The sequence below is a fragment of the Bradyrhizobium icense genome (genome assembly GCF_001693385.1).
Lineage (GTDB): Bacteria > Pseudomonadota > Alphaproteobacteria > Rhizobiales > Xanthobacteraceae > Bradyrhizobium > Bradyrhizobium icense.
The window spans coordinates 6238289-6295478 of record NZ_CP016428.1; the positions used below are offsets into that span (position 1 = coordinate 6238289).

The window sequence follows — 57190 nt, forward strand, 5'->3', positions numbered from 1 at the left end:
GACGGCCGGCTGCAGCCGATCAGGGTGCACGGCCGCTTTCGTTCGAACAGCGCCGCTTCGATCCGGGCTGCCGCGCGCGAAGGCACCGGGCTTGCCCGGCTGCCGCTGTGGCAGATCAGCGATCTCGTCGCGCAGGGCGCGCTCACGATCGTTCTGCCGGAATTCGAAACCGAGGGAATGCAGATCCAGTTGGTCTGGCCGCCGACACGGGCGCCGCTGGAGCGCGTCCGGCGTTTCTCGGATTTTCTGGCGAGCAGCCTGAAGACCGATCTGCTTTAGCTCAGCATGTCAGAATACATTGTATCCGGGCGCAAGCAGATGCTGTGGATCGTAGCGCCGCTTGGCTTCGCGAAGCTGCGGCCAGCTTGATCCGAAATGAACCTCCCAATCGCCAGGCGACATGGCGAACGCACCGACCGGATATTGAACGCCGCCGGCTTCGCGAATGCGATCGTAGAGCCTGCGATTGTCCGCGACCATCCTCTCTGCCGCCGGCGCATCGTTCGATGCGGGGATGCGAATGAGATTGAAGACGAAGAACATGTCTTCCTTCGGCAGGCGAACCAGCGGCGTATGAAACGCTCTCGTGAGCAAAGGGTAGAGAGTTATCCGCCCGAAGGGACCAACAGCATCGCCCTTCAGACCGGCTAGAATGTCGTCGGCGACCCGCTCGGCGTTGCTGCCGCGCAGGAACGTCAAAAACCAGGGCTGCGGATTGGACCACTGGCCTTTGGAGCGCAGCAGATTTTCGAATTTTCCAAACGCCAGGGTATCCTCGCGATAACTTAGGTCGGCGATGACGGCGGCGCCGCGCTCATCCGATAGTCCGGAAAGCACCGCCTTGTCATCCGGAGCCGAACCGCTGCCATAGGATATCGCGCCGTCGAGTTGGTACCGCCAACCGCCGCTGCCATCGGGAAGAACGGCCCCCTGCAACTGCTCGAAGCGCCCTTCCGTCAGCATGCGCCGCTGGTCTGCCAATAGCGATGGCAAATCGCGGTAGAAGAGCTGAAAGCGCCTGATGCGCTCAGGAGCGCGCACCAGGCGCAGCGTTGCGCGGGTAACGATGCCGCATTGGCCTAGGCCGGCGCGGACAGCGTCGAAGAGATCCGGATTCGCCGTTGCCGAGCAGCTCAACACGTTTCCATCGCCCGTCACCACCTCAAGCGCGATGACGTTGTCGGTTTGCATACCATGCCGGGATGACATCGCTCCGATGCCACCCACCGCGATCGTTCCGCCGACCGATAGACCGAGATAGTTGGTCAGCACCGGCGGCGTCAGTCCCTGCGCCAGGGTTGCGTCAAGCAGATCTCGCCACGTCGCACCGGCGTCGACCACGACGCGATCGTACCTGACATCGCGGATCGCGTTCATCGCGCTCATGTCGACCACGATGCCATTCTCGGTCAGTGAGCGGCCATAGATCGAGTGGCCCTGCCCGCGCGCCGCCACCTTGACGTCGCGGTCCTTCGCCCAGCGCATCAGGCTTGCAATGTCGGCGCTCGATGCGGGCCTGAGCACGCCGCGCGGTTGCTTGTGAATGAGGCGGCCAAAATCGTGGGCTGCGGCGGCGCGTACCTCCGGCTCGAGATGGACATTGGCAGGCAGAGGCGGACCGTCTGACGACGCTGCCTGCGCCGATGTCGTCAACCCGCTGGCGTGCGAAGCGAGCGCGGCGGTGACGCCGAGGCCTGCGCCCAAAAACATACGTCTATCCGATGGCATGAAGCCCTCCTTGTGCAGAGGCCGTGATGCTTGCCCCGCAAAGCTGTGGCGCTACACGGCACGGGACAATCGCCACCATGCCGGATGGACATTCCCGCAAACCGGGAGGATCCCTCCGGCAGCGGTAGCCGTTCATGCTGTGTCAGCGTGAAGGCACCCGTGGAACCGCCGCCGCGACCTCTCAGCTTGCGTTCCCCAGACGCTGCGCAGCGCGTGAGCGGTGCGCTGCAGAGCCGGGTCCATGTCGCAGGCACAATGGGTCCCGGCCCTGCGGAGCAGCGTACCGGACGATGCTTCGCATCGCCGGGACACGCTGCACCGCGTCCGGCACACGAGATTGAGGCGGTGGCCGTTTTCGCTCGATTTACGTCATTTCAGACGGATCACGGCGGCAGTAGACTGCGGTTGGTCGATATGAGTGAGGCGCGTGCCGGCAAACCGATGAACTTGCGACGTGTATTGTGGAGCGTGCTCGGCGCTGTCGCGCTTGTCGCCGTGATTGGCGGCGGCTGGATTTTCTCGCTGCCGCCGGCGTCTTCGGCCGCAGACCCGCCTGCAATCGCGCCAGACGAGCGCGATGCGACGGTCGCGGCGCTGAAGCCGCCGAAGCGGCAGCGCCCGCTGATCGCGATCATCGGGATCAACGACGCTACCGAGACCACCGACTATCTCATGCCCTATGGCATTCTCAAGCGCGCCGACGTCGCCGATGTCGTCACGCTGGCGACGAAACCCGGTCCGGTGACACTCTATCCGACGCTCAAGGTCGAACCTCAGGCGACCGTCGCGGAATTCGATGCGCAGCATTCTGACGGCGCCGACTATGTCATCGTCCCCGCCATGAGCCGCGACGACGATCCCGATGCGCTGCAATGGATCCGAAGCCAGTCGGCCAAGGGTGCAATCGTGATCGGCGTCTGCGTCGGCGCCAAGGTGGTCGGCGATGCCGGGCTGCTGCACGACAAGCAGGCCACCACGCACTGGTATTCGGTCAAGGAGTTGCGCGGCAAGCATCCAACGATGCGCTATGTCGAAGATCGGCGGCTGGTGGTCGACAAGGGCGTGGCGACGACCACCGGGATCACGGCGGCGATGCCGATGTCGCTCACCTTGATCGAGGCGATTGCCGGCCGCGACAAGGCGCGCGCCGTCGGCCGCGAGATCGGCCTTGCCGAATGGGATGCGCGACACGACAGCGACGCGTTCAAGTTCACACGCCCGTTTGCGCTGACCGCGATCCGCAACACGGCCGCGTTCTGGGCGCACGAGAAACTCGGCATCGAGCTCAAGGATGGCGTCGACGAGGTCTCGCTGGCGCTCGTCACCGACGCCTGGTCGCGGACCTATCGGTCGCACACGGTGACGTTCGCCAGTTCGGCCGGCGCGCAGCAGAGCCGCGGAGGATTGCGGATCATTCCCGACCAGGTCGCGGAGAACTGGCCCGCGGCGCGATTGCTGCCGGCGACCGAGAATACGAAACCGACGGAAGCGCTGGACAACGCGCTTGCGGGCATCGCTACGCGCTACGGAACGGATACGGCCGAATTCGTGGCGATGCAGTTGGAGTATCCACAGCACAAAATGCCGTAGGCTGGGCAAAGCGAAGCGTGCCCAAAGGAGATTGTGGATGAATGGTGGGCACGGCGCTACGCACCTTTGCCCAGTCTACACGGGCATCACCGCCACGGCTCGACGATGATCTTGGTGTGCGCCTCCGGATTGGCGAGATCGGCGAATGCCTTGGCGACGCCGTCGATGCCGACGGTGGCGGTGACCATCGAGGCGGCATCCACCTGCCCTTCGGCGATCAGGCGGAGCGAATAGGCGAACTCCTCGGGTGTGTAGCCCAGCACGTACTGGACGTTGAGCTCCTTCAGTATGCCGAGCATCGGCTCGGAGCGGTCAGTCTCCATGCAGACGCCGACCACGACGATGCGGGCATCGCGCGGCGCGCCTTCGAACACCTGCTGGATCAGGCCGGGCACGCCGACGCATTCGAAAATCAGCGCGGGTTTCAGCGCCGGCAACAGCGCCTGCAGCGGCGGGCGCGCAGCCTTCTCCTCGGGCGACATCTGCGCGTGCTCGGCCCAGGTCGCGTAAGGCTGCGAGCGCGCGGGATCGACAACGACGTCGGCGCCGAGCTTTTCGGCCAACGCACGGCGTGCTGGTGAATAATCGGCGGCAACGATCGGGTGCAATCCCCTGATCTTCAGCGCTGCGATGACCGCGAGCCCGACCGGGCCGCAGCCGATCACCAAGGGCACCTCGTCGCCCCTGATGTTCGCTTTCGCGACCGCATGAACGCCGACCGCGAGCGGCTCGGTGAGCGCGGCGTGTTCGGCGGCGAGGCCGTTCGGAACTTCGAGTAGCAGGGCTTCGCTAAGCAGCAGGCGTTCGGCGTAGGCGCCGACATTGTCGTTGGAATAGCCGATGCCCTGCGGGCCTTCCGGGGTCAGCAGCGCCGGCAGCGAACAAACCTTGGTGCCCGCCTTGAACCTACCCGTCGTGCCAGGACCACAGTCCAGCACCTCGCAGCAGAATTCATGGCCGAATACGACGTCGCGGGAAAGGTCCATCGGGTTGCGGCCCGGAAAATGCCTGGCGAGCTCCACCATGCGGTGCGCGTGCTTGCGCGCGTGCAGGTCGGAGCCGCAGATGCCGCAGGCCAGCGACTTCACCAGCACCTGCCCGGCATCGGGTTTCGGCTCCGGCATCTCGTCGACGACAATTTCCCCGTTGCGGAAAATGGCTGCGCGCACGAACGATCCTCCCGTTCCTTTTCTTCACCTTAGCACGGAGGATCACCACGAATAGCGCACAACACCCTTGCCGGCGTAGGAATTGGTGACGTTGGAGAACTGGCCTTCGAAGATCGCCGCCGCGGACCAGCCGTTCAGCCATTTCATCTCGGCAGCAGCAGTCACGAGCGCGGAATCATGCGCCTGCGCTGCGCCGTTGACGACGAAGGCCGCGCCCGGCAGCGTCTGGAACAATGCCGTGACGTTGCGATCGGTATTGAAATCGTGCGCCCAGGCGGCGCGGCCGCGTAGCGTCAGGATGCCTGATGGCATCGCCCAGGACTTGTCGGTGCGCACGCCGAGTTCGCTGCGCGAGGCGGTGACGTCCTTGGCTGCATAACTCAGCGCAAAGGTGCCGGCGCCTGCCAGCACCTGCTCGGCATAGGCCGGCAGGCTGTAGGTGGTGAACTGGCCGGCGGCATAGGGCGTGATGCCCATCCACGGCGTCACATAGCGGTAGCCGCCCTCGATGCGGCCGGAATAGGCGTTGGCGTTGAACTCGGCGCGCAAGCGCTCGAAGCCGGCCACCGTGACGGTGCGCTCCGTGGTCACGTCCTGCCAGCCATAGGCGGCGGCTGCGGTGACGTAGGCGTTGCCCATGTTGTGGCGAATGAAGGCGCCGGCCTGAAACAGGTCCGAGCGCCCGGAGCCGAACCCAGAGACGCTGAAATTGGTGCCGCCGCCGGCGAGCGCAAAGCCTGCCAGCGTGTCGCGCGAGAGGCGGTAATCGGCGCCCACTGCAAAGCCGAATACCCGCGCAGTCGCGTCGTTCGATCCGAGCGCGGCATTGCCGCTCGTATTGCTGCCGCCGCCGAAAGCGGAGCCCCAGACGTTCCAGCGCCGGGCGAACAGATCGTTGCGCGCAGCATCCGCTTTGGTCGGGAATCTGGCAAAGGCGTCGCGCGCGGCGCGGGGCTTCTTCGCGGCATAGGCGTGCGTGCTCTCTTCGACGAATGGGATCGCACCCGCATTGCCACCGAAGCCGCCATTGCGGCCCGTCACGAACGAATCCGAGATCAGCGAGAGGAACAGGTTCATGGCGTCGAAGGTCGCCTGCTGCGATCCGGTCGCCAGTTCGCCGGAGACCTGCGTCAGGCCGGCCGACGAGAGCGAGGCAAATCCGGCCGGTATACCGCCGGTGGTATTGAAGAAATTAGTCAGCGCGTTGGCGACGTTCTGCTGGTTGATATTGAGGCCGCCGCCGTAGTTCAGCGCGAAATTGAGATAGACGTTGTTGGCGTCGTAGCTGAGACTCGGATTCAGGTTCGGCGAAACGCCTGAAACGACCGGATTGAAGGTGTCGGGAACGCCGCCGGTCGCGGTCAGGATAGTGTACTGCCTGGCCACCGTGCCGGTCGGCACGACCACGACAGTGGCACCGCCAAGCGTGGCCACGCCGGTGACCCTGGTGTGATCGCTGCTCGCGCCCGAGACCTCGACCATGTAGCTCGACGCCGCCGAGAAGGTCAGGCTGCCCGCCACGTTGAGCGTGCCGATCGAATTGCCCGGCGCCAGCGTACCGCCATTGACGAAAACATCGTCGATCGTACCGGTGCCGCCGAGCGTGCCACTGGCGTTCACGGTCACGAGCCCATTGACGACGCCGTTGACCGAGAGCGTGCCGCCGAGAACGTTCCAGTTCTGCGCGCCGATGCCGGTGACGGTCCAGTTCGAGCCGTCGACCTTGTTGAAGGTCGCGAAGCCGTCATATTGCTGGCCGGCGCCGATCAGGCTGAGGTTGAACGTATCCTTGCCGGTGCCGCCAAGCTGGAACGTGTCGGTGCCGTTGCCGAGCACGAGGCCGTTGATGACGCTGCCAGGCCCGAGCGTCAGCGTGCTGTTGCCGCAGCCGCAGAGTTCGATTGCGGCAAAGCCGGTCGCCGCATTGATCGTGCCCGAGTTGAAAACCGTACCGCTGCCGCTCAGCAGTATGCCCGTCGCACCCGCGCCGACGTTGATCGTTCCGGTGTTGATGATGGAATTGGTGCCGACCAGACTAGTGACGTCGATGCCGACGGCGAAGCCAGCGCCGACGGTGATGGTGCCGCTGTTGGTGATGGTATTGGAATCGCCGAGCACGACGATGCCGACGCCATCGTCGCCGAGAACGATGTGGCCAGAGCTGTTGATCGTGGTGGACGAGCCGTTATAGGCAATGCCGGCGCTGCTGACGCCGCCATTGATGGTACCGAAATGGGTGATCAAAGCGCGGTCGCCCTGCGCAGAGATGCCGGCCGCGTTATCGGTAACGTTGATCGTCCCGCTGCTCGTGATCAACGCATCGTCGCCGAACACGTCGATGCCGACGCCGAAATCGCCCGCGCTGATCGTGCCCGCGTTGTTGGCAATGGCGCGATTGCCCTGCACCGATATGCCCGCGGCATTGAGACCGACGGTAATGGTCGCGCTGGCGAGGTTGCTGATCGTGTTGTCGTCATTGATGGCAAAGATGCCGGCCGCCGGCCCGCCCGCGTCGCCGATTGTGATGGTGCCCGCGTTCGTCACGTTGCTGTTGCCGGCGGCGAAGATTCCGGAGCCGTCGCCGCCTACCGTAATGATGCCAGAGGCGGCGTTGACGATCGTGTTGTTCACGCCGGCAAAGATACCGGTGGTCGATAGCCCGCCGGTGAGCGTGCCGCTGTTGGTAACCGTGTTGAAATCATTGACGCCGATGACGATACCGCCGCCACCGTCACTGACGGTCGCCCCGGCCAGCACGTTTACGGTGAGATTGTCGACGCCGCCGCCGGCCTGAAAGCCGCCCGGCGTGTTGCCGCTGCAGGTGACGGTCTGGCCGCTCGACGCTGGATCGGGCGCGCAGGCCGCGTTCGCTGATGTCGCCGAAAGGCACAGGCCAACCAGAAACACCGGCATCGCGGTGGCCCATGCGGGCACGTCCCGGCGGCATCGGCCCTGCGCCGACGATAGCAACTGAAAAAGCAACGCCCTGAACCCCATTCCCCAGCGCTCTTCGGCGCCATGTGGAACTCAGGTTAGCACGCGGGTTTCGCCGCAGGATGCGGCTATTCCAGAATTCTCTGATTTGGCGCCGACATCAGGCGCTTTCCGGCCGCACTGTGGCACTCGCGCCACGATTTTGTGGCGCTGATAGCAATCAGTGCGCGATCAGGCGTTTGGCGACGGCTCGCCCGAGACAGCCAGAAGCTGCGAGCGGCGCACCCGCTCGCGATGGGCGGTGTAGAGGCCTGAGGCGACGATGAAGGCGGCGCCGGTGATGGTGTAGGCGTCCGGGACTTCGCCGAAGATGAAGAAGCCGAGCAGGCTGACCCACAGCAATTGCGTATAGGAAAACGGCGCCAGCACGGAGGCGTCGGCGTAGCGGAACGCCAGCACCACGATCCACTGCCCTGCCGTCGAGGCGACGCCGATCAGGATGCCGAAGGCAATATCGTGCCAGGTCGGCGTCACCCAGACGAACGGCACCAGCGCGGACAGAATGAGGAGGCCCGCGATCGACGAATAGGTCATGGTGGTGATGGCGCGCTCGGTGCCGCTCATCATCCGCGTCATGATCAGCGTGCAGGCCCAGGCCAGCGCCGAGACCAGCGGAAAGAACGCAGCCGGGTGGAACGCGCCGGTGCCGGGACGCAGGATGATCAGCACGCCGACCAGGCCGACGCCGGTCGCGATCCAGCGGCGCAGGCCGACCTTCTCGCCGAGAAAGATGATCGACAGCGCCGTGACGAACATCGGCGCGACGAAGCCGGTGGCGGAGGCCTCCGCAATGGGGAGGAACCGCAGTCCGGAGATGAAGAACAGCGACGAGCCCAGCAGCGCCGCGCCGCGCAGCAGATGCAGGCCGCGGCGCTTGGTCTGCAGCGCATAGAGCGGGGAACCCGGCAGCATCGCCGGGGTCATGATCATCGCAAACACCAGGAAGCGGATCCAGGCGATCTCGATCGAGGGCAGCGTCGCCGAGAGATATTTCGCTGTCACGTCGGAGGCGCCGAGAAAGATCGTCGAGGCCAGCACCAGCGCGATGCCCTTGAACGGCCGATCGGCGCGCGCGGGCGCCTTGCGGACGGTGGATTTCTTTTCGGGCAAACGCAGATGGGCGCTGTCCAGCCTCGCGGCTGCGGCGGGGGGCGGTGTCACGGCAATCTCGAAGGCAGTAATTTTCGAATCGGGCGAGGTTGTAAAAAACACCAATTCGCCCAATGCGACTAGGTCCGAAAACAGGATGCGGATATGCGCTGAGGGCGCGAAAGCAACACTTTGTTAAGGACGGTGTTCCGTCAGAGTATCGGAAGGCCGCGCGGCTTGGGCCCGCGCGGAAAGGCTTTGTCGAGCGCGGCGATCTCCGCATCGCTCAGCTTCAGATCGCCGGCAGCGGCATTCTCCGCGGCGTGTTCTGCGCTGGAGGCTTTCGGAATCGCGAGCACCGACGCCGTACGCGTGAGAAACGCCAGCGCGACCTGGCGCGGGGTCGCCTTGTGTGCATCGGCAATCGCCTGCAGCACCTCGCCACCCTTGCTGCGCGGCGACGGAAAATCATTGTGGCCGAACGGCGAATAGGCGACGACGGCAACGCCATGCTTCTCGCACCATGGGATGACCGCGTGCTCGATCGCGCGCTCCTGCAGATGATAGAGCACCTGGTTGCAGGCGATCTTGCTCTCGCCTGCGACGTCGAGCAGTTCGCCGAGATCGTCCTCATCGAAATTGCTGACGCCCCAGGAGCGAATCTTTCCGCTTCTCACCAGTTCGTCGAAGGCGGCAACCGTGTCCTCGAATGGATAGGAGCCGCGCCAGTGCAGCAGATAGCAGTCGAGATAATCGGCCTTCAGCCGCTTCAGCGAGCGCTCGCAGGCGGTGATGGTGCCGCGCCGCGCGGCGTTGCTCGGCAGCACCTTGGAGACCAGGAATAGCTTTTCACGCGGCAGTCCCGCAATGGCATCCGCGATCACGAGCTCGGCGTCGCCATACATCTCGGCGGTGTCGATATGGGTCATGCCGGTTTCGATGCCACGGCGCAGCGCCGCAACGGCGGCCTTGCGGTCGCCGCGGTCCAGATACCAGGTGCCCTGCCCGATCACGGAAACGTCGAGCTTGTTGCTGCCGAATTTTTTTAATTGCAAGGTCGCCTCGTCGTCGATGGAACTGCATAGCAGACCATAGATGAAACGAGTGAGGATGTCCCCTCAAACGTCGTCCCGGGCAAGCGAAGCGCGACCCGGGACCCATAACCACCGTCGTTCATGGTTGCGCAGCGCTGGGGCTACAGTGTTCTCACTACAGCATGGCTGTGGTTATGGGTCCCGGCTCAAGGCCGGGACGACGCCCGTGTGCGTGACGCTCACCGACTCAATAATTACTCGCCGTCGCCTCGTTCGGGATACCTTCGATCGGGCATTCGTCGGTGCCGACCGTTGGCCGCGTCATCGCCTCGACCATCTCGCGGGTGCCTTCGGGATCGGCGATCCACTTCGCATAGAAATCGTAGGGACAGGCCGCCACGCCGCGCGCGCTTTCGCCGGAGTTGATCATGCCGGTGTAGCCGCGATGCAGCAGCTTGAAGAGATGGTTCTGCGACTGGCCGTTGCGGCGCGCATCGCGGATCAGGCTCTTCGATAATCCCGCGTACTGGATGCCGTATTCCTCCTCGCCGGTCTCGCCCAGCGTGCGGCCGTCGAAGCCGATGATCGCGGAGTGCCCGAAATAGGAATAGACACCGTCGAAGCCGGCGGCATTGGCGACGGCGACATAGACGTTGTTGGCCCAGGCCATCGCCTTGGAAATCAGGATCTGCTGTTCCTTGGCCGGATACATGTAGCCCTGGCAGCGCACGATCAGCTCGGCGCCCTTCATGGCGCAGTCGCGCCAGATCTCCGGAAAATTGCCGTCGTCGCAGATGATCAGGCTGACCTTGAGGCCTTTCGGGCCCTCGGAGACATAGGTGCAGTTGCCGGGATACCAGCCTTCGATCGGCACCCACGGCATGATCTTGCGGTACTTCTGGACGATCTCGCCCTTGTCGTTCATCAGGATCAAGGTGTTGTACGGCGCCTTGTGCGGGTGCTCCTCGTGGCGCTCGCCGGTGAGCGAGAACACGCCCCAGACTTTTGCCTTGCGACAGGCTTCGGCGAAGATTTCCGTCTCGGCGCCCGGGATCTGCGAGGCAGTCTCGTACATCTCCTTGGAGTCATACATGATGCCGTGGGTGGAGTATTCCGGGAAGATCACGAGATCCATACCCGGCAGGCCGAGCTTCATGCCGACGATCATGTCGGCGATCTTGCGGGCGTTGTCGAGCACCTCGGCCTTGGTGTGCAGTCGCGGCATTTTGTAATTGACGACGGCGACGCCGACTGTGTCGTTGCTGGAGGAAATGTCACCGTGAAGCATTGGATCGCCTCTTCTGGTTTGAGTTGGAAGTATCGCGCCGTTAGTGGCTGATCATCCAGGGTCGCGCGGTCGGAAAGCCCTTGGCGCCGCCTCTGGTCCTGGTCATGAGCCGGGCCGGCTTCTTCTTGCCGGTCGAACAGCAGCCACAGCCGGGACCGTGCGAAGCCTTGTATTCCGCAACCGTCTTCGGCACGTTGGCGCTACGCTCGTTGGTGGCAATCGCTTTCCGCTTGTCTGAAGGCATGCAGAAGAATGCCGGCGCGGTCAGGATCACGCGCCGTGATGCATTTTCGCAATTCGGGCAGTCCTGCGGGTCGTCGCATTCGGCCATCGGCCGCAAGTCCGTGAACGGGCCGCAATTGTTGCAGAGATATTCGTAGACGGGCATTGGACTTCCTTACAGGCAAATAGCGAAGGGCGAGTAGCGAATGGAAAATGTTCGCGGCCGATGCGGGCGGCCGACACGCCGGGCCGCCCCGCATCCTTCGCGCGCTGGATCACTTGTCGGGCGAGATCGGCATCTGAATGTCGCCCTTGATGTGTTTGATCGGTCCTGCCGACGACGGCATGATGTCGAAATCAAAAATCTCCGTTGGCAGCCACAGCGTGGCGCAGGCATTGGGCACGTCGACCACGCCCGAGATGTGGCCCTGGCACGGCGCGGTGCCGAGGATCGAATAGGCCTGCGCGCCGGAATAGCCGAACTTCTTGAGATACTCGATCGCGTTCAAACACGCCTGGCGATAGGCAATGTGGACGTCGAGGTAATGCTGCTTGCCGGCCTCGTCGACCGAGATGCCCTCGAAGATCAGATAGTCCTTGTAGTTCGGCGTGATCGGCGACGGCTTAAAGACAGGATTCTTGATCCCATACTTGGCGACGCCGTCCTTGATGATATCGACCTTCAGATGCAGCCAGCCGGCCATTTCGATCGCGCCGCAGAACGTGATCTCGCCGTCGCCCTGGCTGAAGTGCAGGTCGCCCATCGACAGCCCACCGCCCGGCACATAGACCGGGAAGAATATCTTGGAGCCGCGCGACAGATCCTTGATGTCGCAATTGCCGCCATGCTCGCGCGGCGGCACGGTGCGCGCGCCTTCGGCGCCGACCTTGGCCTTGGCGTCGCCCTTGGCGCGGCCGGCATGCGCCGTCGCGGCAAACGGCGGATTGGCGAGGCCCGGCACGCGCGTCGGATTGGTCGCGATCAGCGCGGTCTCGCGCTCGTTCCAGGTCGCCAGCAGTTTCGGGTCCGGAAGACAGCCGATCAGGCCGGGATGGATCAGGCCCGCAAAGTTCACGCCGGGCACGTGGCGCGACGACGTATAGAGACCCTTGATGTCCCAGATCGACTTCTGCGCCAGCGGAAAGTGATCGGTCAGGAAGCCGCCGCCATTTTGTTTGGAGAAAAAGCCGTTAAATCCCCAGAGGCTTTCCTTGAGCGGGCCGACGTCGAGCAGATCAACCACCAGCAAGTCGCCGGGCTCGGTACCCTTGACGCCGATCGGGCCGGACAGGAAGTGCACGATCGACAGATCGATGTCGCGCACGTCGTCGGCGGAATCGTTGTTCTTGATGAAGCCGCCGGTCCAGTCATAGGTCTCGATGATGAAATCGTCGCCCGGATTGACCCACGCCACGATAGGAATATCGGGGTGCCAGCGGTTGTGGATCATGTCGTTGTCGTAGGCCGATTTCGAAAGATCGACCTTGATCAGAGTCTCTGGCATCGATAGCTCCCCTTTTTAGACAGCACGGTTCAGGTTTACTTTTTGAGCATCATCTTTTCGGAAAACCGCTTCACACTTTTCCGGATCATGCTCGTTACACGGACAGGAATTTGGAAACTTGCGCGGCATCGACGCTGTCGCGCGGCTCGTCGCGGACGATTTCGCCGTTCTCGATGACGAGCACGCGGTCGGCGATATCGAGCGCAAAGCTCAGGACCTGTTCGGAGACGACGATCGAGAGGCCGCGCTCGTCGCGAATGCGCTTCAGAGTGCGCGCCATGTCCTTGATGATCGACGGCTGGATGCCCTCGGTCGGCTCGTCCAGCAGCAGCACTTTTGGCTTGGTGGCGAGCGCGCGGGCGATCGCGAGTTGCTGCTGCTGTCCGCCGGAGAGATTGCCGCCGCGCCGGCCTTTCATCTCCAGGAGCACCGGGAACAATTCGTAGATGTCCTCGGGCACCTCCGAGCCGCCCGACACCACGAGGCCGGTCTCGATGTTCTCCTTCACTGTCATGGTGGAAAAGATCATGCGGCCCTGCGGCACATAGGCGAGGCCCTTGGCGACGCGCGCATAGCTCGGCAGCGCGCCGAGCTCGGTGCCGTCGACACTGACAGAGCCGCTCTTGGCCGGCAGGATGCCCATCAGCGACTTCATCAGCGTGGTCTTGCCCATGCCGTTGCGGCCCATGATCGCGACGATCTCGTTGGACGCCACCGATACATTGAGGCCATGCAGCACCTCGCTCTGGCCGTACGCGACGTGAAGATCCGAAATAGCCAGCATGGCCCTACTCCCCTTATTTCTTGCGCATGAGCATGTCCGGAAACCGGACGCCACTTTCCGGGATCATGCGCTAGTGCCCCAGATAGACCTCGATCACCTTCGGATCGTTCTTGACCTTCTCCATCGTCCCTTCCGACAGGATCTGGCCCTGGTGCAGCACCGTGACCTTGTGGGCGATGTCCTCGACGAATTTCATGTCGTGCTCGATCACCAGCACCGAGCGGTCCTTGATGATGCGGTTCAGGAGTTCGGCAGTCTTCGCGCGCTCGCTGACGCTCATGCCGGCGACGGGCTCGTCGAGCATCAGCAGTTCCGGATCCTGGATCAGCAGCATGCCGATCTCGAGCCATTGCTTCTGGCCGTGGCTGAGCTGGTCGGCATAGGTATCGAGACGATCCTTCAGGAAGATCATCTCGGCGACCTCCTCGACGCGCTGCTTCACGGCATCATCGCGCTGGAAGGCGAGCGATCCGAACACGGTGCGGCCGCGCGGATAGGAAATCTCCAGGTTCTCGAACACGGTCAGGTCTTCGAACACCGACGGCGTCTGGAACTTGCGCCCGACGCCGGTCTGCACGATCTGGTTCTCCTTCAGCTTCGTCAGCTCCTTGCCGCGAAACTGGATCGAGCCTGAGGTCGCCTTGGTCTTTCCGCAGATCAGGTCCAGCACCGTGGTCTTGCCAGCGCCGTTGGGACCGATGATGACGCGGATCTCGTTCTCCTCGACATAGAAGGAGAGATTGTTCACGGCCTTGAATCCGTCGAATGACACCGTGAGCGCCTCGACTGCGAGCAGGAAGGGTTTGGGCTGGTGACCGATGAGCATGATCTATTTCCTCATTCCGCCAGTGGGGCATCGGCGACCGAGATGACCGATCAGCATGATGGTTTCCTCACTCCGCCGGCGCGCCGTCGGCGACGGAATTGTCGGCCCACCCACCCGACTTTGATTTGCGCGATGCCAGCAGCCGGTCGATGCGCGGCTGAACGTAATCAGCCCAGATTCCAGAGAGGCCGTTCGGGAACGCCAGCACGACCGCGATGAACAGCGCGCCGAGGCCAAACAGCCAGAGCTGCGGGAAAGATTCCGAAAGGCCGGTCTTGGCGAAATTGACCAGCAGCGAGCCCCACACGGCGCCGAAGATCGACATCCGTCCGCCGACCGCGGTGTAGATCACCATCTCGATCGACGGCACAATGCCGACAAAGGACGGCGACATGAAGCCGACATTGAGCGCGAACATGGCGCCACCGATCGCGGCGAAGATCGCAGCCATGCAGAAGGCGAAGATCTTGAAGTTGGCGACGCTGTAACCGGAGAAGCGGACGCGGTCTTCCTGTTCGCGCATCGCCACCAGTATGCGGCCGAGCTTGGTCAGGCGTATGAACTGCGCGATGCCGATGCAGGCGAACAGCAACACCACCTCAACGAAGTACAGGACGATCTTGGCATGGTCCGGCCGGATGTCCCAACCCTTGAGGGTGCGCAGGTCGGTCATTCCGTTGATGCCGCCGGTGTAGCCCTGCTGTCCCACGATCAGGATGGTCAGGATGGCAGCGACGGCCTGGGTGATGATCGCGAAATAGGTACCGCCAACGCGGCGCTTGAACATCGCCGTGCCGATGATCAGCGCGAACAGGCCGGGCACCAGGATAATTGCGGCGATGGTAAAGGTGAGACTGTGGAACGGCTGCCAGAATAGCGGCAGCGAGGTGATCTGATTCCAATCCATGAAATCCGGAATGCCGGGCGTGGACTGGATCTTGGTGTTCTCGACGCTGGAGGCTTCCAGCTTGAGGAACATCGCCATACAGTAGCCGCCGAGGCCGAAGAACACGCCCTGCCCCAGGCTCAGGATGCCGCCATATCCCCAGCACAGCACGAGGCCGATCGCGACAAAGGCGTAGGTCAGATATTTCGCGACTAGGTTGAGGCGGAACACATCCAACGACAGCGGCAGGATCACGAACAGGATGGCGGCCAGCGCAATGAAGCCGATGAGCTCGGATCGATTGAAGAAGCGTGAGGTGATGATCATGACCGTGCCTGCTTTCGTTATTTGCGGACCTTGAGGGCGAACAGGCCCTGCGGCCGCAGCATCAGAATTCCGACGACGGCGAGCAGCGTGAGCACCTTGGCCATCGACCCCGACATGAAGAATTCGAGCGTCGATTGCGTCTGGGAGATCGAGAACGCCGATGCGATCGTGCCGAGCAGGCTCGCCGCGCCACCGAATACGACCACGAGGAAGGTGTCGACGATGTAGAGCTGGCCCGACGTCGGTCCGGTCGAGCCGATCATGGTGAACGCGCTTCCGGCGACGCCGGCGATGCCGCAGCCGAGTCCGAAGGTGTAGCGGTCGACCTTCTCGGTATTGATGCCGACGGCGCCGGCCATGATACGGTTCTGAACGACGGCGCGGACCTGGCGGCCCCAGCGCGACTTGTACAGGACATAGGCGACCATAACGGTGATCAGCACGGTCAGACACATCACGAAAACGCCGTTGATCGGGACCTCGATGCTGTCAGTGACCTTGAGCGAGCCCAGCATCCATTGCGGCAGTTCGACGCCGACTTCGCGGGCGCCGAATACCGAACGATAGGTCTGCTGGAGAATGAGGCTGAGACCCCAGGTGGCGAGCAGCGTGTCGAGCGGGCGCTTGTAGAGATGGCGGATCAGCGCCCACTCCACCAGCATCCCGAGCGCGCCGGAGGCGAAGAAGGCCAGAATCATCGCGAGGAAGAAATAACCGCTGAACAGGCCTGGCAGATAGGACTGGAAAACATTCGAGGTCATCCAGGTGACGTAGGCGCCCAGGATCATGAACTCGCCATGCGCCATGTTGATGACGCCCATCTGGCCGAAGATGATCGCAAGCCCGAGCGCCATCAGTACGTAAACGGAGAACAGGATCAGGCCCGCAAAACCCTGCATGACGAAGATGGAGCCCAGATCGCCAATCGAGTAGTCGCCGAACATCTGATATCTCCGTGGGATGAAGGGTCCCGCGCCGCGAGAGAATTCGCGACGCGGGGTCGTCAAGCGCGGATTGACGGTCCACGCCAGGGAGCTGTTGCTCGGGAAAGGTTGCGGAAGTCCGCCCCGCTTACTGGTAGCCCTTCGGGAACGGATCGGGCTCGATCAGGTCAGCGGTCTCGAAGATCAACTCGAACTGACCATCGAGCTTGGCGCGCCCGACCCGGGTTTTCGACCAGAGGTGATGGTTTTCGTGGATGCGCACGTAACCTTCGGGCGCGCCCTTGAATTCGACGCCGGTCGAGGCGACCGCGATCTTGTCGACGTCGAAACTTCCGGCCTTCTCGACGGTCAACTTCCACAGCCACGGGCCGAGATAGGCTGCCTGCGTCACGTCGCCGATCACGGTCTTCTCGCCCCACATCTTCTTGAAGGCGGGAACGAACGTCTTGTTGTTGGCATTGTCGAGCGACTGGAAGTATTTCATACAGGCATAGGCGCCCGCGATGTTCTCGCCGCCGATGCCGTCGATTTCGTCCTCGGTCACCGAGATCGTGAGCAACGCCTGCTTCGACAGATCGACGCCGGCCGCCTTGAGCTGCTTGTAGAAGGCGACGTTGGAGCCGCCGACCACGTCGGTGAAGATGACGTCGGGCTTGGTCAGCTTGATCTTGTTGATCACCGAATTGAACTGGGTGCTGCCGAGCGCGTAATATTCCTCGCCGACGACCTTGCCCTTCAAGACGTTCTCGACGTGCTTGCGCGCGATCTTGTTCGAGGTGCGCGGCCAGATGTAGTCGGAGCCGATGAAGAAGAACGATTTGGCGCCCTTCTCCTTGGCGATCCAGTTCAGGCCGGCGAGGATCTGCTGGGTTGCTTCCTGGCCGGTATAGATGACGTTCTTGGACTGCTCGAGACCTTCGTAGAAGGTCGGATAATAGAGCATGCCGTTGTACTGCTCCATGACCGGCAGCACTGCCTTACGCGAGGCCGAGGTCCAGCAGCCCATGATCGCCGCGACCTTGTCGTTGACGAGCAGCTTCTTGGCCTTTTCCGCAAAGGTCGGCCAATCGCTGGCGCCGTCTTCCTGAATGAACTTGATCTTGCGCCCGAGCACGCCGCCGGCGGCATTGATCTGTTCGATCGCGAGCTTTTCGGCCTGGATCGAGCCGGTCTCCGAGATCGCCATCGTGCCGGTGGCCGAGTGCAGAATGCCGACAGTGACCTCCGTATCGGTAACCGCGAGCCCCGTGGTGTTGACGGTGGCGGTTGCGGGACCGGCCCCGAATGAGGGCCGAGGAAGGATCGACACGAGCGGCAGCGCCGCCGCGCCCATCAGCAGTTTGCGGCGAAGCGGAGACTGCAGGCCCTTGTTTGGTTCGTCTGACATGAGCACTCCATTTTTGTTTCGAGAACGCTTATTGGTCAGGCGAGGATTGCCCAGAATTGTGCACCGCACAGATACGTGGGATTGCGTATATTGCACCGCAAAATAGCGACGTAGATTTTGGTACGGAGTTTGCTGGGCCAAGCGGGTCAGTCGAACTGGGCAGGAGCAGCAAGTGGCAGGGCGGCAGCGGATAGACCGCGTCAGGCGCCAATATAACCAATGGGTTGCCAACCAGACGCTGGAAGACTACGCGCTGCGCTTCACCGCCAAGAGCGCGCGGCGGTGGTCTGCCGCCCGCGTTGCCAATACTGCGCTCGGCGCGATCTCTTTTCTGGCCCTGGAAGCGATCGGCGGCACCATTACGCTTAATTACGGCGCGGCCAACGCCACATCAGCCATTCTTGTCGTCAGCGTCATCATCTTCTTGTGTGGCCTGCCGATTGCCTATCATGCCGCCAAATGCGGCATCGATATCGATCTGCTGACCCGCGGCGCCGGCTTCGGCTATATCGGCTCCACCATCACCTCGCTGATCTACGCCTCCTTCACCTTCATCTTCTTCGCGATCGAGGCCGTTATCATGGCCGCGGCGCTCGAGATGTGCTTCGGCATCCCGCGCCCGATCGGCTATCTCATCAGCGCCGTCGTCATCATCCCCTTGGTGACCTATGGCATCACCCTGATCAGCCGTTTTCAATTGTGGACGCAGCCGATCTGGATTGTGCTTCACATTCTGCCCTTCGTGGCGATCGCCTACGCCAATCCGCAGTCGTTCACGGAGTGGCGCAAATTCGCGGGCGAGCATGGCGGCGCTGGCGGCCATCTCGATCTGCTGCTGTTCGGCACCGCCGCGTCCGTCGTGTTTTCGCTGGTTGCGCAGATCGGCGAGCAGGTCGACTTCCTGCGGTTTCTGCCGCGCGATCGCCGGACCTCGCGGACCTCGTGGTGGATAGCGCTGCTCAGCGCCGGCCCCGGCTGGATCATTTTCGGCGCGCTCAAGTTGCTGCTTGGCTCGTTTCTCGCCTACTTCGCGCTGAGCCATGGCGTCTCCAGCGAGCAGGCCGCCGAGCCCGCGCATATGTATCTCGAAGCGTTCCGTTATGTGCTGTCGCAGCCGGACATGGCGCTCGCGCTGACCGGCACTTTCGTCATTCTTTCGCAGATCAAGATCAACGTCACCAACGCCTACGCCGGCTCGATCGCCTGGTCGAACTTCTTCTCGCGGCTGACCCACAGCCATCCCGGACGCGTGGTATGGCTCGTCTTCAACGTCCTGGTGGCGCTGCTGTTGATGGAGATCGGCGTCTACAAGGCACTGGAGCAGACGCTGGCGCTTTACTCCAACGTGGCGATCGCCTGGGTCGGCGCGCTGGTTGCCGATCTCGTCGTCAACAAGCCGCTCGGCCTGCGGCCGCAACACATCGAGTTCAAGCGCGCGCATCTCTGCGACATCAACCCTGTCGGCGTCGGCGCGATGATGATCGCGACCATCGTCTCGATCTCGGCGTTCTACGGCCTGTTCGGACCGACGGCGAAGGCGCTTTCGGCGTTCGTGGCGCTCGCGGTTGCCTTCGTCGCCGCGCCGCTGATCGCCTGGGCGACCGACGGCAAATACTACATCGCACGCAAGCCGAAGCGGAGCTGGCAGAATCTGGAGTCGATCCAGTGCTGTATCTGCGAGCATTCGTTCGAGCCGGAGGACATGGCCTCCTGCCCGGCCTATGCGGGCCCGATCTGTTCGCTATGCTGTTCGCTCGATGCGCGTTGCCATGATCTCTGCAAGCCGCATGCGCGCGCTGGCGCGCAGGTCTCGGACATGCTCGGGAAACTGTTGCCGGAGGCGATCTACACGCGGATCAATTCGCAGTTCGGGCACTATCTCGGCGTGTTCGCGGTTTCCGCCGGCCTTGTCGGGCTCACGCTCGGACTGATCTACCTGCAGACCTCGGCAACGATTCCCGCCGGAGATTTTGCGCTGGCGGACGTGCTGTGGAAGGTGTTCTTCGCGCTCACCATCATCATCGGGGTGGTGGCATGGCTCTTCGTGCTGGCGCAACAGAGCCGCCGCGCGGCGGAAGCGGAGACGCGGCGGCAGACGGCGCTGCTGATCCAGGAAATCGACGCGCACAAGCGGACCGATGCCGAATTGCAGCGCGCCAAGGAAGTCGCGGAATCGGCCAACCTCGCCAAGAGCCGTTACGTGGTGGGATTGAGCCATGAACTGCGCTCGCCACTCAATGCCATCTCGGGCTATGCGCAATTGCTGGAACAGGACGTAAGCCTCGCCACCAAGCCGCGCGACCAGGTGCGCGTGGTCCGCCGCAGCGCCGATCATCTGTCAGGGCTGATCGACGGCATTCTGGACATCTCCAAGATCGAGGCCGGCCGGCTTTACCTGTCGCGCGACGAGGTCCGCCTGAGCGAATTTCTCGATCAGCTCGTCGGCATGTTTCGCGTTCAGGCCGCCGGCAAGGGCATCGATTTCATCTTCAAGCGGCCTTCGGTGCTGCCGCTCGTCGTCTATGCCGATGAGAAGCGGCTGCGGCAGGTTCTGATCAACCTGTTGTCGAATGCGCTGAAGTTCACCCAGGCCGGCAGCGTGCAATTCGTCGTGCATTACCGCAGTCCCGTTGCGGAGTTCGAGATCATCGATACCGGCCCCGGCATCCAGCCCGACGATCTCGAACGCATTTTTGCGCCGTTCGAACGCGGCGCGCTCGGCGTGTCGCAACCGCAGACCGGCACCGGGCTTGGATTGACCATCAGCCGGCTCCTCGCCGGCGTGATGGGCGGCGACATCAGGGTAACCAGCGAGGTCGGTAGCGGCAGCACGTTCCAGGTGAAAATCCTGCTGTCGGAGGTAACCAACCCGACGCGGATCGCGCCGGTGGAGGCGCCGATCTTCGGCTATCACGGACCGCGCAAGACGATCCTGATCACCGACGACGATCCGACCCACCGCGATCTCCTGCGCGAGGTGTTGACGCCGCTCGGCTTTATTTTGCTCAGCGCGCCCGATGGACCCGGCTGCCTCGCGTTGGCGCAGCATTGCCGGCCTGATCTGTTTCTATTGGACATCTCGATGGCCGGGATGGACGGATGGACGGTGGCGGAGACGCTGCGCGCCAGCGGCCATCACCAGGCGCGCATCCTGATGGTGTCGGCGAGCGCGCTGGAAGCGCATGGTGCGCCGCTGGCGCAGCCGTTCCACGACGGCTACCTGATGAAGCCGATCGATATTCCCAAGCTGCTCGAAACCATCCGGCAATTGCTGAAGCTCGAATGGCAGCATGAGGCCGACTCCGTCCCCGCCCCGCATTGGCGGCCGGAGACCGGCTCGCGGCCGCCAGTGAAACATGTCGAGGAACTGATCGGGCTCGGACAACTGGGTTACGTCCGCGCGATCCAGGTCAAGCTCGACGAGATCGGAAACGACTATCCCGAACATGCCGACTTCGTGTCGCAAATGCGCGCATTGATCGACCGCTTCGATCTCGATCAGTACATGGCGACGCTGAAAGCCCTGCACAGCTATGATCATTGAACCAAAAAAACGCGACGTCGCCCTCGTCGTCGATGATTCGCCGGAGACGCTGCGGCTATTGACCGACGCGCTCGACGGCGCAGGCATGACCGTCATGGTCGCGCTCGACGGTGCTTCCGCGATGCGGATCGTCGACCAGATCACGCCTGACATCGTGCTGCTCGACGCTGTGATGCCGGGGATGGATGGGTTCGAGACCTGCCGGCGGCTGAAGCGCGACGCCGGCCTCGATCACGTGCCGATCATCTTCATGACGGGCCTGGCCGAAACCGAGCACATCGTGCGTGGGCTGGAGGCCGGCGGCGTCGACTACGTGACAAAACCGATTGCGGTCGAGGAGATGCTGGCGCGCATCCGCGTTCACCTCGCAAATGCCCGCCTGACCCAGAGCGCGCGCGCCGCGCTCGACGTCTCCGGCCGCTATCTGCTCGCGGTGAACGGCGCGGGCAAGATCATGTGGGCAACACCGCAGGCGCAGAAGCTGCTCTCCGACTCGCTCGCCGCCGACGGCGACGATGACCTCGTGCTGCCCGAGCCGATTCCGCAATGGCTCGATGAGGCGCGCAAGGGCAAAGCCGGGGCGAAGGCCGCAGCCATGCCGACGCGTCACGGCAACGAGCTACTCCGGCTGCAATATATGGGGAAGCTCGGCGCGAACGAATTCCTGCTACGGCTGGCAAAGGATTCCGGCGCCGAGACGCCAGTGGAGTTCTCCAGCGAGTTGGGGCTGACAACGCGCGAAGGCGAAGTGCTGTCATGGCTGTCGAAGGGCAAGACCAACCGCGACATCGCGCAGATCCTCGGCCTCTCCCCGCGCACCGTCGACAAGCACCTGGAGCAGATCTACTCCAAGCTCGGCGTCGAGAACCGCACCGCGGCGGCGGCGATTGCGGTGAATGCGAAGCATAGGAAAGGTTGAGGCGGCTTAAGCCTCTCCTCCTGTCGTCGTCCGGCCTGACCGGGCGATCCAGTATTCAAGACGACGAACGCTCAGTTGACGCTCACGGCCAACTTCCGCTCGGCATCCGTCCCCGTCTGCGCAACCAGCCGCTTCAACTCCGGAAGGCAGGAGCCGCAATTGGTGCCGGCCTTGAGCTTCGCGCCGATATCGGCCGCCGAACGCGCGCCGGCCGCGATAGACTCGCAAATCGTGTTGCGGCCGACGCCAAAGCAGGCGCAGACGATCGGGCCGGCATTGGCGAGGCCATCGGTCGATTTGCCTGACAGCAGCATGCGGCGCTGGTCACGGTCCAGCGTATCCGCAGCAAACAGGTCCTTGACCACGTTCCAGTCGCCGGCGTCGCGCGCCGGGCCAATGAACAGGCAGGTGTCGATACGGTCGCCGTCAAAAGATGCGGCGCGGTAGACGCCGCCGCCAAAGTCCTTGTATTCGGCGAGATCGTCGCGAACGAAAGATTTCAGCCAGGACTGCCAACCCGCGATATCGGCATTGTCGGCGAACAGGTAGCCGTGGCCGCCAACAACCGCGACGCGCGCCGCCCAGGCATGCGCGGGCAGTTCGAGCGGCTTGCGCGACAACGCAAAGCCGCGGAAGACGTATTCGTGAGGCACGATCGAGGCCGCGTCGCCTTGTTCTCGGGCTGGCCCGAGAACGGATCGGTGATGGGTGCCACCAGCGATCCGATGCGCGCGGCGGTCGCGTTGGCCTCGCTCCAGTGGATCGGCGCGAACAGCATGCCGCGCTGCTGGCGTTCGCTGACGATGACGCGAAGCGTGCATTGGCCGTAGTCGGTTATCACCCGCGCGAAGTCGCCGTCGGCGACTCCGTATCTTGCGGCATCATCGGGATGGACCTCGACGAACGGCTCCGGCAGATGCTGGCCGAGCCTCGGGCTCTCGCCCGTGCGGGTCATGGTGTGCCACTGATCGCGGATGCGCCCGGTGTTCAGCCGCAACGGCCGCGCGGCGGTAGTCTCGGTCCGCAGCGCCGGGATTTCAGGCGCGACGAAACGGGCCTTGAAATCATTGGCGAAGAAACCGCCTTCGGCGAAGAAACGCGCCTGCGGCTCGGCGCCCTGCCGGACCGGCCATTGCACCGGCGCCATCGCGTCGAAATCGCTGTCCGACAGCGACTGCAGCGCGCCGATATCGAAATCGCGGGCACCCTCGTTCTCGAAGGCCGAGAGCGCGGCGTGCTCGCGAAAAATATCCGCCGCCGAGGTGAATCCGAAGGCCGCGCCGAAGCCGAGGCGCCTGGCGACTTCACCCATGATCCACCAATCGGGCTTGGCCTCTCCCGGCGAGGGAAGAAACGCGCGCTGCCGCGAGATACGCCGCTCCGAGTTGGTCACCGTGCCGGATTTCTCGCCCCAGGCCTGCGCTGGCAACAGCACATGCGCACCGGCGTCCACCGTGTCGTTGGAGATCACGTTCTCGGAAATGACAAACAGTTCGAGCTTCTTCAGGGCCTCGCGAACACCGTCGGCGTTCGGCAGCGACACCGCCGGATTGGTGCCCATCACCCACAACGCCTTGATTTCGCCGCGCGCTATGGCCTCGAACATCTTTACCGCCTTCAAACCCTCATGGGTAGCGATGCGCGGCGCCTTCCAGAATCGGCGCACGCGATCGATATCGGGCGGCGTGAAGCCCATATGGGCGGCGAGCTGGTTGGCGAGCCCGCCCACCTCGCGTCCGCCCATCGCATTGGGCTGCCCGGTCAGCGAGAACGGCGACGCGCCTGGCAGGCCGATCCGCCCGGTCGCGAGGTGGCAATTGAGGATGGCGTTGACCTTGTCGGTGCCCTGCGCCGACTGGTTGACGCCCTGCGAATAGAGCGTCGCGACGCGCGGCGTATTGGCAAACATCTGGAAGAACGTTGCGACGTCCTGCTCGGACAGGCCAGTCGCCAGCGCCGTCGCGCCGGCGCTGCCTGCGATGTTGCGCGCGCGGGCGATGGCGTCGTCGAAGCCGGTGGTGTGGAGTTCGATGTAGTCGCGGTCGAGCACGCCATTGTCCGCGAGGTAAACCAGCAAGCCACTGAACAGCGCCGTATCCGTGCCCGGCTTCAGTCCCAGGAATAGATCGTCGTCGCCAACGGTATCGGTGCAGCGCGGGTCGATCACGACGATGCGCGCGCCGCGCTTCTGCTTGTTGGCGAGCATGCGCTGGTACAGCACCGGGTGGCACCAGGCCGCGTTGGAGCCGACCAGCACCAAAAGGTCGGCCTCGTCGAGGTCCTCGTAGCATCCGGGCACGGTATCGGCGCCGAACGCACGGCGGTGGCCGGCGACCGATGAGGCCATGCACAGGCGCGAATTGGTGTCGACATTGGCGCTGCCGATAAAGCCCTTCATCAACTTGTTCGCGACGTAGTAGTCCTCGGTCAGCAACTGGCCGGAGAGATAGAACGCGACCGCGCCCGGTCCGTCGCGCGCGATGATGTGCTGAAACCTGTGGGCAACATGGTCGAGCGCGTCGCCCCAGGCGACCCGCTCCATGGTTCCTTTGCCGCAGCGGATCATCGGATAGAGCAGCCGGTTCGTTAGCCCGAGCGTCTCGCCAAGCGCCGAACCCTTCGAGCACAGCCGGCCGAAATTGGCGGGATGATCTGGGTCGCCCGAGATCGCCGCCCCGCCCCGCCCGTCCGGCGTCGCCAGAATGCCGCAGCCGACGCCGCAATAGGCGCAGGTGGATCTGACAGCGCGGAGATCGGGATCGACGACGGTCATGCAGGCAACCGGATCATGCAGCTTCCGAGCGGATCGCGAGCGAGCGGCCGAACATCATGTCGGCGCGAATTCGGGCCGTTGGCTGACGCGTGCGGATCAATTCGAGGTACCAGAGCGCGTCGGCGACATCGCCGATCAGCACCGCGCCGGTCAACCGCCCATCCGCGATCACCAGCTTCTTGTAGGTGCCGTGGTTGACGTCGGAGAGCACGATCGCCTCGCTGCCGTCGGCCCCCATGAAATCGCCGCCGGAGAACACGCTGACGCCCGAGACTTTCAGATTGGTCGCAACGATGCTTCCGCTGTACGACGCTTCACGCCCCGCGAGATGCCGCGCCAGCACCCTCGCCTGCTCATAGGCCGGCTCGACCAGGCCGTAGCAGACCCCACGATGCTCGGCGCATTCACCGATCGCGAATATGTCGGCCGCGCCGGTCTGCAGGTGATCGTCGACCACGATGCCGCGGTTGACGGCGATGCCGGCTTCCTTCGCCAGCGCGATGTTCGGACGAATGCCTGCGGCAAAGATCACGGCGTCGGCATCGATCCGACGTCCATCCGCCAGTTCGACGCCCTCGACGCGCGTGGCGCCGTGGATGCGTGCGGTATTGGCGTTGAGGAGGATCTCGATGCCCTTGCGCTCTACGAGGGATTTTAACAGCGCCGCCGCAGGCGCATCGAGCTGACGCTCCATCAGGCGGTCCATCAGATGCACAAGCGTCACCGGCGCGCCGCCCTTGGCGAGGCCATAAGCCGCTTCGAGGCCCAATAGTCCGCCGCCGACCACCACCACGCGCTTTTTCTGCGCGGCCAGCGTCAGCAGCAGATCGACGTCACGGCTGTCGCGAAACGTGTGGATGCCGGGGAGATCGGCGCCGGGTACATTCAGCCGCAGCGGCGACGAGCCTGTGGTCAGCACCAGTTTCGAAAACGGAATGCTCTCGTCGTTCTCGATCTTGAGTTCGCGGCGGCCGACATCAATCTCGGTCGCCACGCAGCCATATTTCAGGGTGACGCCGCGGTCGCGCCACCAGGACGCCGGCCGCAGCTCGATATCCTCTGAGGTGGTTTCGCCGGCCAGCACCGATGACAACAGCACGCGATTATAGGCGAGCCGCGGCTCGTCGCCGATCACGGCGATGGCGTAGCGGCCCAGGGCCACCTTGGCGAGTTCATCGACCAGGCGGGCAGCGGCCATGCCGTTGCCGACGATGACAAGCGGTTCGCTCATGGCACGTCCTTACCCTCGCCACTTTCGTGTGGACCTAGGCCGCCTCGACGAAGCGATGCCGCTCGTAGAGGAATTCGAGCACGCGCTGCCGGCACTTGAGGTAGCCGGGGTTGGTCGCGAGCTCGAGCCGCTTGCGCGGCCGCGCCAGCGGCACCTCCAGCACCTCGCCGATCCGCGCGCTCGGACCGTTGGTCATCATCACGATGCGGTCCGACAGCAGCACGGCCTCGTCGACGTCGTGCGTGATCATCAGGATGGTGTTGCCGAGCTTCTGGTGCAGCGCCATCACCGAGTCCTGCAGATGCGCACGGGTCAGCGCGTCGAGCGCGCCGAACGGCTCGTCGAGCAAAAGCACCTTCGGTTCCATCGCCAGTGCCCGTGCAATGCCGACGCGCTGCTTCATGCCGCCGGAAATTTCCGACGGGCGCTTGTCCTTGGCATGCGCCATCTGCACCAGGTTGAGATTGTGCATCACCCAGGCGTCGCGCTCGGCACGGGTTTTGGTCGATGAAAACACCTTGTCGACGCCAAGCTTGACGTTTTCGTACACCGTCAGCCACGGCAGCAGGCTGTGGTTCTGGAACACCACCGCGCGATCCGGGCCCGGCGAATTGACCTCGCGGTTCTCCAAGAGCACGCCACCATTGGTGGCGCCGGTGAGGCCGGCCACGATGTTGAGCAGCGTGGACTTGCCGCAGCCGGAATGGCCGATGATCGAGACGTATTCGCCCTTCTCGATGGTCAGGCTGATGTCCTTCAACACTTCGGTCGTGGCGTTGCCGCGGGTGAAGGTCTTGTCGATATGGTCGAGCTTCAGATAGGCCTGCATGATTTGATCCTTCAGTTCAGCGCGGTGCCGCGGGTCACGATCTTCGCCAGTCCCGCGATCACGCGGTCGAGCACGAAGCCGATGATGCCGACATAGAACAGCGCCAGGATGATTTCGCTGATGTGCGAGGAATTCCAGGCGTCCCAGATGAAGAAGCCGATGCCGACGCCGCCGATCAGCATCTCCGCCGCGACGATCGCCAGCCACGACAGGCCGATGCCAATGCGAAGGCCCGTGAAGATGTAGGGCGCCGCCGCCGGGATCATGATCTTGGCGAAGAACTCCAGCGGATTGAGCTGCACGACGGCTGCGACGTTGCGGTAATCCTGCGGAATGTTGCGGATGCCGACCGCGGTGTTGATGATGATCGGCCATACCGAGGTGATGAAGATGACGAAGATCGCCGAGGGCTGACCGTCACGGAATGCGGCAAGCGACAGCGGCAGCCAGGCAAGCGGCGGAATGGTGCGCAGCACCTGAAACAGCGGATCGAGGCCGCGCATCGCCCACACCGATTGCCCGACCAGCGTGCCGAGCGCGATGCCGACGATCGCGGCAATCGAGTAACCATACGCGACGCGCTGAAGGCTGGCCGACAGATGCCAGAACAGGCCCTTGTCGATGCCGCCGTTATCGAAGAACGGATCGAAGATCAGTTCCTTGGTGTCGCTGAAAACGCGCGACGGCGGCGGCAGGGTCGAGCCGGTGCGGCGGCAGACCAGTTCCCAGAACAGCAACAGGAGCGCGAGCACGACCAGCGGCGGTACGACGCGCACCGCGGTCTCCTTCGCCATCTTGACGTATTTCTCCGCACGAGGCGCCTGCTTCGGCGTCATCGTCACCACCGGCGCCGCAGAGGTCGGCGGCGAGGCAGCAGGAAGGGCTACAGCGGTGGCTTCGGCTTTGATCGCATGCATCGACATTGAAATTTTATCTCCGCGTTTCAATGAGCGGGCCGCGCGCTGCTGCGCGCGGCCCGGTTTGAATCAGACCTCAACACGCTTGATCGAAAGTGATTTCAGATACGCAGCCGGATTTTCCGGATCGAACACCTTGCCGTCGAAGAAGGTTTCCTTGCCGCGCGAGGTCGAGGTCGGGATGTCCGCCGCCGCAACGCCGAGCGTCTTGGCGGCCTCTTTCCAGAGATCCTCGCGGTTGACCTTGCCGATCAGTGCCTTGGTGTCCAAGCCCGCGTCATATTTGCCCCAACGGATATCCTCGGTGAGGAACCAGAGATCGTGGCTCTGGAACGGATAGGAGGCGTGGTCGCGCCAGTACTTCATGATGTGCGGCGAGTTCTCGACCACCTTGCCGGGGATGCCGTAGTCGAACTTGCCAGCCGAACGGTCGTAGACGTCGTCGACCGGGCAATTCATCCATTGCCGCTTGCCCATGATGGTGGCCAGCTCTTTCTTGTTCTCCGCCTTGTCGGCCCATTGCTGCGCCTCCATCACTGCCATCAGGATCGCCTTGGCGGCTTTCGGATATTTATCGACCCAGGCAGCGCGCATACCCAATGATTTCTCGGGATGCTTGGCCCAGATTTCGCCGGTGTTAACGGCGGTGTAGCCGATCTTCTGATTGATCAGTTGCAGGTTCCACGGCTCGCCGACGCAGAAGCAATCCATGGTGCCGACTTTCATGTTCGCGACCATTTGCGGCGGCGGCACCACGATGGTTTCGATATCCTTGTCGGGATCGATGCCGCCGGCAGCGAGCCAGTAGCGGAGCCAGAGATCGTGGGTCCCGCCCGGGAACGTCATGGCGGCCTTGATCGACTTGCCGGCGGCCTTCTTCTTCTCAAGCGCCACCTTGAACGGCGCGGTGTCGACGCCGAGCTTGAGGTCGGCATATTCGTTCGAAACGGAGATGCACTGGCTGTCGAGATTGAGGCGCGCCAGGATGTACATCGGCGTCGGCACGTTGTTCTGCGTCACCTTGCCGGCCGAGATCAGATACGGCATCGGCGTCAGGATATGCGCGCCGTCGATGCCGTTGCCTTCCGAGCCGAGCACGAGATTGTCGCGGGTGGTGCCCCAGGAGGCCTGCTTGGCGACCTCGACGTCAGACATGCCGTGCTTGGCGAAGAAGCCCTTGTCCTTGGCGACGAACAGCGGCCCGGCGTCGCTCAGCGCAATGAACCCGAGGATCGCCTTCTTCACTTCCGGACCCGCGCCTTGCGCTAACGCGCCGGCCGGGAGATTCAGCTTGGCGGCGGCAAGCAATGCCGCCGTACCGCCGGTGGCCTTGAGGAGCTGGCGGCGGCTGAAACCGCGGCGCGAGGTCGGATGGGTAGGCTTCGTCATGGGCGTCGTTGTCCTTTGCGTCGGTGCGTTGAAACGGGGCCGTCCGATTGGGTCGCCGCGCCAGGCGCAGAAAGGCGCGTTCCAGGGAGGCCCCGGAATGGCGGCGTCACAATTCGGATGAGTGGTCTCGAGGGACGGCTTCAATGGCGTCGGCACAAGCTATTCAAGCTTCGTGCCAAGCCTCCCGCAGTGCAAAAACTATAGCTATGTCAATGGATTATTCGTTTGTCGCTGCGAAATCCGGCAGCGAATGGGATACCGGTTCCGCATTCAAAATTTGCTATTCGCCCAATTCTTGTGCGGCGCACAAGGATTGGGCAAGCAGAAAACAGGCGTCCTACGCGTCCTCTATGGCCTTCGCCATCATCGGCTTCGGCGCGCTTCCCTCGCCTGGCTTCATGCGGAATTCGTAGGTCATCAGATGCCACGGCTCGCCCGCGGGCTTGCCGTCCGGCATCGTTGGATCGGTGCGCTTTTCGATCCTGGCGACCAGCTCGTCCTTGACCCCGAACACCACGTCGGAATCGAGATATTTGTCGCCTTCGATGAAGACGTGGGTGATCAGCGGCTGGTGGCCGGGGGCATCGACAAGGAAATGCACATGGGCCGGCCGCATCGGGTGACGGCCGGTCTGCACGATCATCTCGCCCACCGGGCCATCGGTCGGAATCGGGTAGCTGCACGGCAGGATGGTGCGGAAAAAGAATCTTCCATCGGCACCGGTGATGAAGCGCGCCCGCGATGACGGCCCCTCCGTCGCATAGGCCGGCTTCTGGGAATCATAGAATCCATCATCATCGGCATGCCAGACATCCACCGGCACGCCGACCAGCGGCTTACCCTCGAGATCGGTGACGCGGCTCTGCACGAACATCCGCTCGCCGGGTAGCGTGGCCGAGATATCGGTGCCGTGCGGCGTCACCTTGTGTTCGCCGACATAGAATGGTCCGAGCACCGTGGTCTCGGTCGCGCCTTCGCGCTCGCGATGGTTCACGGCATCGACCAGCATGGAGACGCCGAGCACGTCGGACAGCAAAATGAACTCCTGCCGGATCGGGGTGCATTTCTGGCCTGTCCGCGTCAGAAACTCGATCGCGTATTCCCATTCCTCGAAGGTGAGGTCGGTCTTGCGGACATAGTCGTGGAGCGACTTCGCCAGTTCCTGCAGCAGGAATTTGGCGCGCGGGTCCGGCGTGTCGTCGAAGCTGCGGATGACGGCGGTTGTCAGTTCGGTCTCACTGAATTGGCGCATTTTGCTGTCCTGCGGGGGATACGCGATGGCTGGAGTCAACCTATACCACCCTTCCAGCCCGCATAAGCATGGCCCGTTGGAACAGAGGACACTTTTCGGCTATCAAAGCCGCAGTCGCCAGCCGGAGATGCCGATGTTAGCCCCCACCCCCGCCTCACCCGAGTCCGCCGGAATGTCCAAGGCGGCGCTCGATCGCCTCGAAAATCACCTGAAGCAGCGCTACATCGATGCCGGCCGCTTTCCGGGGACGCAGCTCCTGATCTATCGCCGCGGCAAGGTCGTCCATTCGATCGCGCAGGGCTTTGCCGACATCGAGCGCAGGGTGCCGGTCAAGGACGACACGATCTTCCGCATCTATTCGATGACCAAGCCGCTCACTTCCGTCGCCTTCATGATGCTGGTCGAGGAAGGCCGCGTCGCGCTCGACGAGCCCGTGCACAAATACATACCGGAATGGAAGAACCTCGGCGTGTTCGTGGCCGGCACACATCCGGCGTTCCTGACCCGGCCACCATCGCGGCCGATGCTGATCGTGGACCTGTTGCGGCACACCTCCGGCCTGACATACGGCTTCCAGCAGCGCAGCAATGTCGATGCGGCCTATCGCGAGAACAAGATCGGCGAAGTCGTCAAGGCCGGCACGCTGCAAGGCATGATCGACGACCTCGCAAAAATTCCGCTGGAATTTTCGCCGGGCGAGGCCTGGAACTATTCGGTCGCCACCGACGTGATCGGCTATCTTATCGGGTTGATCAGCGGCAGGCCGTTCGAGCAGTTTCTGAAGGAGCGCATCCTCGATCCGCTTGGGATGAAGGATACCGATTTCTTCGTGCCCAAGGACAAGGCGCATCGGTTCGCGGCGTGTTATTCGGCCGATCCACAAGGCGGCATGACGTTCCACGCCACCGAGCGCAAGGGCACGCTGACGCTGCAGGACGACCCGACGACGAGTTCGTTCCTGTCGCCGCCCTCCTTCATCTCCGGCGGCGGCGGCCTGTGCTCGACCACGGCCGACTATCTCACCTTCTGCCGGGCGCTGCTCAATGGCGGCGAACTCGGCGGCGTCAGATTGTTGGGCCCGAAGACGCTGAAGCTAATGACATCGAACCATCTGCCCGGTGGGGTCGACCTGCCGGCGATGTCGCGCTCGCTGTTCTCGGAAGCTGCCTATAACGGCATCGGCTTCGGCCTCGGATTTGCCGTCACCATGAGCCCGGCGCAGACGCTGATTGCCGGCAGTCCCGGCGAATATAACTGGGGCGGTGCGGCAACGACCTCGTTCTTCATCGATCCGGCGGAAGAGCTGATCACAATCTTCATGACGCAGGTGTTGCCGTCGAGCGCCTATCCCTTGCGGCGCGAGCTGCGCACCATGGTGTATGCCGCGATCACGGACAGCAATCTTTAGAGCAAAAGACAATGGCGTGGTGTTCCGCCGCGCGAGGCTGCCGCTGCGGAACCCGACGCTCTGCCGATAGCGCACCAAACATCCTACTAATATTCTTGGCGAAATTCGGCGGCTTCTCCTATGCTTGCCCCGATTTGGCGCCGATCCGGGGCTTGCGTTGCCGAAACTCTCACTGCCAGTGCGTCTTGCCCTTCTGGTCGCGGGAACCACGCTGCCATTGATTGTTTTCGCGGCCGGCATCGTTTTCAACCATTACAAGCAGGACCGCCAGAACGCGACACAGCGCGTCCTTGAAACGGTCCGCAGCATTCGCCTCGTGCTCGATTCCGAGATACAGCGCATGACGGGTGCACTGCAGGTGCTGTCGCTGACGAATGAACTGCGCGACGGGGACTTCGAGGGATTCCGCCGTATCTGCCAGGGCTTCCTCGACCAGTATGGCGAAGGCGGCGTCGTGCTGGTGGCGAACCGCGACGGCCGCCAAGTGTTCTCTTCCCTCACGCCTGATACTGCCAACCTGCCATCCCGCAACAACCTCCCGATGGTCGAGAGGGTGTTCGCGGAAAAGAAGCCGGTCTATTCCAACCTGTTCTTTGGGACCGTCAAGAAACGCTTGATCGTAACGGTCGAGGTGCCCGTTATCCGCGACGACGAGGTGCTTTACGACATCTCCTTCAGTCCGCCGATCGAAATATTCCAGGCCATGATCGAGCAGCAGCGGCCAAGCATGGACTGGACGATTTCGATCTTCGACGGCGAAGGCACCAATTTCGCGCGAGTGCCTAACCCGCAGGAAACGGTCGGCAAGCGTGCATCGCCTTCGCTCTATGCGGAGATGTTCCGAAATCCCGAAGCCACCCTGCCGACGGTATCGCTCGAAGGCGTGCCGCTGATCACGAGCTTTGCCCGCTCCTCGCTCACCGGCTGGACGGTGGCCGCCGGCATCGCCGAAAGTTCGCTGGTCGCGCCGCTCTGGCGCAACCTCGCGATCACCAGCGTGATGGGCGCCGTTCTCCTGATGATCGGTCTCGCCTTCGCGGTGCGGATGGCGACCCAGATCGCCCGCGGCGAGATGCTCCACAATCTCCTGATCGAGGAACTCAATCATCGCGTCAAGAATACGCTCGCGGTCCTGCAGTCGATCGCCACCCAGACCTTCCGCAGCGCGAGCCGGGCGGAGCGCGAGAAGTTCGAGGGACGGCTCGGCGCACTGGCGGAGGCACATAACCTGCTGAGCCAGGAGAAGTGGCTGGGCGCGGAGCTGCGGGAAGTGATTGCGCGGGTGCTGCAGCCCTATCTGCTCAACAATCCCGAGCGGGTGCGGATGTTCGGACCGCGGGTTCCGCTGTCACCACGGCTCGCCGTGGTGCTGTCGATGATCGTGCACGAGATCGCAACCAATGCCGCCAAATACGGCGCACTCTCGAACGACACCGGGACCGTGGCGGTGGATTGGGAGATCCTCGAAGAGAGCGACGGGCGCAGGTTGCGCTTGATCTGGACCGAGGCAGGCGGCCCGCCCGTCACGGCACCGGTGCAGCGCGGCTTCGGCTCGCGGCTGATCGAGCGCAGCGCGCGCGACCAGCTCGGCGGCGAAGCAACCGTCGACTTTCTGCCGCGCGGCGTTGTGTACACGGTAAGCTGCGCGCTCGACAGGGAAGAATAGCTACTTAAGCATCTCCGGCACGATCAGGCGCGGCAGGAACAACGAGACGCTCGGCCAGATGATGACGGCGACCAACACCAGCAGCATCGGTATCAGCATGATCACCGTGTCTTTCAGCGCGTAGCGCAGCCGTACGCCCGCGATCGAGCAGGCGATCATCAGGCACAGGCCATAGGGCGGCGTCACCAGTCCGAACGCCAGCGACACGATCGAGATGATCGCAAACTGAACGGGATGCAGGTCGACCGACTTCGCTAAGGGCTCCAGCACGGTGCCGACAATCACGATCGCCGGAATGGCGTCGAGGAAACAGCCTACGACCAGGAAGCAGAACGCGATGAAGAAGCCGGCCGCAACCGCGCCCATTCCCCAGGTCGAAACGTTGGCCAAGAGCTCCTGCGGTATCTTGTAATAGGCCAGCAGCCAGCCGAACGCGCTCGCGGTGCCGATGCAGAACAGCGCAACGCCGGCCAGGCGCCCGGTGTCGAGCAGCGCCTTGTAGAGTTCGCGCGGGCCGGTTTCGCGGTAAAAGAACGCCGACAGCACCACGGAATAGAGCACCGCGACGCAGGCGGATTCGGTAGCGGTGAACCATCCGAGCAGGATGCCGCCGACGATGATGAACGGCGTCATCAGCGCCGGTATCGATCGCAAGATGGCGTAGCCGATATCGGTCCAGCTCGATTTCGGGTAGGTCGGATAGCCGCGCCGCACGGCATAGACATGCACCGTCGCCATCTGCGCACCCGCGATCAACAGGCCGGGCACGATGCCGGCCAGATACATCGCGGCGATCGAGGTCGAGATCAGTCCGCCCCAGACGATCATCAGGATCGAGGGCGGGATGATGACGGCGAGCACCGCTGTTACCGCCGTGATGGCGATCGAAAACGAGAGGTCGTAGCCTTCCTTGGTCTGGGCGTCGATGAAGATCTTGGATTGGCTGGCGGCATCCGCGGTGGAGGAGCCGGAAATGCCGGCAAAGAACACCGACAGCACGACATTGATCTGCGCCAGCGAGCCCGGCCAATGCCCGACCATCGAACGCGACAACGCCACCAGGCGGTCGGTGATGCCGCCGATCCCCATCAGGTTGGCGGTCAACAGGAAGAACGGCACCGCGAGCAGGATGAACGAGTTATAGGCGTTGAAGGTCTCCTGCGCGAGGGCCATCATCGACAGGCGCGGCTCGATCAGCAGGATCGGTACGCAGGCAAGGCCAAGCGCGAAGGCGACCGGCACGCGCACGATGAGCAGGCCAACGAAAACGCCGAACAGGACCAGCGCGGCCTCTCCGGCGGAAAGTACATTACCGCTCATTGCTTGCCCCAAGCAGAATCCGGGTTTCATCGAGGATCTGTTCGCCCGCGAACACGATCCAGGTCACGCCCGCCGCCGGCCATGCGACATGGATCATCCAGAGCGGCAGATCGGCCAGTTCCGACGTCCTGTTCCAGGCAAACCGTGTGAATTCGAGTCCGGCCCATACGAACACCAGCGCCAGCGCCAGAATGCCGAGGCGCGCGACGATCCGCACCGCGGCTTCCGCCCGCCGCGACAGATGAGGCCAGAGGTCGATTTCGAAATGCTGCGCCTCCCTGACCCCGACCATGGCGCCGATCATGATGGTCCAGACGAACAGGAAACGCGCCATCTCCTCGGTCCAGATGTAGGACGGAATGAACGGCGTGTAGCGCGAGACGACCTGCAGGGTGACCGGAACGACCAGAATGCCGACGCATGCGGCGAGCAGGATTTCCAACAGTTTTGCATAGGCCGCCGTCGCGCGTCGCCATAGCGACGGGTTCGGCGGCATCGGTATTTCAGTCATCGTGGCTCCGGGAGGTAACGATCACGGAATGGGGCAAGCCGCATGGCTTGCCCCATTCCTGTCGCTCGGCGCGACAATTCTCAGGCGACGTTGATCTTCTCGAAGATGGCTTCGGCGCCGATTTCCTTGGCGTAGACAGCCATCACGGGATCGGCGAGCTTCTTCATGGCGTCGCGCTCCTCGAAGGGAACGCGCTTGAGCTTGCCCGCCTTCTCCAAAGTGTCGAGCTTGACGACTTCCTCGCTCGACTCGAGCTGGCGGCCGTAGTCGCCGGCTTCCTTGCCGGCCTTCATGATCGCGTCCTGCAGATCCTTCGGCAGGGTCTTCAGCGTCTTCACCGAGAAACAGATCGGCCGGATCGAGACCGCGTGCTGCGTGAGGTTGAGATGGGGCGCGACTTCGTAGAACTTCATCGCTTCGACACCTGCAGCCTCGTTCTCGCCGGCGGCGATCACGCCGTTCTGGATGGCGTTGTAGACCTCGTTGTAGGCAATCACGGTCGGGCTCATGCCGACGGCTGCAAACGTCTTCGACCAGATCGGCGCGCCCTGCACGCGCACCTTGAGTCCCTTGAGGTCGGCGAGGTTCCTGAGCGGCTTGTTGGCGAAGATGTTACGGATTCCGCCGCCCGCGTAACCGATCAGGACCACCTCGGCCTTGACAGCGATTTCATCGGCGACCGGCGCGAGGATATTCTTCTCGACGACTTTGTTCATGTGCTCGATGCCCTTAAACACGAAGGGCGCATCGATGAAGGGGGCCGCCTTGGCGAAGGTCGACATGTGGGCCGGCGAGACGATGCCGTAATCGACCGCCTTGCCCTGGGACATGTATTCGAAATATTGCTTCTCGAGGCCGAGCGACGAATTCTTGTGCAGCGTGAAGTTCACGGGCTTGCCGTAATACTTCTTCACCAGCTCTTCGAACCTGGTCAGCGCCTTGGTAAAGGCGTGGTCGTCGTTGAACTGCACGGCGCCGTTAAGCGTGACGGGCGCCTGAGCCCTGACGATCGATGGCATGCCGAAGGCGCCGGCAACAGCCGTCGCACCAAGGCCCGCAAGTACGGTTCTTCGCTTCATGGCAATCCTCCCCTTTAATGCCTGTCCCTTGTGAGCGGGACTTTGGCCTGGCCGACGGCGCGGCCACTATCGCAAAGCGTATGCAAAACGATGCGGCTGTGGAAGCCAATTTAAGTAGTACCCAAGGCCAATAAGCCGCACACGGCCAGGGCCGATGATTGCAATCACCTTGGGCAAATCCCGCCCCGGGCTCGGGCCGAACCTGCGTCCCCGGCGTCAATAGCCGTAGGCGCGAGACGGCTTCGCGGCATGCGCGTCGCCGCGCGACATCGGTCGATCCGTGCATGCCGCCGGCACCTGCAGCCGATCGACACGTCGCAAATATTGCGCGATGTCGGATCCGGGCCATCCCTCGCGTGCAAGACGTTCCCGTTAGAGCGGCGCTGCGCCAGAGCCATTTTTGCAGGATTCCGATAGCGCTGCGAGCGCGCGGCTTGCTGCTATTTCCCAGCACGCCTGATCCGAAGGCGGAGCTGAACCCTGCTGCATTTTATCAGGCATCAGTGTCTGCGGAAAATTTCCAGCAACAACCGCCGATGTGCTGCGAACGATCGCACGATCAGCCCGCAAAGCCCGTAGAAATCCGGTGCTTGATCGCGACACAGTAAGTATGCTGGCCAAAATCTGTGGCCTTTGAACTCGCGGTGGTTGTGGTTTGTCGAATATTTTGCCAAATGTATAGGGCGGGGTTTGCCAATACACGCCCCGGGTGCCGACAGCTTTAGGTAGTTGGCGGCGCCGGTATCAGGATGCTTCCAATACGCGTAGGCGTTTGGCGACCATCCCGCAAATCTCAGGAATTCCGTGGTTCCCTATACCAACTCACGGACCGGACTGACTTTAACGCGGTACATATGGATGAACCCCTGACCTACTTTTGCCAGGGTTTCCCGATCGAAGGACGGTAAAACCAGAATGAACAGATCAGCAGCAAAGAAGATGAAGCAGCGCAGCGCCGGCAAACCCGATATCGAATTGGGCAAGCGGATTCGCCTGCGGCGTGTGGAACAAAAAATCTCGCAAGCGGAGCTTGGCGACAAGCTCGGCGTCAGCTTCCAGCAGGTTCAGAAGTACGAGAAGGGCGTCAATCGCGTCGGCGCTGCTCGTCTTCAGCAAATCGCTACCGCGCTCGACGTGCCGGTGACGTTCTTCTACGACGGCGACGGCAAGGCGCGCGAGGTCGAGAGCCTGCTCTTCCTGGACAGCGCGTTCAGCCTTAGGCTGTTGCGTGCCTACAGCAAGATCAAGGACCAGACTGTACAGCGTCAGTTGGTGTCTTTGATGGAATCGATCGCCGCCAACGAGAGCTAGGCATATCGCGCCTGGATCGCAGCACCGCGGACCCGATCAATCGACGCGAGAAATCGCCGGGTAGCCTGTTGCTGCGCTGGGCCAAATCTTGAGCTGGCCGGGACGAGACCCGTGCGACGCCATCAGGATGGGGATGGCGGAGTCCGGATCCACCGCAGCGAAAAGCCGACGCGGCAGGTCTCCGACGACCACCGCCGGTTCGACCATCAACAACGACTGCATCACCGCCACGCCGATATCCCGCTACACGCGATGCGGGTGAGCCGGCTCATGCCCTGACGACCTCACCATTGCCCTGCACCCTCTGCTGGTCGCGCCTGCAAATGCGGCGATTGACCTCGGCGCGAAGCTTGTCCGACAATGGACCAAGCCTCACGAGTGGAAGCCGCAACCGATGCTCGACATCGCCCAAACTGCCGAACTATCCCATGCCGACGGCAAGATCCTGCAAAGCGTCAGCGATGGCGTTGGCGTCATCGCCTTCAACAATCCCGACAAGCGCAATGCGATGTCGCTCGAAATGTGGGAAGGCCTCGGCCACGCGCTGACCGAACTGCGCGACAACGCTGACGTGCGCGTCGTGATCCTCGTTGGCGCCGGCGACAAGGCCTTCGTCTCGGGTGCCGACATCAGCCAGTTTGAAAAGACCCGCCATAACGCGGCGGCGTCGGAGGAATATTCGAAACGGAGCGAGGCGCAGCGTGCGCTGCTCGCGAGTTACCCGAAGCCAACGATTGCCTGCATTCGCGGCTTCTGTCTCGGCGGCGGGATGCAGGTCGCGATGCTCACGGACATCCGTATCGCCTCCGACAACAGCGAGTTCGGCATTCCAGCCGCCAAGCTCGGCATCGCCTATGGCTATGACGGCCTGCGCCACCTCGTCTCGCTGGTCGGCCCATCCTGGGCGCGGCTCATTATGTACACGGGTATGCGGATCGACGCTGCGGAAGCGTTGCGGATCGGATTGGTCGACCGCGTGTTGCCGAACGCGGAACTATGGGGCGCGACCATGCAGATCGCCCGCACCATCTCCGGCAACGCGCCGCTCGCCATCAAGGCAGCCAAGATCACCATCGCCGAGGTGCTGAAGGACGAAAGCCAGCGCGACATGGAAGCGATCAAGGCGATCGGCCGCGCCTGCATGGATTCGGAGGATTTCCGCGAAGGCCGCACGGCGTTCATGGAAAAGCGCAAGCCGCAGTTCAAGGGGAAGTAGTGAGCAACGTCATTGCGGGGCGATGCGCAGCATCGAATTGCGATGTGCGATTGCACATCGGAGAATCTCGATATCCCAACCTCTGGATTCCGGGTCCGTCTGCTTCGCAGCCGTCCCGGAATGACGGTTACAACGCTGCCAGCACCGCCTTCGCAATATCCGCCGTGCCGTTGCTGCCACCGAATTCCATCGGCTTGATCCCTCCGGCATAGGCCTTGTCCACTGCGCGCTCGATGCGCTCGCCGGCTTCGGCTGCGCTTTCGAGCCCGTGCTTGTCGCCGAGCCAGTCCAGCATCATCGCGGCCGACAAAATCATCGCCGTCGGGTTGGCCTTGCCCTGCCCCATGATATCGGGCGCGGTGCCGTGGCACGGCTGGAACACGGCGTAGCGGTCGCCGATATCGGCCGAGGGCGCCATGCCGAGCCCGCCGATCAGGCCGGCAGCGAGGTCGGAGAGAATGTCGCCGAACATGTTCTCCGTCACCATGACGTCGAAGTCCCAGGGGCGCTTCACCAGCATCAGCGAACAGGCATCGACATAAAGCCGATCGGCCTTGACGTCAGGATGGCGTTTTGCAGCCTCATCGAACATCTCGCGAAAGAACGCGAACGCTCTGAACACGTTCGCCTTGTCGACACAGGTCAGGCCGCCATTCGCTCGTCCCCGCGCTTTGCGGCGTTCGGCGAGCCTGAACGAAAACTCGAACAGCCGCTCCGAGGTCTTGCGGGTGATGACGAGCGTCTCGCGCGCCTCGGCATCGGTGACGACGCCCTTGCCCATCGAGGCGAACAGGCCTTCGGTCGATTCCCGGATCAGTACGAGATCGATGCCGCGCTGGTCGGCGCCGACGATCGGGCTCGGCACGCCCGGTATCAGCCGCGCCGGGCGCACGCCGGCATAGAGATCGAAATGGAAGCGCAGCTCGATCTGCGGCGCGATCTCGGTGTTGTCGGGGTAGCGCACCGACGGCAGGCCGCAGGCGCCGAGCAGGATGGCGTCCGCCTCCTCGCACAGCCGCACGGTGCTGTCGGGCATCGACTTGCCGGTCGCGAGATAATTGTTGGCGCCGGCCGGCGCCTCGGTGAAGCGAAATTTCAGCTCGCTCGTCGCCTCGATCTTGCGCAGCACTTCCAGCGCCGGCGCCATCACTTCAGGGCCGATGCCATCGCCGCCGAGCACGGCGATGTGGAAGGTATTGTTTGCGGACATGGGGGTTCCTTACATGGGCAGTCATTCCGGGGCGCATCGAAGATGCGAACCCGGAATCTCGAGATTCCGGGTCTGGTCCTTCGGACCATCCCGGAATGACGGACAGTTACGGCGTCAGCACCGCACGGCCGACCAATTTGCCCTTCTGCAAATCGGCGAGCGCTTCGTTGGCTTTCGCGAGCGGCATCGTCGTCACCGGAATCGGCGCGATCATCTTGTTGCGCACGAGTTCGAGCAATTCCTGTGTTTCGCGCAGATTGCCGACATAGCTGCCCTGGATCGTGATCGCCTTGATCGGGATCAGCGGCAACGCCCAGGGCGCGCCGCCGCCGAACAGGCCGACGATCACGAGCTTGCCGCCCTTGGTCAGGCAGTCGAAGCCAAGCTGCGTGGTCTGCGCATTGCCGACGAGGTCGATCACGGCGCGAATCGGTTCGCCGGCCTTTTTCGCGAGCTGCTCCAGCGCGTCCGGCGCCTTGCCGTCGACGGTTGCAAGCGCACCGGCAGCCTCGGCCGCTTCGCGCTTGCGCGCATCGATGTCGACGACGATGGCGCCCTTGCCGCCCATCGCCTTTAGCAGCGACAGCGCCATCAGGCCGAGGCCGCCGGCGCCGAAGATGACGATCGGCGAGTTGAAAGCGAATTCGACCTTCTTCAGCGCGCTATAGGTAGTGACGCCGGAACAGGCATAGGGCGCCGCGGTGACGGGATCGAGTCCCTTCAGATTCAGGAGATATTTCGGGTTCGGCACCGTCATGTGGTCGGCATAGCCGCCGTCGCAGTAGACGCCGAGCGAATTTGGTTTCACCACGCACATGTTCTCGTCGCCGCCTACGCAGGTAGCGCATTTGCCGCAGCCGAGCCAGGGATAGACCAGCGCGACGTCGCCTATCTTGAGATCGCCCTTGTCGGCGGCGGTGACGTCGGGCCCGAACGCCACGACCTCGCCGACCGTCTCGTGGCCCATCGTGCGCGGCAGCGACACGCCGCGGTCCTTCAGCGACAGCGGCTTGCGGCCATGGCCGAGATCGTAACCGCCTTCCCAGATGTGGAGATCGCTATGGCAGACGCCGGCGGCCTTCACCTTGATCAGTACCTGCGTGCCCGTCGGCTGCGGCGTCTCCTGATCCACCTCTTTCAGAGGTGCGTTGAACTCGGCGACCTGAAAACTCTTCATCGCTTCTCTCCCGTCATTCTTGTTCTTGGACCAATTTCTTGGGCGTAGACACTTCCTGAGGACGGACATTGCCACGTCCGTCCCGTCGAGACAAACGCGGGCGGTGCTCCTCCCGGTATTCAGATCAGCGGGTGATGGCAAGCCACGAACTGGCCTGGCGCCACGGCGCGCAGTTCCGGCATCTCGTCGCTGCATCGCTGATCCGCGCGGGGACAGCGGGTGCGAAACCGGCAGCCGGACGGCGGCGCGATCGGCGACGGCGGCTCCCCCACGGGCACGGTCTCGGCGGGGCGCACATCCGGATCGGGCATCGGGATCGCCTCGATCAAGAGCGCAGTATAGGGATGCGCCGGCCTGGCAAAGAGCTGCTCGGAGGGACCGACCTCGCAGAGCCGCCCCAGATACATCACCGCGACGCGGTCGCTCACGGCTTTCACCACCGCGAGATCGTGCGCAATAAACAGCAGCGTCAGTCCGAACCGGGCCTTCATCTCCTCGAGCAGATTGAGGATCTGGGCGCGAATCGAAACATCGAGCGCGGAAACCGGCTCGTCGCAGACGATGAACTCGGGATTGAGAATGAGCGCGCGCGCGATGCAGATGCGCTGGCACTGGCCACCGGAAAACTCATGCGGCAGCCGCCCGACGACGAGCGTCGGGTCAAGCCCGACCGCACTCAACACCTCGTGGACGAGCTGCTTGCGCTTCTCCGGATCCTTCACACCCGCGATCACCAGCGGCTCGGCGACGATGTCGCCGATCTTGCGGCGCGGATTGAGCGAGGCGATCGGATCCTGGAAGATCAACTGCACGCGCCGGCGCATCAACCGCAAGGTATCGCCGTGCATCATCGTGAGATCGTGGCCGTCGAACAGCACACGCCCGGCGGTTGGGCGGCGCAGTTGCAGGACCGCGCGGCCGAGCGTCGATTTCCCGCAGCCGGATTCGCCGACCAGACCCAGCGTTTCGCCGCGGGCGATCTGCAAGGAGACGCCGGACACGGCATGAACGATCCTGGAACCGACAGGATACTCGACAACGAGGTTGTCGACCTCGAGCAACGCGTCAGACGAAATCGATGGAGCGGATTGCAACATCATGCGTTGGCATCCGCATGGGCTTCTATCGGGTGGAAGCAGGCGAACTGATGCGCGCTCGTCTCTGCCGCTTCGAGCGCGGGCTTCTCGTTCTGGCAGCGGGCCACCGCATAGCGGCAGCGCGGCGAGAACGAACACCCCTTCAGCGGCCGCGTCGGATCCGGCGGACGTCCCGATATCGCCGGCAGCGGTGTGTGGGGTGCGGCATCGAGTTTGGGCAGCGCCGCCAGAAGCGCCTCGGTATAGGGCATCCGCATCTTCTTGAACAACGCAAGCGTCGGGGCGCGCTCGACGACGCGGCCGGCATACATCACCGCGACCTCGTCGGTGCGTCCGGCGACGACGCCGAGGTCGTGGGTGATGATAATCATCGCCATGTGCCGGCGGCGCTGCTCCCGCGCCAGGAGATCGAGGATCTGCGCCTGGATCGTCACGTCGAGCGCGGTGGTCGGTTCGTCCGCGATCAGGAGTTTCGGTTCGCATGACAGCGCAATCGCGATTGCCACGCGCTGCCGCATGCCGCCGGAAAGCTGGTGCGGATACTGCGCCAGCCGCTGCTCGGGCGCGGGGATTCCGACCGCGGCGAGCAGCTCGACGCTGCGTCTGGTCGCGGCGGCATCGTCCAGCTCGAGATGCTCCTGCAGCGTCTCGATCAATTGGGTGCCGATCGTCAGCACCGGGTTGAGCGAGGTCATGGGATCCTGGAACACGACCGCCAGCGACCGGCCGCGCAGCTTGCGCAGTTTCTCCGGCGGAAGCTGCAGCAGGTCCTGCCCGTCAAACATCACCCGGCCGGAGAGCTTTGCCTTTTTGGGCAGCAGTTGCAGGACCGCGCGCGACAGCATGGTCTTGCCGCAGCCGGATTCGCCGACGATGCCGAGCGTGCGCCCGGCGCCGACGGTGAGGTCGACGTGATCCACCGCGCGCAGATTGCCGCGCGGCGTCGGCAGATCGACGACGACATCTTCGACAGAGAGCAAACTATTCCCGTTCACAGCGCGCCCTGACGTGGGTCGGTCAGCGCACGCAAGGTGTCGCCGACCAGATTGAAGGAAAGCACGGTGAGGAACATGGCCGCTGCCGGCAGGAAAGCGAGCCGCGGCGCCACATCGAGACTCTCGCGCCCCTCCCCGATCATGCTGCCCCAGCTCGATATCGGCGGGGGCACGCCGAGTCCGAGGAATGACAACGAGCCCTCGACGACGATCGTGATGGCAACACCGAGCAGGAAGAAGGCAAACAGCGGCAGGATCACGTTCGGCAACAGTTCGCGCAGCAGGATCCGCGCATGCGTGGCACCCAGTGCCTGCGCCGCGATGACGAATTCGCGCCGCGACAGCGTCAGCGTCGCAGCGCGCGCCACACGCATGAAGGCGGGAACGCCAAGGAAACCGAGAATGAGAGTGAGATTCAGAATCGACTGCCCGAGATACGCCGTTACGGCAAGCGCCAGGATAAGCGGCGGGAACGCCAGCAGCACGTCCATGCTGCCGACAACGATCGATTCGAACCGGCCGCGGAAATAGCCTGCGAGCATGCCGAGCGCGCCGCCGATGGTAAGCCCGATTACAGGCGCGCAGAGACCGACCACCAGCGAAATCCGCGCGCCGTAGATCAGGCGCGAAAGTTCGTCGCGGCCGAGCCCGTCGGTGCCGAGCCAATGCTCCGCCGAGAACGGGGCCCGCCGCTCCAGCATGTCCATGTCGGTCGGGCTCGGCAGCGGTAGGAGAGGCGCAAGGACTGCCATCGCGAAAACGAAAGTCATCCAGCCGATCGCCGCCCAGAACAGCATGCCAAGCCGCCGGCCCTTGCGGGCGGGCTGGGTTACGGCCACTTCGGCAACATCGAGTTCAAGCGTGGCCATGGCGAATCCTGGGATCGAGAACCGCGTAGAGCATGTCGACGATGAAGTTCATGATGACGAAGCCCGCCCCGACCAACAGCACCACCCCCTGCAGAATGATCAGATCGCGCGTCAGAATCGCGCCGATCAGCAGCCGGCCAATGCCGGGAAGCGCAAAGATCGTCTCGACGATGACAGCGCCGCCGATCAACCGGCCGATATTGATGCCGGTGATCGTGACCAAGGTCAGCGATGATGGTTTGAGGGCATGCACGAAGAGGATTCGCGCCGGTGTCAGGCCTTTTGCCTTGGCGAGCGCGATATAGTCTTCCTGCAGGGTCGCAATCATGTCGGAACGCAGCACGCGCATGATGGTCGGCCATTCCGCCAATGCCAGTGTCAGCGCGGGCAGCACCATGAAGCGCAGGTTGGCGAGCGGGTCTTCGGCAAACGGCACATAGCCGGTGGCCGGCAGCCAGCGCAGTTCGACCGCGAAAAAATAGATCAGCAGGATCGCCGACAGGAAGGTCGGCACCGACAGCATGCCGAAAGCAGTGCCGGTCATGAAGCGGTCGAACGGTCCACCGCTACGCGCCGCGCAGATGATCGCCAGGGGAACGCCGATTCCAAGCGCACCGAGTTGTGCCAGCAACATCAGTTCGATCGAGACCGGCAGCCGCTCGGCGACCGCCTGCAACACTGTCTGCCCAGTGCGGAACGAACGGCCGAAATCGCCCTGCAGCACATTGCCGAGCCAGCTCAGGTAGCGCCACCAGATCGGCTGATCCAGCCCCATGTCGTGCCGCAACGCCGCCACGTTCTCCGGCGTCGCCTGGTCGCCGAGGATGGTATACGCAAGATCGCCCGGCAGCAGCGACGCGATGGAGAAGGTGAGCAGCGAAACCGCGATCAGCACCGGCAACAGGTACAAGAGCCGGCGTGCGACGAAGAACGTCATAAGCGGTTATTCCTTCCAGGCGCGTGATACGTCGATCACCCCGCTATACATCTTGGGAAGTCCCTTAACCTTGGCGCTCGAGATTGCGTAGTAGGTGTTCTGGAAGGTCCAGAACCAGATCGCCTCCTTGTTGATCAGCCGCGTGATCTCGCAATAGTCCTCAATGCGCTTGTTCTGGTCGGCGGTGACCCGCGCGCGATCAAGCAGCTTGTCGAGTTCCGGATTGGAGTAGTTGGCGAGCGCGACCGGGCTGCCGGTGCGGAAATTGGCATACATCTGGATGTCAGGATCGGCGAGATCGACGATCCGCCACGGTGTCATCTGGAACTGGCGCATGAAGGCGCGCGGCGGAATGGTCGCCTGGTCGACCTGCTCGATCTCCATGTTGGCACCGGCCCGCTTCCACAATTGTTGCAGCACCTGGCCAACGGTGCGCCCACGCGGCGTCGCCGTGACGAGCATCTTGAACTCGACAGGCTTGCCGTAGTCCTTGATCAGCGCCTTGGCTTTCTCGAGGTCTTCGGGAAGCGCGCCGTCGTCCTTGCACTTGACCCAGGAGCCTTCGCCATAGGGGTTGCTGGCGGGTCTAGCGAGACCATTGGTAATGGCCTGCGACATCTTCTTGCGGTCAAGCGCCATGACCAGCGCCTGGCGCACGCGTACGTCGTCGAACGGCGGTGTCTTGGTGTTCATGGCATAAACCGCTGCACCCGAACCGGCATAGGTGTGCACGGTCAACTTGGAGTCCTTTTGCGCCTTCTGGATGTTATCGGCGGAATATTCATCATCCCAGACCAGGTCGACCTCGCCGGATTGCAGGCTGGCAAAGCGCGATTGCGCGTCCGGCAGCGGCTTCAGCGTGATGCGGTCGAAGTTGACCTTGTCCTTGTCCCAGTAGTCCGGATTTTTCTCCAGGATCATGCGATCGCCGGCCGTCCAGGATTTCAGAATGTAGGGGCCGGTGCCGACAGGATTGCGGTTGTAGTCGTCGCCCTTGGTTTTCCAGGCGGTCGGGGAGTGAACCGCGCTGTTCTGGCTCGCGTAAGACACCAACGATGGGAAGTTTACCGAGGGGTCTTTGAGATTATAGACCAGCGTCAGTTCGTCCGGCGCCTGAACGTTGTTGATGTTGGAGATATAGAAGGCACAGCGGCACTTGTTGACAGGATCCTTCTGCCGGTCGAAATTGGCCTTGTAGGCTTCGGCGTTGAACGGCGTGCCGTCGTGGAATTTGACGCCGGGGCGCAGCTTGAAGGTCCAGGTCTTGAAGTCTTCCGAACTGGACCAGGACAATGCGAGCTTGGGCTGCGGCTTGCCGTTGGCATCGAGATAGGTGAGCGTATCGAAGATTGCCGATGACGCGGTAAGTGCCGCGGTGTCGTAAACACCGACTTTCAAGGGATCGAAACCGGGAATATCGAGTTCGAGACCGACGGTGATGCTGCCGCCTGCCTTCTGCGCGCTGGCGGGCATCGCCGACAATGCCACGCCAAATCCCGCCACAAGAAATATACGCGCAAGCGCGCTCGAACGGATCGCCGCTTTCATTGATGTTCCCTCCCATGTGTCGTTCGTTCGTCCGGTTTTCCGGATCGTCGATGGCTATCGGAGATTGTCCGGAAACGCCGTCGCGGGCAAGGGCGTTTGCAAGCCGCGGATGAAAAGCCGCAGCATCGACACCCTTGCGTCGCGACGCGCGCTGTCAGCCGCGCACGGCGATCTGCGCCTTCCCGGCAAAGGATGCGATTTCATCCTCCGACAGGCCGGTCTCCTTCAGATACGCCCGCGTGTGCTCACCGAGCGTCGACATGCGCTTCGCCGCCGACACCTTGGCACCCGACATGCGGAACGGCAGGTTGAGCACCCTGAAGGTGCCGCCGCCGTCCTCGACCTCGGCCAACGCGCCGCGATGGGCAATCTGCGGATCGCGCAACGCTTCGGCCACGGTGCGGTAGGCCGACGACGGGACACCTTGCGCATTGAGCGCGGCGAGGCATTGCGCGGTCGTCACGGTGCGCGACCACGCTTCCACTCCTTCCATCAGGCTCGTCCAGTTTTCTCTCCGATCGGAATATTTGGCAAAGCGCGGATCGCTCACCCACTCCGGATGACCGATCACCTGCATCAGGCTCTGGAAGGTTTTCTCGCTGGCGATTGCCATCATGACATAGCCGTCCGTCGTCTCGATCGGACCGAACATCGGCCGTTGCGTCGGCTTCACGTCGAATTGCGACCATTGCAGTTCGTTCAGCGTCAGGCTCAGCATGGCTTCCAGCATCGAGACGTCAATGTGCTGTCCCTGCCCGGTTGCCGTGCGCTGATACAGTGCGGCCGAGATCGCGCCGAACGCATATACGCCGGTCAGCACGTCGGCGTGATAGATGCCGCAATAGTCCGGCCGGCTTCGTCCGGGCTGGTAAGCCAGATGCGCCATCTCATAGCCCGACGCCGCGTGAATCACCGGCGCATAGGCCGGCAGCTCCGCCGACGGCCCTGTCTGGCCATATCCGGAGATCGAGCAATAGACCAGTTTCGGATTGAGACTGTGCAGGGAAGCGTAATCGAGCTTCAATCGCCGCATCACCCCCGGACGGAAATTCTCGACCAGCACGTCAGCATTCGCGACCAATCGGCGAACCGCCTCCAAACCCTTGGACGACTTCAGATCCAGAACCAGGCTGTTCTTGCCGACATTGAGTTGGCCGAACGCGGTTGAGCAATTGTTCCGCACCGGCGGGCGGGTGCGCATCGTCTCGCCCTCCTCGGTTTCAATCTTGATGACCTCCGCCCCCATATCGGCTAACATGCGTGTGCAGTGAGGCCCGGCAATCGTGGTTGAGAAATCGAGGACGCGTAGGCCTGCAAAGCTGCCTGTCATACTCCTCTGATCGTTACCGGCTATCGTCATCATTATCTTGTAGCTCCTCGGGCCTGACGGCACTTGTTGTTGGCGCAGCGAGACCCTAAAGGGCGCCGCCGCGACAGGAAAGCCTTTAGCTAGGAACCGATAGCGAGGGCCCGGCATTATCGCCAGGTAAACTGGACCCTTGGAGTAAACTGGACCCTTTCTTGCATTTCCCCTCATCAAGGCTGGTAGAGGGCGTTCCTTTGAGAGTCTTATTCATCACTACGGAAATGGATGATTTCGTCCGGGTGGGCGGGCTCGCTGCCGTCTCGGCCGCCCTGCCCCGGGCGCTTCGCCGGCGGAGCGACGTCCGGGTCATGCTGCCCGGCTACCGCGACATCGTCGAGCAACTCACCCATATTGATATCGTTGGACAATGTGACGCGCTGGCGGAGATGCCGGCCTGCTCGGTCGGGCGGGCAGCGACAAAGGACGGCCTGCCGGTCTACGTCCTGCTCTGCCCGCAATTATATGACCGGCCCGGCAATCCCTATGGCGATGAATCCGGCCAGGACTGGCCTGATAATGACATCCGCTTTGGACGGTTTGCGTCGGCCGCCGCCGAACTTGCCTTGGGCAAGGTGGACAAGAATTGGGCAGCGGACCTGGTCCACGCCAATGACTGGCAGGCTGCATTGACGCCGGCCTACCTGGCCTGGAAAGGGGCGAAGGTTCCTTCGATCCTGACCATCCACAACCTCGCCTATCAGGGACTGTTTCCCCCGGACTCGCTGCGCCGCATCGGGGCGCCCGAAAGCTCCTTCCACATCGACGGGCTCGAATTCTACGACCACGTGTCGTTCCTGAAGGGCGGCCTCGTCTACGCCTCGCATCTGACCACCGTCAGCGCCACCTACGCGAAGGAAATCACGACGCGCGAGCTCGGCTGCGGCCTCGAAGGCCTGCTGAAGCGCCGCTCGGATGCCGACCAACTGACCGGCATCCTCAACGGCATCGACGAAAGCTGGGATCCGCGGGCCTGCGCACAGTTGGCGCAGACCTTTGGCGCCGGCGATTGGGCAGGCAAGCAGGCGAACGCGGATTACGTCCGCAAGCAGTTTGGCCTGGCGCTGTCACGCGGACCGATATTCGCGCTCGTCGCCCGCCTGGTCCACCAGAAGGGCGTCGACCTCGTATTGTCGGCCGCCGATAAAATCATCGATGCCGGCGGCCAGATCGTCGTGACCGGCAGCGGCGAGCCCCACATCGAGAAGGCGCTGGTCGAGGCACATCTGCGCCGGCCGGACGCGATCGGTGTCGTCATCGGCTTCAACGACGGACAGGCGCGGCGAATGTTTGCCGGCAGCGATTTCACGCTGATGCCGTCGCGGTTCGAACCGTGCGGGCTGAGCCAGATGTATGCGCAGCGGTTCGGATCGCTGCCGATCGGTCACCAGACCGGTGGGTTGGCGGAAACCATCAAGGATGGCGAAACCGGTTTCCTGTTTTCGAAGCCCTCGCCGGAGTCGTTTCTCGGCGGCGTGCAGCGGGCGTTCGAAGCCTTCCGCGCCAAGGACCGGCTCGACACGATGCGGCGCAACGCAATGGCGCGATCGTTTAGCTGGGATCTTTCGGCCGCCTGCTACAACGCGCTCTACCGCAAGACGGTCGCGCCTTCCATCGCCGCATAACTCCCCACTACTCCGCCGCTTCCGGCATCGCCTCCATCTGCTCGTGGAGGATGACGCCGGACAGCGGATCGAACTCGCCGACCCAGGGCTTCTTCTCGAGGACTGCTTTGGTGTGGCGGTAACCGGCGTCCCAGCGCTGCATGATGCCGGACGGACTGAAATCGATGTCCTTGGTGTGGTCCTCCCGGCTGAGCTGCGGGGCGAGCAGCCGCACCACGTGCATCCGGGTCGGACAGCCATAACCCGTCAGCTCCCGCACCGTCTCGCTGTTGCGCTCGGCCTCCGGCAAGCGCGCCGCGAGCTGGTTGATGACATGTCGCAGGCGATGCGCCTGCTGCTGTCGCGCGATGTGGCTGGCGATCCGGCTCGAGTACTGCACGTCCTTGTGCCGGTTCAGCACTTCCGCCATCGTGGTCGGCTCGGCGCCGGACGGATTCCAAAGGTGCACGGCGAAGATCAGCGAGTTCTTGCGCGGATTGTCGTCGAAGACAGCTTCCGTCGGCGTGTTCGACAATATGCCGCCGTCCCAGTAAAGCTCGCCGTCGATGCGGATCGCCGGGAATGCCGGCGGCAGCGCGCCCGACGCCATGATGTGCCTGACGCCGAGCTCGCAGTCCCGGCTGTCGAAATAGCTCATCTGGCTGGTGCGGACGTGGGCGGCGCCGACCGTCAGGCGCGGGGTGCATTGATTGACCAGCTTGAAATCGACCAGCTCGCTCAAAGTTCGCTCCAGCGGCGCGGTCGAGTAGTAGCCGGCGCTGTCGGCGCCGAGCGGATAGGAATCGCCGGCATGGGCCAGCGGGTTGGGCCTGAAGAAACCCGGAATGCCGTTGGTCACGGTCGACCAGTAGGAAAGCTTTTCGTTGAAGCCCGGAAAGATGTCGCGAAAGCTCCAGACCGGATTCTGCTCCATCTTCTTCCAGAACTCGCGAAGGCGCGACAGCCGGTTCGGCGGCGCATTGCCGGCGATCAGGCTGGCGTTGATGGCGCCGATCGAAGTGCCGATGATCCAGTCCGGCTCGATCCCCGCCTCATGCAGCGCCTGGTAGACGCCGGCCTGATAGGAGCCCAGCGCGCCGCCGCCCTGCAGCACCAACACGATCTGACCCGGCTCGGACCTGGCCAGCGCTCGCAAGTTCGGCGAAGCACCGACGTCCTGAACGTCCTTCATGTCACGCTCCCTCTGAAAATTCGTTGCGCTAGTGCGCGGTCCAGCCGCCATCGACCGGCAGCGCGATGCCGGTGACCGACGCCGCCGCGTCGCTGGCGAGAAACACCGTGAGCGCGCCGAGTTCTTCAACGGTGGCAAAACGCTTGTTCGGTTGCTGCGCCAGCAGCACATCGTGGATGACCTGCTCGCGGGAAATGCCGTGTGCCCTGGCCTGGCCGTCGATCTGCGCTTCGACCAGCGGCGTATAGACGTAGCCCGGGCAAATCGCGTTGCAGGTGATGCCGTCCTCCGCAGTCTCCAGTGCCGCTACCTTGGTCAGGCCGACGATGCCGTGCTTGGCCGCGACATAGGCCGCCTTGAACGGCGACGCGACCAGGCCGTGGGCGGACGCGATGTTGATGATGCGGCCGAATTTGTTCTGGCGCATCGCCGGCAATGCGAGCCGCGTGGTGTGAAACGCCGATGACAGGTTGATCGACAGGATCGCGTCCCACTTCTCGACCGGGAACTGATCGAGCGGCGCGACGTGTTGAATGCCGGCATTGTTGACCAGAATATCGAGCCGGCCGTGACTGGCGACCGTGTTAGCAATCATCTCGGCGATTGCCGCGGGGCTCGTCATGTCGGCCGTGGAATGGCTGACCTCGACGCCGAACTCAGCGGAAAGCTGATCGCGGGTCTTGGCGATCTCTGCAGCGATGCCGAGCCCGTTCAGCACCACGGCCGAACCGGCGTCGGCCAACGCGCGGGCGATCCCGAGCCCGATACCGCTGGTCGAGCCCGTGACCAACGAGACCTTGCCCGTCAGCGGCCGCAAGGCCGAAGCGTCCTGTGTCTTGAGCTGAATGTTCATGGGCCATCCTTTCGTGTGGCTGGTCAGCGTCGTAACGAGACCATTTCCGCAAATCTGCACACGGGGCACGGCTTCAAGGAAATGCCGTTTGGCTTCCAAAACCATACGCTGGCGCTATGGCGGTTTGGGTAGTCATCGGGGGGCGCAATCGGGTAGCTTTCCTGCACGACAGACCGGGGCACGGCCATGGAGATGCATCAGGTTCGCTACTTCCTTGCGGTTGCGCGCGTGCTCAACTTCACGCGCGCCGCCGACGATTGCAACGTTACGCAGCCGTCGCTGACGCGGGCCATCAAGCAGCTCGAAGCCGAACTCGGTGGCGACCTGTTTCGCCGCGAGCGCCCCGCCGCGCAATTGACAGAACTCGGACAGCGCATGCATCCGCTGCTCAAGCAATGCTATGAGGCGGCGACCGGCGCGCGCGAGCTCGCTTCTTCCTTCAAGAGCGGCGAAGTCGGTGCGCTTCGGATCGCACTGACCCATTCGGTCGATCTGTCGCTGTTGATTCCGCATCTCGAGCAGATCAAGCGGATGTTCAATCGTCTGGAGTTTCGCTTCTTGCGCGGCAACGCCCGCGAAGTCGCGGAATATCTCAAGAAGGGCGAAGCCGAGCTTGGCATTGCCGCCGAAATCAGCGAGGACTGGAACCGGCTCGACACCTGGCCGCTGTTTACTGAAAACTTTCAGCTCGTCATCAACAGGAATCATCCGTTGTCGGCGCGCGACAAGATCGATTTCGGCGATCTTCGCGCCGAACAATTGCTGTCGCGGAACTACTGCGAGCACGCAGCGCGGTTAAACTCTTCGCTTCGCGAACACGGCCTTGACGTCGATCGTAGCCACGAGATCGCATCCGAGCGCGATCTGATCGAACTGTTGGAGGCCGATATCGGCGTCGCCGTGGTGCCCGATACGGCGCCGATCCCGCCGACGCTGAAGCGCGCCGGCGTCGAAGGGCTGGATGCGCGGCGAACGGTAAACCTTTACGGCGTGGCCGGGCGTGAACGGACTGCCGTGGCGTCCACCGTGATGCGAATGCTGCGCGGCACCAATTGGCAGCAATTCATCGACAGGAATGGAACTCCGTAAAGGTCCGCCGGGATTGGCCCGCTTTTCTGCCGCATTTCCACTGACGTCGGTCCCCTTACAATCCGGGACGGCCGCACCACATAGGGAACATGGCTGGGAGTCGGAGGGACCGATGAAACCTCATCTACGCCCGAACCGCAAAGCTTGGGAACAGATCGCTGAGGATTTACAGGAGACCGCGGATAGCCTTCCGCCCGGCGATGACAAGGAAGCCGCCAAACGCAAGGCGTTGCAAATGAGGAAGGCAGTCGAAATCAGAAACTGGCTGACTTCCCCGGGCATGCAACCGCCCCGCTGATGCGGCGTTCCGCCCGGCAAAATCGCGTTGAATGCTGCTCAACAAAGAGCGACCCCGCCATTTGAAATCGCAAAATGACGGGGCCTTAGGAGCATTTTCGCCTTTCCATGAAGGTTACTTGCTCCTTGCCGACATAACCATCGACGGGCGATCACGTTCCGGGGTTTCTTCGAGATTTTCTTCCCGGGAATTTTTCATTCTCGAAGACTTTTCGACCGGTTCCACCTCCATGAAGGCCTGTATCCGGTCGACCGCCCGCCGCGCTTGTGCCGCAGCAGCAATCTTGTTTTCGGGAGTCTTGCACGGCCTCAGGCAATTTCCGGAACTGCTTCCCCTTCCCGGAATTTCCGTAATTGAGGCGAAGTCGCCATGATTGAAACTGCGGGCCGGCGTCGCCGACGCCGGCCCGCGCCAGCAACGCATGGGGACCTGCGCCAGGCGCTGCCCCACAAAGCTGCGCTGAACCCGGTTTCGATCAAAGGGAGATCAGCCATGCCGCAGATCCACGCCGACAGACAACACGTTACCCAGATCACGATCGTCGAGTCGGAGCCCGACAAGCAGGCGGAGGCGTTGTCGGTCATGACCGAGCGCGCCCGCTTCATGGCGCGTCAGCCGGGCTTCATTTCGATCAGCCTGCATCGCAGTCTGGATGGACGCCGCATCGTCAATTACGTGCAATGGCAGAACAGCGATCTGCTGCGATCGGCCCATCAATCGCCGGAGTTTCGCAAGCAGTGGGGCCACTTCGACGAAATCACGAGCGAGATCGATCCGCACCTGTACGAAGTTTCTGCTGTCATAGATGGGAAAGCGTAAGCATCGCAAACAACCCGTGGGCGCAACCAGATGCAGGACTCCCGACCATTGATCACGCCCTCCGGAAGGGGAATCTTGGACCCGGGAACCGGCGCGCCGATGCGTGATGACTACTTCCTTGCCGGATTGAACAGCGAGCTCAGCGACAAAGGCTTCTTCGTTACCGCCGCCGATGATTTGATCACCTGGGCCCGCGGCGGTTCGTTGATGTGGATGACATTTGGTCTCGCTTGCTGCGCGATCGAAATGATGCAGATGGCGATGCCCCGCTACGACGCCGAACGGTTTGGATTTGCCCCCCGCGCCAGTCCACGGCAGTCGGATGTAATGATCGTCGCCGGTACTCTATGCAACAAGATGGCTCCCGCGCTCCGCAAAGTCTATGATCAGATGCCCGAACCCCGCTATGTGATTTCGATGGGTTCGTGCGCCAACGGCGGCGGCTACTACCACTACTCGTACTCGGTCGTGCGCGGGTGCGACCGCATCGTTCCTGTCGACATCTATGTTCCCGGCTGCCCGCCGACCGCCGAAGCGCTGCTGTACGGCGTGATGCTGTTGCAGAAGAAGATTCGGCGTTCAGGCACCATCGAACGTTGAGATCGAATCGCCTGGAAAGCGGGAACCTTGCCAGAATCCTCGTGTTGACAACATGTCGGAACCAACAGTGGGGAGTTCACGATGGCAACGGCAAAGCAAAAGGCCGCAGCGAAAAAGAACATTAGCAAGGCGCGCACGGCAGGGCGCGGCATGTCGGCGCAAGCCCATGCAAGGGCTCAGCCCGAGGGGCGACGCCGCGCCAAGCCCGGAGCCCGCAGCGGCGGCAGCTTCTTCCATATCGAGGTGCGACCGCGGCGAGAATTCAAGACGTTCCGCACCTAGGATATCGGAGAGAAAGGCGGAATCGAACGGGTCGCCGGCAAGCGCGGCAGCGGTTCCTGGGATACTCAGAAATGGCTGATCAGCAAGGAGCATGCCCATCGCGTCGGCGCCCGTCTGGTGCCAGATACTGCCGATGCGCGAAAGGTTCTCAAAACTCTTGGCGCACCGCCGCGCCATCTTTCCGGTGACCGCTTCAAGGCGACGGATCGGCCCAACGTACCCGAACGCGCCAAGCCGACGCCGGCCATGCGGCGCGCGCGGACTCGCAATATACGCAAGGCCCAGGCAACGAAGCGCAAGCGCGCCTCCCGCTAAGGGATATTGCTATCGCTCCTCGCTCGCGCTTTTCAACGCGGCGATCAGGTCGTCGATTTCCATACGTTTGCGGAAATCGGGATCGACGAAGCGGGCTTTCACCAATCCATCGCGGCCGACCACGAAGGTAGCCGGGATCGGCAGCACCCAGCCGTCATTGCCCTGAAAACTCGCCATATCCTGATACGAAAGCAGCCGCTGGATTTCGGTGCCGAGCCAGATCGCGAGATTGAGCGACAGCGCGTAGCCGTTGTCGAGATCGGTCAGTACGGGGAACGGCGCTTCGGCCTCGGATTTGAATTTCTCGGTATAGGCCTGCGTCTCCGGCATGATCGCAACCGTCTGCGCGCCCAAGGCCCTGATCCGGTCCTGGGCCTGGATCACCGCCCGCACGTTCAGCCCGCAGTAAGGGCACCAATGGCCGCGGTAGAACATCACGGCGACTGGACCGTGATCGAGGAGCGATTTCAGGCTGATCAACCGGCCGGTTTCGTCCGGCAACAGGAACGGCGGCATCACCTCGCCCGGCCTTGGCGCGTTTTCGCCGCCGCCGTTCTCATTGAGCCGCGTCACCAGCCGGTCGACGGCTTCGCCATAGGCCGGAAAGATCTCCCTCCCCGCCGCGGCGTAGGCCTCGAGCTGCTCGCGCAAGGTGCCCTCCATGTCGCGGCATTGCTGGAACGCTTCCTTGAGACGCTCGGCGTTGACTGGCGATAGGGTTGTCGTCATGGCTTGCTCCGGCATTTCTGTATTATTTTCCGGCTCGGGCCGCCCCGCAAGGGCGGCCCGAGCGCTGCAGCGCTCCCGCTTCAGGGCAGATAGAAATTGCCGGTCGGGTCGAGCATGCCGGAGGTCGAATAGAGCTGGCCCTTGTCCATGAAGAACACGGTGTTGTTCGGCACCTTCTTGGCGTTCCTCATCATGGCGTCGTGGTTTTTGGGCGTGGCCGCCATGGCCATCGCCGACATCTTGCCGGGGCCGGCATACATGTAGGCCATGCCCGGATTGAATTCCCAGGGAACTTGCGAGAAGGCGGTCGTGGCGACGGCAGCAAAGGCCGCAGCGGCAATCAGGGTCTTGGAAAGGGTGGTCATGGGAAATTCCTCAAGATTGACATCACGCCCGCCAATCGGGCGCTGACCCATCAGAGGATGGACGGCCGTTGATTTGAAATGCCGTTGCACAATCGGTTCGATAGCCATGGCGTATTGAGCGGCACCGATAGTCCGCCGCTATCGACTTGAGAGCGGATGCGCATTTCATATCGGCCGGCGGAACGCTCATCCTCTCCTCGATGGCATGCGGAGGGCATGCGCCACCGACAGGAGATTTCCGATGACACGCCATTCGACGAACCGCTTTGCAAATTTCTTCGCCACGCTGCTGCTGACGGCGCTCGTGCTTTCCGTCGCGTCGGCAGCACGGGCCGACAGCGACGACGGTATCGTTCGCGTCAAGAGCGCGGTGCCGATGGCTGAGGCGATCAGCCGCATCAAGGCCGATATCGCAGCCAAGGGCATTAAGTTCTTCAGCGAGATCGACCAGTCGAAACTTGCGGCCGAAGCCGGCATAAAACTGCGTCCCTCGACGTTATTGGTGTTCGGCAATCCACCGCTCGGGACGCAGTTCATCACCTCGAACCCGAACGCCGGACTTGACTGGCCGGTCCGGCTATTGCTGACGCAGGACGACAATGGCGACGTCTGGGCGGTCTGGACCGATTTCGGCTGGATCGCCAGGCGCCACAACATCAGGGACCGAGCGGCGCAGTTCGAGATGGCGACCAAGGTGGTGGGCTCGATCA

50 protein-coding genes and 1 pseudogene (2 of these 51 cut by a window edge) are annotated in these 57190 nt (G+C 63.0%); 16 read left to right on the forward strand and 35 right to left on the reverse strand.

The genetic code is table 11. The features are described from left to right. A protein-coding gene (locus tag LMTR13_RS29075; RefSeq protein WP_236843184.1) for a LysR family transcriptional regulator crosses the window boundary here: on the forward strand, window positions 1-279 show its 3' portion. It extends 606 nt beyond the left edge of the window; the window shows 279 of its 885 coding nt (coding positions 607-885); the start codon falls outside the window, past its left edge; it ends in the stop codon at window positions 277-279. Between the two features lie 9 nt (window positions 280-288). Here LMTR13_RS29075 and LMTR13_RS29080 read toward each other — a convergent pair whose 3' ends face one another. After that, window positions 289-1728, reverse strand: a complete 1440-nt coding sequence (locus LMTR13_RS29080; RefSeq protein ID WP_065730769.1) for an FAD-binding protein — start codon at window positions 1726-1728, stop codon at window positions 289-291. A 441-nt stretch (window positions 1729-2169) separates the two neighbouring features. Between LMTR13_RS29080 and LMTR13_RS29085 the strand changes: the two genes are divergently transcribed. Then, window positions 2170-3318, forward strand: coding sequence for a DJ-1/PfpI family protein (locus LMTR13_RS29085; RefSeq protein ID WP_065733055.1), 1149 nt, complete (start codon window positions 2170-2172; stop codon window positions 3316-3318). 86 nt (window positions 3319-3404) lie between these two features. Here the strand turns inward: LMTR13_RS29085 and LMTR13_RS29090 are convergent, their stop codons facing one another. From LMTR13_RS29090 to urtA, 12 genes are all read right to left on the reverse strand, one after another. Beyond that, window positions 3405-4487, reverse strand: a complete 1083-nt coding sequence (locus LMTR13_RS29090) for a zinc-binding dehydrogenase (protein WP_065730770.1) — start codon at window positions 4485-4487, stop codon at window positions 3405-3407. A gap of 42 nt (window positions 4488-4529) precedes the next feature. Further along, window positions 4530-7400, reverse strand: coding sequence for an autotransporter outer membrane beta-barrel domain-containing protein (locus tag LMTR13_RS29095; RefSeq protein WP_083219514.1), 2871 nt, complete (start codon window positions 7398-7400; stop codon window positions 4530-4532). Window positions 7401-7652: 252 nt separating this feature from the next. Continuing rightward, the gene (locus tag LMTR13_RS29100) at window positions 7653-8597 is read right to left on the reverse strand and encodes a DMT family transporter (RefSeq protein ID WP_065733057.1); all 945 of its coding nucleotides are present in this window, start codon (window positions 8595-8597) and stop codon (window positions 7653-7655) included. A 185-nt stretch (window positions 8598-8782) separates the two neighbouring features. Continuing rightward, window positions 8783-9625 (reverse strand): aldo/keto reductase, encoded by an 843-nt coding sequence (locus tag LMTR13_RS29105; RefSeq protein ID WP_065730771.1) that lies wholly within the window; start codon window positions 9623-9625, stop codon window positions 8783-8785. 226 nt (window positions 9626-9851) lie between these two features. Beyond that, window positions 9852-10892 (reverse strand): aliphatic amidase, encoded by a 1041-nt coding sequence (locus LMTR13_RS29110; protein ID WP_065730772.1) that lies wholly within the window; start codon window positions 10890-10892, stop codon window positions 9852-9854. 40 nt (window positions 10893-10932) lie between these two features. Continuing rightward, complete coding sequence (locus LMTR13_RS29115) at window positions 10933-11280, reverse strand: FmdB family zinc ribbon protein (protein WP_065730773.1); 348 nt, start codon at window positions 11278-11280, stop codon at window positions 10933-10935. A 109-nt stretch (window positions 11281-11389) separates the two neighbouring features. Beyond that, on the reverse strand, window positions 11390-12619 hold the full coding sequence (gene fmdA / locus LMTR13_RS29120) for a formamidase (RefSeq protein WP_065730774.1): 1230 nt from the start codon (window positions 12617-12619) through the stop codon (window positions 11390-11392). Between the two features lie 94 nt (window positions 12620-12713). After that, on the reverse strand, window positions 12714-13403 hold the full coding sequence (gene urtE, locus LMTR13_RS29125) for an urea ABC transporter ATP-binding subunit UrtE (protein WP_065730775.1): 690 nt from the start codon (window positions 13401-13403) through the stop codon (window positions 12714-12716). Between the two features lie 70 nt (window positions 13404-13473). Continuing rightward, the gene (urtD, locus tag LMTR13_RS29130; RefSeq protein ID WP_065730776.1) at window positions 13474-14229 is read right to left on the reverse strand and encodes an urea ABC transporter ATP-binding protein UrtD; all 756 of its coding nucleotides are present in this window, start codon (window positions 14227-14229) and stop codon (window positions 13474-13476) included. A 67-nt stretch (window positions 14230-14296) separates the two neighbouring features. Next, complete coding sequence (urtC, locus tag LMTR13_RS29135; RefSeq protein WP_065730777.1) at window positions 14297-15442, reverse strand: urea ABC transporter permease subunit UrtC; 1146 nt, start codon at window positions 15440-15442, stop codon at window positions 14297-14299. A gap of 17 nt (window positions 15443-15459) precedes the next feature. Then, complete coding sequence (urtB, locus tag LMTR13_RS29140) at window positions 15460-16386, reverse strand: urea ABC transporter permease subunit UrtB (protein WP_065730778.1); 927 nt, start codon at window positions 16384-16386, stop codon at window positions 15460-15462. A gap of 127 nt (window positions 16387-16513) precedes the next feature. After that, entirely contained in the window at window positions 16514-17773 is a 1260-nt protein-coding gene (urtA, locus tag LMTR13_RS29145) for an urea ABC transporter substrate-binding protein (RefSeq protein WP_065730779.1), read from the reverse strand. A 172-nt stretch (window positions 17774-17945) separates the two neighbouring features. Between urtA and LMTR13_RS29150 the strand changes: the two genes are divergently transcribed. Together LMTR13_RS29150 and LMTR13_RS29155 are read left to right on the forward strand one after the other, a co-directional pair. Continuing rightward, on the forward strand, window positions 17946-21317 hold the full coding sequence (locus LMTR13_RS29150) for a hybrid sensor histidine kinase/response regulator (RefSeq protein WP_065730780.1): 3372 nt from the start codon (window positions 17946-17948) through the stop codon (window positions 21315-21317). Continuing rightward, window positions 21307-22236 carry a response regulator transcription factor gene (locus tag LMTR13_RS29155; protein WP_065730781.1) on the forward strand — a complete coding sequence of 310 codons (930 nt, stop codon included), beginning with the start codon at window positions 21307-21309 and terminating at the stop codon, window positions 22234-22236. The genes LMTR13_RS29150 and LMTR13_RS29155 overlap by 11 nt, the downstream gene beginning before the upstream one ends. Window positions 22237-22307: 71 nt before the next feature. On the opposite strand, the pseudogene LMTR13_RS29160 reads toward LMTR13_RS29155, so the two are convergent. From LMTR13_RS29160 to LMTR13_RS29185, 6 genes and pseudogenes are all read right to left on the reverse strand, one after another. Beyond that, window positions 22308-25009, reverse strand: a pseudogene (locus LMTR13_RS29160) (nitrate reductase). A 13-nt stretch (window positions 25010-25022) separates the two neighbouring features. Then, complete coding sequence (locus tag LMTR13_RS29165) at window positions 25023-26240, reverse strand: NAD(P)/FAD-dependent oxidoreductase (RefSeq protein ID WP_065730782.1); 1218 nt, start codon at window positions 26238-26240, stop codon at window positions 25023-25025. A gap of 34 nt (window positions 26241-26274) precedes the next feature. Next, window positions 26275-27069 carry an ABC transporter ATP-binding protein gene (locus LMTR13_RS29170; RefSeq protein WP_065730783.1) on the reverse strand — a complete coding sequence of 265 codons (795 nt, stop codon included), beginning with the start codon at window positions 27067-27069 and terminating at the stop codon, window positions 26275-26277. An 11-nt stretch (window positions 27070-27080) separates the two neighbouring features. Further along, window positions 27081-27992 carry a nitrate ABC transporter permease gene (ntrB, locus tag LMTR13_RS29175; protein ID WP_065730784.1) on the reverse strand — a complete coding sequence of 304 codons (912 nt, stop codon included), beginning with the start codon at window positions 27990-27992 and terminating at the stop codon, window positions 27081-27083. 63 nt (window positions 27993-28055) lie between these two features. Beyond that, on the reverse strand, window positions 28056-29375 hold the full coding sequence (locus LMTR13_RS29180; protein ID WP_065730785.1) for a CmpA/NrtA family ABC transporter substrate-binding protein: 1320 nt from the start codon (window positions 29373-29375) through the stop codon (window positions 28056-28058). Between the two features lie 337 nt (window positions 29376-29712). After that, window positions 29713-30627, reverse strand: coding sequence for an intradiol ring-cleavage dioxygenase (locus LMTR13_RS29185; RefSeq protein WP_065730786.1), 915 nt, complete (start codon window positions 30625-30627; stop codon window positions 29713-29715). Between the two features lie 133 nt (window positions 30628-30760). Here LMTR13_RS29185 and LMTR13_RS29190 point away from each other — a divergent pair, with 133 nt between their 5' ends. Next, a complete protein-coding gene (locus tag LMTR13_RS29190; RefSeq protein WP_065733058.1) occupies window positions 30761-32035 on the forward strand; it encodes a serine hydrolase domain-containing protein in 1275 nt (424 codons plus the stop codon). Window positions 32036-32192: 157 nt separating this feature from the next. Beyond that, window positions 32193-33701, forward strand: coding sequence for a sensor histidine kinase (locus LMTR13_RS29195; RefSeq protein ID WP_065730787.1), 1509 nt, complete (start codon window positions 32193-32195; stop codon window positions 33699-33701). On the opposite strand, the gene LMTR13_RS29200 is transcribed toward LMTR13_RS29195, so the two are convergent. From LMTR13_RS29200 to LMTR13_RS29210, 3 genes are all read right to left on the reverse strand, one after another. Then, a complete protein-coding gene (locus tag LMTR13_RS29200; protein ID WP_065730788.1) occupies window positions 33702-35021 on the reverse strand; it encodes a TRAP transporter large permease in 1320 nt (439 codons plus the stop codon). Then, window positions 35011-35532 (reverse strand): TRAP transporter small permease, encoded by a 522-nt coding sequence (locus LMTR13_RS29205; protein ID WP_065730789.1) that lies wholly within the window; start codon window positions 35530-35532, stop codon window positions 35011-35013. The genes LMTR13_RS29200 and LMTR13_RS29205 overlap by 11 nt, the downstream gene beginning before the upstream one ends. Window positions 35533-35612: 80 nt before the next feature. Continuing rightward, on the reverse strand, window positions 35613-36611 hold the full coding sequence (locus tag LMTR13_RS29210; protein WP_065730790.1) for a TRAP transporter substrate-binding protein: 999 nt from the start codon (window positions 36609-36611) through the stop codon (window positions 35613-35615). 915 nt (window positions 36612-37526) lie between these two features. On the opposite strand from LMTR13_RS29210, the gene LMTR13_RS29215 reads away from it, so the two are divergent. Further along, window positions 37527-37922 (forward strand): helix-turn-helix domain-containing protein, encoded by a 396-nt coding sequence (locus LMTR13_RS29215; RefSeq protein WP_156795846.1) that lies wholly within the window; start codon window positions 37527-37529, stop codon window positions 37920-37922. A gap of 36 nt (window positions 37923-37958) precedes the next feature. Here the strand turns inward: LMTR13_RS29215 and LMTR13_RS29220 are convergent, their stop codons facing one another. Then, complete coding sequence (locus LMTR13_RS29220; RefSeq protein WP_065730791.1) at window positions 37959-38153, reverse strand: hypothetical protein; 195 nt, start codon at window positions 38151-38153, stop codon at window positions 37959-37961. Between the two features lie 163 nt (window positions 38154-38316). On the opposite strand from LMTR13_RS29220, the gene LMTR13_RS29225 reads away from it, so the two are divergent. Continuing rightward, a complete protein-coding gene (locus LMTR13_RS29225) occupies window positions 38317-39138 on the forward strand; it encodes an enoyl-CoA hydratase (protein WP_065730792.1) in 822 nt (273 codons plus the stop codon). A 127-nt stretch (window positions 39139-39265) separates the two neighbouring features. Here LMTR13_RS29225 and LMTR13_RS29230 read toward each other — a convergent pair whose 3' ends face one another. From LMTR13_RS29230 to LMTR13_RS29265, 8 genes are all read right to left on the reverse strand, one after another. After that, window positions 39266-40348, reverse strand: a complete 1083-nt coding sequence (locus LMTR13_RS29230) for an isocitrate/isopropylmalate dehydrogenase family protein (protein WP_065730793.1) — start codon at window positions 40346-40348, stop codon at window positions 39266-39268. A gap of 106 nt (window positions 40349-40454) precedes the next feature. Further along, the gene (locus LMTR13_RS29235) at window positions 40455-41525 is read right to left on the reverse strand and encodes an alcohol dehydrogenase (protein WP_065730794.1); all 1071 of its coding nucleotides are present in this window, start codon (window positions 41523-41525) and stop codon (window positions 40455-40457) included. A 119-nt stretch (window positions 41526-41644) separates the two neighbouring features. Continuing rightward, the gene (locus tag LMTR13_RS29240; RefSeq protein ID WP_418219729.1) at window positions 41645-42625 is read right to left on the reverse strand and encodes an ABC transporter ATP-binding protein; all 981 of its coding nucleotides are present in this window, start codon (window positions 42623-42625) and stop codon (window positions 41645-41647) included. Continuing rightward, window positions 42622-43602 (reverse strand): ABC transporter ATP-binding protein, encoded by a 981-nt coding sequence (locus LMTR13_RS29245; RefSeq protein WP_065730795.1) that lies wholly within the window; start codon window positions 43600-43602, stop codon window positions 42622-42624. Before LMTR13_RS29245 ends, LMTR13_RS29240 begins: the two co-directional genes overlap by 4 nt. 11 nt (window positions 43603-43613) lie before the next feature. Continuing rightward, window positions 43614-44486, reverse strand: a complete 873-nt coding sequence (locus LMTR13_RS29250; RefSeq protein WP_065730796.1) for an ABC transporter permease — start codon at window positions 44484-44486, stop codon at window positions 43614-43616. Next, window positions 44473-45423, reverse strand: a complete 951-nt coding sequence (locus tag LMTR13_RS29255; RefSeq protein ID WP_065730797.1) for an ABC transporter permease — start codon at window positions 45421-45423, stop codon at window positions 44473-44475. Before LMTR13_RS29255 ends, LMTR13_RS29250 begins: the two co-directional genes overlap by 14 nt. A gap of 6 nt (window positions 45424-45429) precedes the next feature. Next, entirely contained in the window at window positions 45430-46971 is a 1542-nt protein-coding gene (locus LMTR13_RS29260) for an ABC transporter substrate-binding protein (protein ID WP_065730798.1), read from the reverse strand. A 154-nt stretch (window positions 46972-47125) separates the two neighbouring features. Beyond that, window positions 47126-48301, reverse strand: a complete 1176-nt coding sequence (locus LMTR13_RS29265; RefSeq protein ID WP_197520934.1) for a CaiB/BaiF CoA transferase family protein — start codon at window positions 48299-48301, stop codon at window positions 47126-47128. A gap of 257 nt (window positions 48302-48558) precedes the next feature. On the opposite strand from LMTR13_RS29265, the gene glgA reads away from it, so the two are divergent. Further along, window positions 48559-49959: a glycogen synthase GlgA gene (glgA, locus tag LMTR13_RS29270; protein WP_236843186.1), complete on the forward strand. Its 1401-nt coding sequence runs from the start codon at window positions 48559-48561 to the stop codon at window positions 49957-49959. Window positions 49960-49966: 7 nt separating this feature from the next. Here the strand turns inward: glgA and LMTR13_RS29275 are convergent, their stop codons facing one another. Both LMTR13_RS29275 and LMTR13_RS29280 read right to left on the reverse strand, forming a co-directional pair. Further along, window positions 49967-51130: a patatin-like phospholipase family protein gene (locus tag LMTR13_RS29275; protein WP_065730800.1), complete on the reverse strand. Its 1164-nt coding sequence runs from the start codon at window positions 51128-51130 to the stop codon at window positions 49967-49969. 28 nt (window positions 51131-51158) lie between these two features. After that, window positions 51159-51983, reverse strand: a complete 825-nt coding sequence (locus tag LMTR13_RS29280) for a 3-hydroxybutyrate dehydrogenase (protein WP_065733062.1) — start codon at window positions 51981-51983, stop codon at window positions 51159-51161. A 186-nt stretch (window positions 51984-52169) separates the two neighbouring features. Here LMTR13_RS29280 and LMTR13_RS29285 point away from each other — a divergent pair, with 186 nt between their 5' ends. From LMTR13_RS29285 to LMTR13_RS41995, 6 genes are all read left to right on the forward strand, one after another. Beyond that, the gene (locus LMTR13_RS29285) at window positions 52170-53072 is read left to right on the forward strand and encodes a LysR family transcriptional regulator (RefSeq protein ID WP_065730801.1); all 903 of its coding nucleotides are present in this window, start codon (window positions 52170-52172) and stop codon (window positions 53070-53072) included. Between the two features lie 112 nt (window positions 53073-53184). After that, complete coding sequence (locus tag LMTR13_RS29290; RefSeq protein ID WP_065730802.1) at window positions 53185-53370, forward strand: hypothetical protein; 186 nt, start codon at window positions 53185-53187, stop codon at window positions 53368-53370. A gap of 31 nt (window positions 53371-53401) precedes the next feature. Then, on the forward strand, window positions 53402-53743 hold the full coding sequence (locus LMTR13_RS42070) for a hypothetical protein (RefSeq protein ID WP_156795848.1): 342 nt from the start codon (window positions 53402-53404) through the stop codon (window positions 53741-53743). A 119-nt stretch (window positions 53744-53862) separates the two neighbouring features. Then, the gene (locus tag LMTR13_RS29295; RefSeq protein WP_065733063.1) at window positions 53863-54189 is read left to right on the forward strand and encodes an antibiotic biosynthesis monooxygenase family protein; all 327 of its coding nucleotides are present in this window, start codon (window positions 53863-53865) and stop codon (window positions 54187-54189) included. 30 nt (window positions 54190-54219) lie between these two features. Continuing rightward, entirely contained in the window at window positions 54220-54789 is a 570-nt protein-coding gene (locus tag LMTR13_RS29300) for a NuoB/complex I 20 kDa subunit family protein (protein WP_065730803.1), read from the forward strand. Window positions 54790-54870: 81 nt separating this feature from the next. Then, complete coding sequence (locus LMTR13_RS41995) at window positions 54871-55071, forward strand: hypothetical protein (RefSeq protein WP_197520936.1); 201 nt, start codon at window positions 54871-54873, stop codon at window positions 55069-55071. Between the two features lie 324 nt (window positions 55072-55395). Here the strand turns inward: LMTR13_RS41995 and LMTR13_RS29310 are convergent, their stop codons facing one another. Both LMTR13_RS29310 and LMTR13_RS29315 read right to left on the reverse strand, forming a co-directional pair. Next, a complete protein-coding gene (locus tag LMTR13_RS29310; RefSeq protein ID WP_065733064.1) occupies window positions 55396-56115 on the reverse strand; it encodes a peroxiredoxin-like family protein in 720 nt (239 codons plus the stop codon). 80 nt (window positions 56116-56195) lie between these two features. Further along, window positions 56196-56480 carry a hypothetical protein gene (locus tag LMTR13_RS29315; RefSeq protein ID WP_065733065.1) on the reverse strand — a complete coding sequence of 95 codons (285 nt, stop codon included), beginning with the start codon at window positions 56478-56480 and terminating at the stop codon, window positions 56196-56198. Window positions 56481-56721: 241 nt separating this feature from the next. Here LMTR13_RS29315 and LMTR13_RS29320 point away from each other — a divergent pair, with 241 nt between their 5' ends. Further along, a protein-coding gene (locus LMTR13_RS29320; RefSeq protein WP_065730804.1) for a DUF302 domain-containing protein crosses the window boundary here: on the forward strand, window positions 56722-57190 show its 5' portion. It continues 23 nt past the right edge of the window; only the first 469 of its 492 coding nucleotides appear in the window; its start codon is at window positions 56722-56724; its stop codon lies beyond the right edge, outside the window.

What these genes read in the sequence shown, in the direction of transcription:
- LMTR13_RS29080 (WP_065730769.1), bottom strand. Translation starts at nt 1,728, where the DNA reads ATGCCATCGGATAGACGTATGTTTTTGGGCGCAGGCCTCGGCGTCACC.
- LMTR13_RS29085 (WP_065733055.1), top strand. Translation starts at nt 2,170, where the DNA reads ATGAACTTGCGACGTGTATTGTGGAGCGTGCTCGGCGCTGTCGCGCTT.
- LMTR13_RS29095 (WP_083219514.1), bottom strand. Translation starts at nt 7,400, where the DNA reads ATGCCGGTGTTTCTGGTTGGCCTGTGCCTTTCGGCGACATCAGCGAAC.
- LMTR13_RS29110 (WP_065730772.1), bottom strand. Translation starts at nt 10,892, where the DNA reads ATGCTTCACGGTGACATTTCCTCCAGCAACGACACAGTCGGCGTCGCC.
- LMTR13_RS29115 (WP_065730773.1), bottom strand. Translation starts at nt 11,280, where the DNA reads ATGCCCGTCTACGAATATCTCTGCAACAATTGCGGCCCGTTCACGGAC.
- fmdA (WP_065730774.1), bottom strand. Translation starts at nt 12,619, where the DNA reads ATGCCAGAGACTCTGATCAAGGTCGATCTTTCGAAATCGGCCTACGAC.
- urtE (WP_065730775.1), bottom strand. Translation starts at nt 13,403, where the DNA reads ATGCTGGCTATTTCGGATCTTCACGTCGCGTACGGCCAGAGCGAGGTG.
- urtD (WP_065730776.1), bottom strand. Translation starts at nt 14,229, where the DNA reads ATGCTCATCGGTCACCAGCCCAAACCCTTCCTGCTCGCAGTCGAGGCG.
- urtC (WP_065730777.1), bottom strand. Translation starts at nt 15,442, where the DNA reads ATGATCATCACCTCACGCTTCTTCAATCGATCCGAGCTCATCGGCTTC.
- urtB (WP_065730778.1), bottom strand. Translation starts at nt 16,386, where the DNA reads ATGTTCGGCGACTACTCGATTGGCGATCTGGGCTCCATCTTCGTCATG.
- urtA (WP_065730779.1), bottom strand. Translation starts at nt 17,773, where the DNA reads ATGTCAGACGAACCAAACAAGGGCCTGCAGTCTCCGCTTCGCCGCAAA.
- LMTR13_RS29155 (WP_065730781.1), top strand. Translation starts at nt 21,307, where the DNA reads ATGATCATTGAACCAAAAAAACGCGACGTCGCCCTCGTCGTCGATGAT.
- LMTR13_RS29165 (WP_065730782.1), bottom strand. Translation starts at nt 26,240, where the DNA reads ATGAGCGAACCGCTTGTCATCGTCGGCAACGGCATGGCCGCTGCCCGC.
- LMTR13_RS29170 (WP_065730783.1), bottom strand. Translation starts at nt 27,069, where the DNA reads ATGCAGGCCTATCTGAAGCTCGACCATATCGACAAGACCTTCACCCGC.
- ntrB (WP_065730784.1), bottom strand. Translation starts at nt 27,992, where the DNA reads ATGTCGATGCATGCGATCAAAGCCGAAGCCACCGCTGTAGCCCTTCCT.
- LMTR13_RS29180 (WP_065730785.1), bottom strand. Translation starts at nt 29,375, where the DNA reads ATGACGAAGCCTACCCATCCGACCTCGCGCCGCGGTTTCAGCCGCCGC.
- LMTR13_RS29185 (WP_065730786.1), bottom strand. Translation starts at nt 30,627, where the DNA reads ATGCGCCAATTCAGTGAGACCGAACTGACAACCGCCGTCATCCGCAGC.
- LMTR13_RS29190 (WP_065733058.1), top strand. Translation starts at nt 30,761, where the DNA reads ATGTTAGCCCCCACCCCCGCCTCACCCGAGTCCGCCGGAATGTCCAAG.
- LMTR13_RS29200 (WP_065730788.1), bottom strand. Translation starts at nt 35,021, where the DNA reads ATGAGCGGTAATGTACTTTCCGCCGGAGAGGCCGCGCTGGTCCTGTTC.
- LMTR13_RS29205 (WP_065730789.1), bottom strand. Translation starts at nt 35,532, where the DNA reads ATGACTGAAATACCGATGCCGCCGAACCCGTCGCTATGGCGACGCGCG.
- LMTR13_RS29210 (WP_065730790.1), bottom strand. Translation starts at nt 36,611, where the DNA reads ATGAAGCGAAGAACCGTACTTGCGGGCCTTGGTGCGACGGCTGTTGCC.
- LMTR13_RS29215 (WP_156795846.1), top strand. Translation starts at nt 37,527, where the DNA reads ATGAACAGATCAGCAGCAAAGAAGATGAAGCAGCGCAGCGCCGGCAAA.
- LMTR13_RS29225 (WP_065730792.1), top strand. Translation starts at nt 38,317, where the DNA reads ATGCTCGACATCGCCCAAACTGCCGAACTATCCCATGCCGACGGCAAG.
- LMTR13_RS29230 (WP_065730793.1), bottom strand. Translation starts at nt 40,348, where the DNA reads ATGTCCGCAAACAATACCTTCCACATCGCCGTGCTCGGCGGCGATGGC.
- LMTR13_RS29235 (WP_065730794.1), bottom strand. Translation starts at nt 41,525, where the DNA reads ATGAAGAGTTTTCAGGTCGCCGAGTTCAACGCACCTCTGAAAGAGGTG.
- LMTR13_RS29240 (WP_418219729.1), bottom strand. Translation starts at nt 42,625, where the DNA reads ATGATGTTGCAATCCGCTCCATCGATTTCGTCTGACGCGTTGCTCGAG.
- LMTR13_RS29250 (WP_065730796.1), bottom strand. Translation starts at nt 44,486, where the DNA reads ATGGCCACGCTTGAACTCGATGTTGCCGAAGTGGCCGTAACCCAGCCC.
- LMTR13_RS29255 (WP_065730797.1), bottom strand. Translation starts at nt 45,423, where the DNA reads ATGACGTTCTTCGTCGCACGCCGGCTCTTGTACCTGTTGCCGGTGCTG.
- LMTR13_RS29260 (WP_065730798.1), bottom strand. Translation starts at nt 46,971, where the DNA reads ATGAAAGCGGCGATCCGTTCGAGCGCGCTTGCGCGTATATTTCTTGTG.
- LMTR13_RS29265 (WP_197520934.1), bottom strand. Translation starts at nt 48,301, where the DNA reads ATGACAGGCAGCTTTGCAGGCCTACGCGTCCTCGATTTCTCAACCACG.
- glgA (WP_236843186.1), top strand. Translation starts at nt 48,559, where the DNA reads ATGGATGATTTCGTCCGGGTGGGCGGGCTCGCTGCCGTCTCGGCCGCC.
- LMTR13_RS29275 (WP_065730800.1), bottom strand. Translation starts at nt 51,130, where the DNA reads ATGAAGGACGTTCAGGACGTCGGTGCTTCGCCGAACTTGCGAGCGCTG.
- LMTR13_RS29280 (WP_065733062.1), bottom strand. Translation starts at nt 51,983, where the DNA reads ATGAACATTCAGCTCAAGACACAGGACGCTTCGGCCTTGCGGCCGCTG.
- LMTR13_RS29285 (WP_065730801.1), top strand. Translation starts at nt 52,170, where the DNA reads ATGGAGATGCATCAGGTTCGCTACTTCCTTGCGGTTGCGCGCGTGCTC.
- LMTR13_RS29290 (WP_065730802.1), top strand. Translation starts at nt 53,185, where the DNA reads ATGAAACCTCATCTACGCCCGAACCGCAAAGCTTGGGAACAGATCGCT.
- LMTR13_RS42070 (WP_156795848.1), top strand. Translation starts at nt 53,402, where the DNA reads ATGCTGCTCAACAAAGAGCGACCCCGCCATTTGAAATCGCAAAATGAC.
- LMTR13_RS29295 (WP_065733063.1), top strand. Translation starts at nt 53,863, where the DNA reads ATGCCGCAGATCCACGCCGACAGACAACACGTTACCCAGATCACGATC.
- LMTR13_RS29300 (WP_065730803.1), top strand. Translation starts at nt 54,220, where the DNA reads ATGCAGGACTCCCGACCATTGATCACGCCCTCCGGAAGGGGAATCTTG.
- LMTR13_RS41995 (WP_197520936.1), top strand. Translation starts at nt 54,871, where the DNA reads ATGGCAACGGCAAAGCAAAAGGCCGCAGCGAAAAAGAACATTAGCAAG.
- LMTR13_RS29310 (WP_065733064.1), bottom strand. Translation starts at nt 56,115, where the DNA reads ATGACGACAACCCTATCGCCAGTCAACGCCGAGCGTCTCAAGGAAGCG.
- LMTR13_RS29315 (WP_065733065.1), bottom strand. Translation starts at nt 56,480, where the DNA reads ATGACCACCCTTTCCAAGACCCTGATTGCCGCTGCGGCCTTTGCTGCC.